Raw genomic sequence first — 44,113 nt, forward strand, 5'->3', positions numbered from 1 at the left:
TCGCCTACGTCACCGCGGACGAGTTGCGCCCCACCCCGTACGCCGCCGCCTACGAGATCACCGACGAGCTGCCCTTCAACCTCAAGAAGCTGAAGGCCCTGCTGCGCGAGCGCGAGGTCGGCAACCTGACGGTGAAGAAGCGCGGCTCGGCCGTCGAGCCCGAGGAGATCCGCCGCAAGGTGCGGCCCAAGGGCCCGAACGCGGCGACGGTCCTGCTCACACGTGTCGCGGGGGCCCCGACGATGCTGATCGGCCGGCCGGCACGAGCCTGACCGCCGTCCGGTAGTGCCCGACGGCCTTGAAGAGCCCGATCAGACCGTTGATCCAGAGGATGAGCGCGACGCCCATGCCGTACGCGACCAGGCCGTAGCCGTCCGCCGGGTCGGCCCCGGCGGGCACGGCGAAGCCGGTCCACAGCCCCAGACCGCACAGGACGGCGGAGACCGCCATCCAGCAGGCGCTCGCGACGGGCGCCCGCAGCCGCGCGTCCGTCGGCCCGTGCCGGTCCAGGGCGGCCCAGCCGAGCAGCCGTGCGCGCACCACGCGGTCGCGGCGCACCCCGCGCACCGCGAGCCAGACGCCCGGGACCATCACCCCGAGGCCGAGGACGGCGACGACCAGCCCGACGAAGAAGGTGATCGGGTCGAGGACCGCCCCCTGGCCGAGGTCGACGAGCAGCACGCCGACCATGCCCCAGCCGAGCTGGAGCACCAGCACCGCCCCGGCGAACAGCGCGAACCTCCCCCCGCCGAGCAGCCTCCGGGTCAACTCCCCCACCGCCAGCGCCCGGTCCGCGAGCAGTGCCTCCCGGTCGGGCCAGCTGCGGAGCTCGGCGGGCGGGGGCGGCGGGGGCAGGGGCATGCGCGGGGACATACGCAGCACCCTAGGCCGTCCCTTCCCCCAACTCCCTTTCGCGTCCCCGCAGCAGCGCCCGCTCCCGCTCGTTCCGGGTCAGTTCCGCCGCCCGCGCGAACTCGGCCCGCGCCTCCGCGACCCGGCCCAGCCGGGCGAGCAGGTCACCGCGGACGCTGGGCAGCAAGTGGTAGCGGTCCAGGGCGGGTTCGGCGGCGAGCGCGTCGACGATCGGGAGCGCGGCGGCCGGGCCCTCGGCCATCGAGACGGCCACCGCCCGGTTCAGCTCGACCACCGGCGACGGGGCCAGCTCCATCAGCCGGCCGTACAGTCCGGCGATGGTCGTCCAGTCGGTCTCCCCGTACGAGGCCGCCCGCGCGTGGCAGGCGGCGATCGCGGCCTGGAGGGCGTACGGGCCGTAGCGGCGTCCGTCTCCGGCACGGGCGAGGGCGGCGTAGCCGCGCCGGACGAGGAGACGGTTCCAGCGCCGCCGGTCCTGCTCGGCGAGGAGCACCGGACGGCCGTCGGGGCCGGTGCGTGCGGGGACGCGGGAGGCCTGGAGTTCGAGGAGCGCGGCGAGGCCGTGGACCTCGCTCTCGCCCGGCATGAGGGCGGCGAGCCCGCGGGCGAGCCGGAGCGCGTCCTCGCAGAGCCCGGGCCGCAGCAGGTCGTCGCCCGCGGTGGCCGCGTACCCCTCGTTGAAGACGAGGTAGACGACCTCCAGGACGGAGCCGAGCCGGGCGGCCCGGTCCTCCCCGTACGGCACCTCGAAGGCCACCCCCGCCTTCGCGAGCGCCCGCTTGGCACGGGTGATCCGGGCGGCGACGGTGGCCTCCGGGACGAGGAAGGCGCGGGCGATCTCGTCCGTCCGCAGCCCGCCGACGAGCCGCAGGGTGAGCGCCGCCCGCGCCTCGGCGGAGAGCACCGGGTGGCAGGTGGTGAAGACGAGCCGCAGCACGTCGTCGTCGATGTCCCCGGGGCCGGAGGGCTCGGGGTCGTACGCCTCCCCGGGCAGGCTCCGGCCGACCTCGGCGAGCTTGCGCGCGTACGTCTCGCGGCGCCGCACGAGGTCGACGGCCCGGTGCTTGGCGGTGGCCGTCAGCCAGGCCCCGGGCCGGTCCGGGACGCCGTCGCGCCGCCACCGCTCCAGCGCGGCGACGAGGGCGTCCTGGGCGATCTCCTCGGCGATGCCGACGTCCCGGACGATCCGCGTCACCGTGGCGATGATCCGCGCCGACTCCATCCGGAAGACCGTCTCCAGCGTGCTCTCCACCGTCACGCCTCATATGACAGCACGGCGCGGGTCAGCCCTCCGGCGTCTCCTCGACCTCGCGGACCTCCAGACCGACCTTCCAGTGCGGCGGGTGGACGGCGAGGAAGCGCTTCCCCCACTCGACGGCCTCCGCCATGTCCTTGCACTGGAGCATCGCGTAGCCGCCGACGACCTCCTTGGTCTCGGTGAAGGGGCCGTCCGTGAAGGACAGCTTCCCGTCCGACCAGGTGATGCGGGTGGCCTCGGCGGTCGGCTTCAGTCCTGCGGTGTCCACCATGGCGCCGGCCTTGGTGATCTCCTCGAAGAGGGCGCCCATCCGCTCCTCGAAGCCGGGGTCGGCGCTCTCCATGTCGATGGTGTTCTCCTCGATGCGGACGAGGGAGAGGAAGCGGGGCATGGTGACTCCTGGGGGTGCGGGGGCGGGGCCGTTCCCCGCCTTCCACACCTACGTCGAACGGGCCGGGCGCGCATCGACACCGCGTCGGACTTTTCTCAGACGTAGTCTTCCAGGCGGGCCACCGTGAAGCCCTGCTCCTGGATCTTCCGCAGCATCGTCGCCGTCATCTCGGTCATCGTGCGGCCCTTGAGCTCGCCGGGGCCGCGGAAGTGGGCGAGGACGATGTCGCCGGGGTGGAGCTTCCGGTCGCCGCGCTGGTACTGCATGTCCTTGATCTGCATGGACTCGCGCCAGAGGACGATCGCGTCGACGCCGCAGGTGCCGGCGGCGGCGCGGGTGGCCTCGTTCCAGTTGCCGAACGGCGGGCGGAAGAGGCGCGGGGCGGTGCCGTACCGCTTCCGCAGCCTCTCCTGCTGTCCGCAGATCTCGCGGCGCTGGGCCTCCGGGGAGAGGGTGCGCAGGTTCGGGTGGGTGAGGGTGTGGTTGGCGACGCCGTGGCCCTGGGCGACGAGCGGCTCGAAGTAGCCGTAGTCGCCGCTGATCGCCGAGTCGGTGAGGAACATCGTGAAGGGGACGTCGAGCTCGTCCATCATCCGCACGAACTCGGGGTCCTTCTCGGCCCCGTCGTCGATGGTGAGGAAGACGACCTTGTCGGTGGTCGGGACGTCGCTGATCACCGGGACCGGGCCGCCCCGCTTCCGCTGCACCGGCTTGACGGCGGGCGGGGCGGGCGGCGCGGGCAGGGGCTCGATCCCCCACGTGCGGTACGCGGCAGCCCTGGCCGCCTCCGGGGCGGGCGCCGGTTCCGGGGCGGCGGTCGTCTTCGAGGGCGTCGCCGGGGCGGGGGCGGCCGCCGGGGGCGGGGCCTCGGCCGTGCAACCCGTCATCAGGAGGGCCACCGCGGTCAGCGCCGCCCACACCGCGATCTGCTTCTTCACGGGCTGTGGGATGCCCGATCCGATCGAAAGGTTGCCCGATCGCCGAACTATTCGCCTATTCGACCGATTCGAAACGCCAGCGGTGCACCGGACGGGTGATCAGTTCCGCGTCCGGCTCCGGCAGCTCGGGCAGCTCGGCGTCAAGGGCGTCCGCCTCCCACCAGGTGAGGACGAGGACCCGGTCCTGGGGGGCGCGGAGGACCTCCCGGCGGAGCGGCTCGCGCGCCAGGACCCGGGCCCGCGCCCACTCCAGGAGCTCGGCGCCGCGGCCCTGCACGGCCCGGGCCTCCCACATCAGGGCGACCCTCACGAGTACAGGTTCTCCTTGCTGATCTCGTGCACGTGGTCGTGGTCATGGGCGTGGGCGGGGACGTGCGGGTCGGTCACCGGGAGGGACGAGTCCGCCGAGAGCTCCAGGCCGGAGGCGGCCCTGCCCCGGGCGACCATCTCGGCGCCGAGCGCGGCGACCATCGCGCCGTTGTCGGTGCACAGGCCCGGCCGGGGCACCCGGAGCCGGATCCCGGCCCGCTCGCAGCGCTCCTCGGCCAGCGCCCGGAGCCGCGAGTTCGCGGCGACGCCGCCGCCGATCATCAGGTGGTCGACGCCCTCGTCCTTGCAGGCCCGGACGGCCTTGCGGGTGAGGACGTCGACGACGGCCTCCTGGAAGGAGGCGGCCACGTCCCGCACCGGCACCTCCTCGCCGGCCGCCCGCTTCGCCTCGATCCAGCGGGCCACGGCGGTCTTGAGTCCGGAGAAGGAGAAGTCGTACGCCGGGTCCTTGGCGCCGCTCAGGCCGCGCGGGAAGGCGATGGCGGCCGGGTCGCCCTCCCTGGCGAGCCGGTCGATGACCGGGCCGCCGGGGAAGCCCAGGTCGAGGACGCGGGCGATCTTGTCGAAGGCCTCGCCGGCCGCGTCGTCGATCGTCGCGCCCAGCGGCCGCACGTCGGAGGTGATGTCGGTGGAGAGCAGCAGCGAGGAGTGCCCGCCGGAGACGAGCAGCGCCATCGTCGGCTCGGGCAGCCTGCCGTGCTCCAGCTGGTCGACGCAGATGTGCGAGGCCAGGTGGTTGACGCCGTACAGCGGCTTGCCCAGCGCGTAGGCGTACGCCTTGGCGGCGGAGACGCCGACGAGCAGGGCGCCCGCGAGGCCGGGGCCCGCGGTGACCGCGATGCCGTCGAGGTCCTTGGCGGAGACGCCGGCGGTCTTCAGGGCCCGCTCGATCGTCGGGACCATCGCCTCCAGGTGGGCCCGGGAGGCGATCTCGGGCACGACGCCGCCGAAGCGGGCGTGGGTGTCGACGCTGGAGGCCACGGCGTCGGCGAGCAGGGTGGTGCCGTGCACGATGCCGACGCCGGTCTCGTCGCAGGAGGTCTCGATGCCGAGCACGAGGGGTTCGTCAGCAGCCATCAGATTTCGGTCCCAGTTCCTTGAACAGTCAGTCGCATCACGAGCGCGTCGACGTTGCCCGGCTGGTAGTAGCCGCGCCGGAAGCCGATGGGCTCGAATCCGAAGCGCTCGTACAGCTTCTGCGCCCGGGTGTTGTCCACGCGCACTTCGAGCAGGACCTCGTCGCACTCGAAGGCGGTGGCGTGCTGGAGGAGGTCGGTGAGGAGCCGGGCGCCGAGCCCGGTGCCCCACTGCGCGCGGGCGACGGCGATGGTCTGGACGTCCCCGAGCCCGCCGGCCGCCGCCAGGCCCGCGTACCCGGCCAGCTCCCCGGAGGGGGCCTCGGCGACGACGTACCGCCGGGTGGCCCGGGGGCCGCGCGCGTGCGCCAGCTCGGACCAGAACATCCCCTCCGACCAGGCGTCCTCGGGGAAGAGCTCGGCCTCCAGGGCCAGCACCTGCGGGAGGTCCCACCAGCGCATCTCGCGCAGCACGGCCTCTCCGCCCGCCACGTCCCCGCTCACTGGGGGGTGACCACCTTGTAGTTCTTCGGCACCTGCGCGTCGGGCCGCCGCAGGTACATCGGCAGCGGGTCGAGGAAGCCCTCGCCGCCGGCCGCGAGCCGCTCCGCCGCCAGGGCGGCGAGCGCGCCGGCGGACTGGTGCTCGGGGCCGCGTGCGTCGGGGAAGGCGTCCGGGTAGAGCAGGGCGCCCGCGCCGACCACCGGCAGCCCGGCGAGCCGCTCGGCGATGTCGGCCGGCCGGTCGACGGAGGCGTCGGTCGCACGGGTGCGGGCGTCGTCGTACCGGGCCCAGTAGACCTCCTTGCGGCGGGCGTCGGTCGCCACCGCGAAGGGGCCCTCGATGCCGGAGGCGTACGCGAGGCCGTCGAGGGTGCACAGGCCGTGCACCGGCACCCCGCCGAGGGCGGAGGAGAAGGCGGCGGCCGTGACGAGCCCCACCCGGAGCCCGGTGTAGGGGCCGGGGCCGACCCCGACCACGATCCCGGTCACCGCGTCGAGCGCGGTCCCGGCCTCCTTGAGGACCCGGTCGACGGCGGGGAGCAGCAGCTCCCCGTGGCGGCGGGCGTCGACGCGGGTCGACTCGGCGACGACGGCCGTGCCGTCGTGCAGGGCGACGGTGACGGCGGGAGTGGCGGTATCCATGGCGAGCAACAGCACGCGAACAGCCTACGGCGCCGCGGGCGGGCGATGCGGCGCGCGGCCGTCCGGGGGCCCGGCTGCTACCGTCGGGCGCGACAGCTCGTCAGGCTCGGCACGTACGTACGAAGAGGTGGAGACGGTGGCAAGGAGCAGCTCGGGATTCGTGGCCGGGCTCACCGCGGCGGCCGTCGCCGCGGTCGCCTTCCTCGCCTATCAGGCGTCGGCGAGCGTGCCGGCGGACCTCGCGGAGCCGTCCCGGGCGCCGGGCACGGTCGCCCCTTCGGCGTCGGCCTCCGCCGGGGCGAAGAAGCCCGCGAAGAACCCGCTGGCGGTGCCGGCGGCCTCGGGCAAGGGCGAGCGCGTGGTGTACGCGCTCGGGGACCGCCGGGTGTGGCTGGTCGACGGGAAGAACAGGGCCGTCCGCACGTTCACGGTGACGCCGAGCCCGGTGAGCCCGGCGCCGGGGGCGTACGCGGTGACCTCCCGGTCCAATTCGGTGCGCGGCTCCGACGGGGTGCAGATCGAGCACGTGGTCCGCTTCGCGAGCGTGGAGGGCGTGACGATCGGCTTCAGCGCGGCGGTCGACGGCTCGACGCCCGCGCCCGACCCGTCGAGGAAGACCGGCGGCATCCGCATGGACCGGGCGGACGGCGACGCGATGTGGACCTTCGCGTCGATCGGCGCGAAGGTCGTCGTCGTCCCCTGACGCCCGCCCGTCCGGCCCCTGACGCCCGCCCGTCCGGCTTCCCGGACGGCCCGGGGTTCTCGGAGGTACCCCCGTAAGGGTTACGCGGCCTCGTCCCTGAGGTCCCGTTCCGGCTGCTCATCCGGGGGCGCGAGGTCGCGCCCCGGCGGGGTCGAGACGGCGCTGGCCGCCGCGCAGGAGGCCAGCAGCTCGCTCATCGAGACGCGCTCCTCGGCGGTGCGGTCGTCGCGCTCCGGCATCTGCGTCGCCATGCATGCCTCCCGTAGGTTAGGTTCACCTAACCAGTTCGTGCATCCATGTCACCACGGCGCGGAGCGGCGGCGCAACATTTTCCCGACATGCTGTCGGAACCTACGGACGCCGTCGGCCTCCGTTCACAGCGAGGACAGGTCCTCGTCGGCCCACCGTCCGCCGATCCCACGCAGCACGACCGTGCGCCGGTCGTCGTCGGTGTCGCCGGTGACGCGGTGGATGAGGACGTGCAGCCGGTCGTCGGTCAGCTCCTCGACCTTGCCGTCGCCCCACTCCACGACCACCACGGACTCGGGCAGCGAGACGTCGAGGTCCAGGTCCTCCATCTCGTCGAGCCCGCCGCCGAGCCGGTACGCGTCCACGTGGACGAGGGCCGGGCCGCCGGTGAGCGAGGGGTGGACGCGGGCGATGACGAAGGTCGGCGAGGTGACCGCGCCGCGGACGCCCAGGCCCTCGCCGAGACCGCGGGTCAGGGTGGTCTTCCCGGCGCCCAGCTCGCCGGTGAGCATGACGAGGTCGCCGGGACGGAGGAGTTTCGCGAGCCGGCGGCCGAGCTCCTGCATGCGCTCGGGGGAGTCGACGGAGACGGTGGCGCCGGAGACGGGCGGGTGCGCTGCTTCCATACCCGCCAACCTATCCGTTGTCCGTGCCCTCCCCGGCCCTGGCCAGCAGGGCGGCGAGCGCCTCGGTGACGGCCTCGGGCCGCTCCAGCATCACCAGGTGGCCGGCGTCGGGGACGACGACCCGCTCGGCGCCCGGCAGGGCCTCGGCGATGGCCTCGGTGTGCGCGGCGGGGGTGACGAGGTCCCGGTCGCCGACGAGGGCCAGCGCGGGCAGGCCGCGGAAGGCGGCGAGGGCGGCGAGCTTGTCGTGCGCGCCGAAGGCCGGGTAGAACTCCGCCACCACGTCGACCGGGACGGACTCGATCATCCGCTCGGCGAAGCGGACGACGGCCGGGTCCACGTCCTTCGAGGCGAAGGAGTACTTCTTCACGAGCCCGGCGAAGAGGTCGGCGGTGGCCCGGCGCCCCTTCTCGACCAGTTCGGCCTGGGACCCGAGGGTCCGCAGCATCCCCGGCAGGACCCGGCGGACCGCGTTGACGCCGGCGAGCGGGAGCCCGTACGAGACCTCCTCCAGGCGGCCCGGGGAGGTCCCGACGAAGGCGACGCCGACGACCCGGTCGCGGACCAGCTCCGGGTACTGCTCGGCGAGCGCCATCACCGTCATCCCGCCCATCGAGTGCCCGACGAGCACGAGCGGCCCCTCGGGCGCGGCGGCGTCGACGACGGCCTTCAGGTCCCGGCCGAGCAGCTCGATGCCGACCGGCTTCCCTCCGCCGCGCTCCGAGCGGCCGTGGCCCCGCTGGTCCCAGAAGACGGTCCTGACCCGGCCGCGCAGCGCGGCCCGCTGGTAGTGCCAGGAGTCCTGGTCGAGGCAGAAGCCGTGCGAGAAGACGACGGTGAGGGGCCCGCCGAAGCCCTCGTCGGCCCGACCGGCTTCGGCTTCGTCCGTCTCGTACGCGAGGATCGTGCCGTCGTCGGCGAGCGCCCGGCCGGGGGTGCCGCGCAGGGTGCCGAACGGGCCGGTGGCGTCCAGGGCGAGCCGGGCCTTGCGGCGCACGGATCGGCTCACGGTCAGCCGTTCGACGGCGACGCCCGCCGCCGCGCCGGCCGCCAGCACGCCTATCGCCGCGCCCGCGATCCCGGCGCGCCGCCAGACGCCGCCCCCCGGCTCCCCCACGGCCGTCTACTCCCCCACGTAGACGCGCGGCACGCGCGCGCCGATCCGGGTGACGATCTCGTACGCGATGGTGTCGGCGGCCTCCGCCCAGTCCTGGGCCGTCGGCTCGCCGTGCTCGCCGGAGCCGAAGAGGACGGCCTCGGTGCCGGGCGCGGGCCGGTCGCCGCCGAGGTCGACCACGAACTGGTCCATGGCGACCCGCCCGGCGACGGTGCGGACCTTGCCGGCGACGAGGACCGGGCCGCGGCCCGAGGCGTGCCGGGGGACGCCGTCGGCGTACCCGACCGGGACCAGGCCGAGGGTGGTCTCGCCGCCGGTGACGTAGTGGTGCCCGTAGGAGACGCCGTGACCGGACGGCACCTCCTTCACCAGGGCGACGCTCGCCTTCAGGGACATCACCGGGCGCAGCCCGAGCTCGGCGGAGGTGCCCAGCTCGGGCGCGGGCGAGACGCCGTACATCGCGATGCCGGGGCGGACCAGGTCGAAGTGGGTCTCGGGGAGGGTGAGGGTGGCCGGCGAGTTGGCGATGTGCCGGACCTCGGGCTCGATCCCGGCCTTCTCCGCGTGGTCGAGCATCGAGCGGAAGACGTCCAGCTGGGCGGCGATCGACGGGTGCCCCGGCTCGTCCGCGCAGGCGAAGTGGGACCAGAGGCCGGTGACCTTGACCAGCCCCTCCTTCTCGGCCTCCAGGGCCCCGGCGACGAGCGCCGGCCAGTCGGCGGGCTGGCAGCCGTTGCGGCCGAGGCCGGTGTCGGCCTTGAGCTGGACGCGGGCCGTGCCGCCGGTGCGGCGGGCGGCGGCGGTGACCTCGTCGAGGGCCCACCGGCCGCTCACCGCCATGTCGAGACCCGCCTCGATGCCGGCGTCCCACGGGTCGCCGGGCGTCCACAGCCAGCACAGGACGGGGACGTCGGTGATCCCGGCGGCGCGCAGGGCCAGCGCCTCCTGGGGGGTGGCCGTGCCGAGCCAGCTCGCGCCCGCGTCGAGGGCGGCGCGGGCGCAGCGCACGGCGCCGTGTCCGTACGCGTCGGCCTTGACCACGGCCATGACGCGGACGTGGGGGGCCACGCGGGCGCGCAGCGCGCGGACGTTGGCGCGCAGCGCCCCGAGGTCGATCTCGGCGCGGGCTCGGCGGGGCGGCGGTGCTGTCTCAGTCATCGCGCCCAGTCTCTCAGGTGGTCACAGCCCCGGCCGCTTGCCCCAGATGTAGACCCGGTCGCCCTTGCGGAGGACCGACCACAGCTTCTCCGCGTTCTTGTAGGTGAGGTTCACGCAGCCGCGGCTTCCGGTGGGGGTGGCGATGGCCCCGTAGACGCCGTGGAAGGCCTGGCCGCCGTCGAAGAACTGCGAGAACGGCATCGGCGTGTCGTAGATGGTCGACCAGTGGTCCTTGTGGCGCCAGTAGACGGAGTGCCAGCCGGTGCGGGTGCGGTAGCCGGCCCGGCCGCTGCGGATGTTGACCACGGCGTAGGTGATCTTCTTGCCCTTCTGGACCCACATCAGCTCGCGGTTCAGGTCGACGCAGGCGACCGGGTAGGAGCGGACGGGGCACTTCTCGGTGGCGTTGGGGTTCTTCCGGGCGGCGAGGAGTTCGGCGCGGGCCCAGGTGACGGGACCGGCGTAACCGTTGGCGGGCTTGATCTTCTGCCGGGTCTGGAAGGCGCGGATCGCCCGGCAGTCGGCGGCGGACTGCTTCCCGTCGACCTTGAGCTTCAGCAGCCGTTCGACCTGCCGCTGGTACATCCCGGTCCTGGCGGTGCAGGCGGCCCCGGCGGCGTCGCGCGGGAGGTACTCGACGAGTTCGTCGACCTCCTGCTCCGGCACGGGGACGGGGACCTCGCCGTCGGGGGCGGTCGGCGGGAGGACCTGGTCGGGGGTGTCCATGGGGTACTCGGGGCGTCCGGCGCCGGCGATGCCGGGGACGAGGACGTCGGCGGCGGGACCGGGCTCCTCCGCGTGCGCGGTGGCGGTACCGCCCAGGAGCGCGACGGCGAGCAACGGCGGCAGGATGCGGCTTCTCCATCTGGTCACCCGTCCATCCGACCCCGCCCGCGTCCGGCCCGGCGCGCGCTGACCCCCGCCCGGAGCAACGGGGTTGGGCCGACCGGCGGCGCGCCGCACGGCCGGGCGGCGGCACGGTCCGGGGGCGGGACCGACGACCCCGGGCGGGATCGACGACCCCGGGCGGGGGCCGATGGCGCGGAGCAGGGGCCGATGGCGCGGAGCGGGACCTGCGCCCCCGGGCGGGGCCGGCAGCGCGGGGCGGGGCCGGTGCCCCGGGGCGGGATCCGGCGGCGCGCCCGGGACGGGACCGGTGCCCCGGGGCGGGATCCGGCGGCGCGTCCTACGGTTCGCGCACGTCCTGCCAGGCGCCGGAGAGGGCGTCGGCGACCTCGGTCGCGGTGATCGGGCCGCCCTTGCCCGCGGCCCGCCGGGCGGCGAGCCCGTGCAGGTAGGCGGCGCAGGAGGCGGCGTCCACGGGGTGGAGCCCTGCGGCGAGGAGGGAGCCGGCCAGGCCGGACAGGATGTCGCCGGAGCCGGCCGTGGCGAGCCACGGGGTGCCGGTCGGGTTGACCCGCACGGGGCCGGTGCCGCCGGGACCGGCGACCAGGGTGGTGGACCCCTTGAGGAGGACGGTGGCGCCGTACCGGTCGGCGAGCTCGCGGGCGGCGGCGAGCCGCCGGGCCTCCACGTCCGCCCGGTCGGTGCCGAGCAGGGCGGCCGCCTCGCCGGCGTGCGGGGTGAGGAGGGTGGGCGCGGACCGCTCCCGGACGGCGTCGGGGTCGAGGGCGCGCAGCCCGTCGGCGTCGACGAGGACGGGCACCTCGGAGGCGAGGACCTCGGCGACGGCGACCTCCGCGCCGGGTCCGTCGCCGAGGCCGGGTCCGACGACCCAGGCCTGGACGCGGCCGGCCTTCTCCGGCGGCCCCGCGTGCACCAGGGTCTCCGGGTGGGCGGCGATCACCGCCTCGCGGGCGGGGCCCACGTACCGCACGGCCCCGGCGCCGCCGCGCAGCGCGCCCGCGACGGCGAGGACGGCGGCGCCCGGGTAGCGGGCGGAGCCGGCGACGACGCCGAGCACGCCCCGCCGGTACTTGTCGCTCTCCGCGCCGGGCGCGGGCAGCAGCCGGGCCACGTCCTGGTGCTGGAGCGCCTCGGCGGCGGGCACGGAGGGGAGGGTGGCGGCGAGCCCGATGTCCACGAGCCGCAGCGCGCCGGCGTACTCCCGGGCGGGGTCGACGAGCAGCCCCGGCTTGTACGTGCCGAAGGTGACGGTCACGTCGGCGCGCAGGGCCTCGCCGGCGACCTCGCCGGTGTCGGCGTCGACGCCGCTGGGGAGGTCGACGGCGACGACGACCGCGTCGGAGCCGCGCGCCGCGCGGGCGACGGGCACGGCCTCGGGGCGCAGTCCGCCGCGTCCGCCGATGCCGGTGATGCCGTCGAGGACGAGGTCGGCGGCGGCCAGCGCCTCGTACGGGTCCTCGGTGACGCGCCCGCCGGCCGCCCGCAGCGCGGCCAGTCCGGCGCCGTGGGCGCGGGCGCCGAGCAGCACGGCGGTGACCCCGGCGCCGCGCCGGGCGAGCCGGGCGCCGGCGTAGAGGGCGTCGCCGCCGTTGTCGCCGCTGCCGACGAGGAGGACGACCCGGGACCCGTACACCCGGCCCTTGCCGAGCAGCGAGCAGCAGGCGGCGGCGAGGCCGGCGGCGGCCCGCTGCATCAGCGCGCCCTCGGGCAGGCGCGCCATCAGCTCGGCCTCGGCGGCCCGGACGGTCTCCACGTGGTGAGCGGTACGCATGGGGAGCAGTCTGCCCCAGGGGCGGGGAGGCCGCCTGGAGGAAAGCTCGCGAAACCCCGGACGCGGGCCGGGCGGACCGTCTTGACACCACCTCAGTCTCAAGTAAGGTATGCCTTACCTAACCAGGCTGGCCCCTGATCAGGTTCGGGGCCCGGCACCGCCTCCTCGCGGCCGGGCCCCGGTCCCTTCCCCGTACGGCTCAGCCCTCCGCGATCACCACCGCCGAGGCGACCCCGGCGTCATGGCTCAGCGAGAGGTGCCAGTGCTTCACGCCCAGCTCGGCCGCGCGGGCCGCGACCGTGCCGCGCACCCGCAGCCGGGGCTGACCGGTGGACTCGGCGTACACCTCCACGTCCGTCCAGTGGAGGTTCCCGGGGGCGCCGAGCGCCTTGGCCAGGGCCTCCTTCGCGGCGAAGCGCGCCGCCAGGGAGGCCGGGCCCCGGCGCTCCCCGCTGGGCAGCAGCAGCTCCTCGCGCACGAAGAGCCGCTCCACGAGCGCCGGCGTCCGTTCCAGCGACGCGGCGAAGCGGTCGATCTCCGCCACGTCGATCCCCACCCCGATGATCATTTCTCTCCTCACTCCACCGTCACGGACTTGGCCAGGTTGCGCGGCTGGTCCACCTCGTTGCCCCGGGCGGTGGCCAGCTCGCAGGCGAAGACCTGGAGCGGCACCGTGGAGACGAGCGGCTGGAGCAGCGTGGGCGTGGCGGGGACGCGGACGAGGTGGTCGGCGAAGGGGACGACGGCGTCGTCGCCCTCCTCCGCGATCACGATCGTCCGGGCGCCACGGGCCCGGATCTCCTGGATATTGGAGACGATCTTGTCGTGGAGGACCGAACGTCCCTTGGGCGAGGGCACCACGACGACCACCGGCAGGTCCTCCTCGATCAGGGCGATCGGCCCGTGCTTCAGCTCGCCCGCCGCGAAGCCCTCGGCGTGCATGTACGCCAGCTCCTTCAGCTTCAGCGCGCCTTCGAGGGCCACCGGGTAGCCGACGTGCCGGCCGAGGAAGAGGATCGTGTCCTTGTGGGCGAGGGAGCGGGCGAGGGCCCGTACGGGCTCCATGGTCTCCAGGACCCGCTCGACCTCCTCCCCGCTCCGCGCCAGCTCGCGGACCACGGCCCGGATCTCGTCGCCCCACTTGGTGCCGCGCACCTGCCCCAGGTAGAGGGCGAGCAGATAGCAGGCGACGAGCTGGGTGAGGAAGGCCTTCGTCGACGCCACGGCGACCTCGGGCCCGGCGTGCGTGTAGAGCACGGCGTCGGACTCGCGGGGGATGGTCGACCCGTTGGTGTTGCAGACGGCCAGGACCTTGGCGCCCTGCTCGCGGGCGTGCCGGAGCGCCATCAGGGTGTCCATGGTCTCGCCGGACTGCGAGATGGCGACGACGAGCGTCCGCTGCCCGAGGATCGGGTCCCGGTAGCGGAACTCGCTGGCCAGCTCCACCTCGCAGGGGATCCGGGTCCAGTGCTCGATGGCGTACTTGGCGATCAGCCCGGCGTGGAAGGCGGTGCCGCAGGCGACGATGACGACCTTGTCGGCCTCGCGGAGCACCGCGTCGGGGATCCGCACCTCGTCGAGGGTCAGCCGCCCGCTCGCGTCGATCCGCCCGAGGAGGGTGTCGGCGACGGCCTTCGGCTGCTCGACGATCTCCTTGAGCATGAAGTGGTCGTAGCCGCCCTTCTCGGCGGCGGAGGCGTCCCAGTCGACGTGGAAGGCCCGGACGTCGGCCGGCGCCCCCTCGAAGTCGGTGACGACGACCCCCTCCCGGGTCAGCTCGACGACCTGGTCCTGCCCGAGCTCGATGGCGGACCGGGTGTGCGCGATGAAGGCGGAGACGTCGGAGGCGAGGAAGTTCTCGCCCTCCCCCACCCCGACGACCAGCGGCGAGTTCCGGCGCGCGCCGACGACCACGTCGGGCTGGTCGGCGTGGACGGCGACCAGCGTGAAGGCCCCGTCGAGCCGCCGGCAGACCAGCCGCATCGCCTCGGCCAGGTCACCGACGGAGGAGAACTCCTCGGCCAGCAGATGGGCGACGACCTCGGTGTCGGTCTCGGAGAGCAGCTCGTGCCCCCGCTCGGCGAGTTCCTCCCGCAGGGCGGCGAAGTTCTCGATGATCCCGTTGTGCACGACGGCGACCCGCCCCGCGTTGTCGAGGTGCGGATGCGCGTTGGCGTCCGTCGGCCCGCCGTGGGTCGCCCACCGCGTGTGCCCGATGCCGACGGAGCCGGCCGCCAGCGGCCGCTCGGCCAGTTCCTTCTCCAGATGGACGAGCTTCCCGGACTTCTTGGCCGCGGCCAGCCCCCCGTCCGCCAGGACGGCGACCCCGGCCGAGTCGTACCCCCGGTACTCCAGCCTCTTCAGCCCCGCGACGACCACATCGAGCGCCGACTGCCCACCGACGTATCCCACGATTCCGCACATGACGGCAGCCTACGGCCGGACCCCGCCCCCGGCCGGGAGCCCCGCACGGAGTCGGCGCCGCCGCGGCCGACCCGCCACGTGACCCACCCCACCCCCCACGCCCCGCGTGGAGCCGGGACAATGGGCGCGTGATCACTTCGCCGCCACGAAGCGCCAACGGCAACGGCGCCGGCACCGGGACCGCGGGGAGCCGTCGGTCCCCCGAGCCGACGCCGTACGTCGACCTCACCCGCGCCGAGTGGAGCGCCCTGCGCGACAAGACGCCGCTGCCGCTGACCGCCGACGAGGTCGAGCGGCTCCAGGGGCTCGGCGACGTCATCGACCTCGACGAGGTGCGGGACGTGTACCTGCCGCTGTCGCGGCTGCTCAACCTCTACGTGCAGGCCACCAGCGGGCTGCGCGGGGCGCTGAACACCTTCCTCGGGGAGAAGGCGGAGCAGCGCGGCACGCCGTTCGTCATAGGGGTCGCCGGGTCGGTCGCGGTCGGGAAGTCGACCGTGGCGCGACTCCTCGAAGCGCTGCTCGCGCGGTGGCCCGAGCACCCCCGGGTGCAGCGGATCACCACCGACGGGTTCCTCTATCCGATGGAGGAGCTGAAGGCGCGCGGGCTGATGTCGCGGAAGGGCTTCCCCGAGTCGTACGACCGGCGGGCCCTGACCCGGTTCGTCGCCGACGTGAAGGCGGGCAAGGACGAGGTCTCCGCGCCCGTCTACTCGCACCTGATCTACGACCGGGTGCCGGGCGAGCGGCTCGTGGTGAGCCGGCCCGACATCCTCATCGTCGAGGGGCTGAACGTCCTCCAGCCGGCGCTGCCCGGCAAGGACGGCCGGACCCGGGTCGGCCTCGCCGACTACTTCGACTTCTCCGTGTACGTGGACGCCCGCGCCGAGGACATCGAGGGCTGGTACCTCAACCGCTTCCGGAAGCTGCGCGAGACCGCGTTCCAGGACCCGTCCTCGTACTTCCGCCGCTGGACGCAGGTCTCCGAGGAGGAGGCGCTGGAGTACGCCCGCACGATGTGGCGGACCGTCAACAAGGTGAACCTCCTGGAGAACGTGGCGCCGACGCGCGGCCGGGCGACGCTCGTGATCCGCAAGGGCCCGGACCACAAGGTGCAGCGGCTGAGCCTGCGGAAGCTCTGAGCCTCCGTAAGCTCGGACCATGCTGCACCTTCGGATGATCGTTCCCTCGGACCGCACCGAGGCCGTGGCCGGACTGATCGAGTCGACCGTCGGCACCACCCACCTGGTGGTGCTGCCGGGAGCCGCCCGCGACCCTTCCGGGGACGTCGTGATGTGCGACGTGGCCCGCGAGGCCGGGGACGAACTCCTCCACGGGCTGCGGGAGCTGAAGCTCGATCAGGACGGGGCGATCGCCGTCGAGGACATCGACCTGACGATGTCGGAGCGGGCCGACGCGGCCGAGGAGGACGCCCCCGGCGAGGGCGCCGACGCGGTGCTCTGGGAGCAGCTGGCGACCTCGACGCACGAGGAGTCGACGCTCTCCGTCACCTATCTCGCCTTCATGCTGCTCGCGACGATGATCGCGGCCTGCGGCGTCGTCCTGGACAACGCGATCCTGATCGTGGGCGCGATGGCGGTCGGCCCGGAGTTCGGCCCGCTCGCCGGGGTGTGCACGGCGATCGTGAAGCGGGCCCCGCGGCTCGCGGTCCGCTCGCTGGTCGCGCTGCTCGTCGGCTTCCTCGCGGCGATCCTGGTGACGACGCTGTTCAGCCTGCTGATGGACCGGCTCGGCCTGTTCAGCGTGGAGCGGCTGGACGCCGAACGGCCGCAGACCTCCTTCATCTGGCAGCCGGACCCGTTCTCCTTCGTGGTGGCCCTGCTCGCGGGCGCGGCCGGCACCCTCTCGCTGACCTCGTCGAAGGCGGGGGCCCTGGTGGGCGTGGCGATCTCGGTGACGACCGTCCCGGCGGCGGCGAACGCGGCGGTGGCGCTCAGCTACGGCGAGGTCGGCCAGACCTGGGGCTCGGTCGAGCAGCTGCTGCTCAACCTGCTGGGGATCATGCTGGCGGGGACCCTGACGCTGTTCGTGCAGAAGTGGCTGTGGGACACCCAGCGCGGCAAGCTCAGGCGCCGGCTGCGGAAGGGCTGAAGCCGGGGGTACGGCGAAGGGCCCCGCCGCACCGGAGTGCGCGGGGCCCTTCGCCTGTCCTCACCCGTACGGCCTAGCCCAGCGCGGACTTCACGACGTCGGCGAGGCGCTGCGCGACCGAGCGGGCCTGCTCGATGTCGGCGGCCTCGACCATGACGCGGACCAGCGGCTCCGTGCCGGAGGAGCGGAGCAGCACCCGGCCGGTGGAGCCCAGCTCGTGCTCGGCGTCGGTGACGGCGGCGGCGAGCTCGCCGGAGGTGGCGACGCGGGACTTGTCGACGTCCTTGACGTTGATCAGGATCTGCGGCAGCCGCTCCATGACGGAGGCCAGCTCGGCGAGGGACTTGCCGGTGGCGGCGACCCGGGCGGCCAGCATGAGGCCGGTGAGGGTGCCGTCGCCGGTGGTGGCGTGGTCGAGCACGATGACGTGCCCGGACTGCTCGCCGCCGAGGGCGTAGCCGTGCTCCTTCATGGACTCCAGGACGTAGCGGTCGCCGACCGCGGTCTGGAGGAGGGTGAGTCCCTCGCGCTCCATGGCGAGCTTGAAGCCCAGGTTGGACATGACGGTGGCGACGACGGTGTCGCCGCGCAGGGTGCCGGCCTCGCGCATGGCGAGGGCGAGCACGGCGAGGATCTGGTCGCCGTCCACCTCCGCGCCGGTGTGGTCGACGGCGAGGCAGCGGTCGGCGTCGCCGTCGTGGGCGATGCCGAGGTCGGCGCCGTGCTCGACGACGGCGGCCTTGAGGAGCTCCAGGTGGGTGGAACCGCAGCCGTCGTTGATGTTGAGGCCGTCGGGGCTCGCGCCGATGGTGACGACCTGGGCGCCGGCGCGGCTGAAGGCCTCGGGCGAGACGCGGGCGGCGGCGCCGTGGGCCTCGTCGAGGACGATCTTCAGGCCGTCGAGGCGGTTGGGCAGCACGCCGAGGAGGTGGGCGACGTAGGTCTCGAAGCCCTCGGTGTAGTCGCGGACGCGGCCGACGCCGGCCCCGGTCGGGCGGTCCCAGGGGGCGCCGGTGCGGTGCTCCTCGTAGACGGCCTCGATCTTGTCCTCCAGGTCGTCGGCGAGCTTGTGGCCGCCGCGGGCGAAGAACTTGATGCCGTTGTCGGGCATGGCGTTGTGGCTGGCGGAGAGCATCACGCCGAGGTCGGCGCCGAGGACGCCGGTGAGGTGGGCGACGGCCGGGGTCGGCAGGACGCCGACGCGCAGCACGTCGACACCGGCGCTGGCGAGACCGGCGACGACCGCGGCCTCCAGGAACTCTCCGGACGCCCGCGGGTCCCGTCCGACCACGGCCGTCGGCCGATGGCCCTCGAAGGTCCCCGCTTCGGCGAGCACGTGCGCCGCCGCGACCGACAGGCCGAGCGCGAGCTCCGCCGTCAGGTCGGCGTTGGCTACGCCGCGTACGCCGTCGGTGCCGAAGAGTCGTCCCACAGCTGTCCTCCGAAAATGCGTGCCCAAAAGACTGGAAGGTGAAAAAGGTTAAGAAAAAACGCACGCCCCGACGGCACGCGCAGTGCGCCGGGGCGTACGTACAAGCAGTGCGGGCAGGCGATTAACGCTTGCTGTACTGCGGGGCCTTGCGGGCCTTCTTGAGACCGGCCTTCTTCCGCTCGACCGCGCGGTCGTCACGGGAGAGGAAGCCGGCCTTCTTCAGCGCCGGGCGGTTGTTCTCGACGTCGGCCTCGTTCAGGGCACGGGCCACGCCGAGGCGCAGGGCGCCGGCCTGGCCGGAGACACCGCCACCCGCGATGCGGGCGATGACGTCGTAGCGGTTGTCGAGCTCGAGCACCTTGAAGGGCTCGTTGACTTCCTGCTGGTGGACCTTGTTCGGGAAGTAGTCCTCGAGCGTGCGCCCGTTGATCTTCCACTTGCCGGTGCCCGGGACGATCCGGACGCGGGCGATGGCGTTCTTGCGACGGCCCAGGCCGGCGGCCGGCTGCGGGTCGCCGAAGCGGGACGCGAGGGACTCGGAGGTGTAGTCACCCTCGACGATCTCGGTCTCGGTGGTGTACTCCTCGACGCCCTCGAACTCGTCGACGGGGGTCTCGGGGGTGGTCTCGGCCACGATGCTCCTCAGATTTCTTTCGTTCTTAGGGGGTGTGGCCGGAATTACTGCGCGACCTGGGTGATCTCGTACGGAACCGGCTGCTGGGCGGCGTGCGGGTGGTTCTCGCCCGCGTAGACCTTCAGCTTCGAGAGCATCTGGCGGCCCAGCGTGTTCTTCGGGATCATGCCCTTGATGGCCTTCTCGACGGCCTTCTCGGGGTTCTTGTCGAGCAGCTCGTCGTAACGGACCGAGCGCAGACCACCCGGGAAGCCGGAGTGGCGGTACGCCATCTTCTGGGTCTTCTTGTTGCCGGACAGGTGGACCTTGTCGGCGTTGATGATGATGACGAAGTCGCCCATGTCCATGTGGGGGGCGTAGACCGGCTTGTGCTTGCCTCGCAGGAGGTTCGCGGCCGTGGTCGCCAGACGGCCCAGGACGATGTCCTGCGCGTCGATGATGTGCCACTGGCGAGTGACATCGCCGGGCTTGGGGCTGTACGTACGCACTTCGTAGCCTTCGCTTCTTCAGTGGATGGAGTCCAGACACACCTGAAGCGATCATGCAGCTGGGGCCTGCACTGCCGGGTCATCGCCCGTATGCGAGCCACTGGTAACTGCTCCAGGGAACCTGCGCAAGGCCCCTCCGCGTGAGAACGACGAAGCCAATACGCATAACAAACGGCAACAGTACCCGCGCCACCCCCGGCGGGTCAAAATGCCGCGGGCCCCCGCTCAGCGGGCCCCTCGACCCTCCGCCAGGTCCTCGACTCCGCTCGGACGGGGCCCCCGCCTCGTCCCGCACCGCCCCCGCACGGCTCGGCCCCCGGGGCCCCGGCTTCGGCCGGCCGCGCCGGACTCCGTCCGCCGACGGCGGGCGGGCCCGTCCGGCGTGCCGGCCACGCCGACCGCCCGGACCGCCCCGCCCCGCCGACCGCCCCGGGTCACCGCGCCCGCTCGACCCTCCGCTCGTCCCACACCGGCTCGCTCGTCTCCCGCACGACGCCGTCCGAGCCGAAGACCAGGTAGCGGTCGAAGCTCTTGGCGAACCAGCGGTCGTGGGTGACGGCCAGGACCGTGCCCTCGTACGACTCCAGGCCGTCCTGGAGGGCCTCCGCGGACTCCAGGTCCAGATTGTCCGTCGGCTCGTCGAGGAGCAGCGCGGTCGTGCCGGCCAGCTCCAGGAGCAGGATCTGGAAGCGGGCCTGCTGGCCGCCGGAGAGCTTGTCGAAGGACTGGTCGCCCTGGCGCTCCAGCTCGTACCGCCGCAGCATCGACATCGCCGCGCCCCGGTCCTTGGCGTGCTCCGTCCACAGGATGTCGACGAGCGGCCGCCCGGCGAGCTCGGGGTGGGCGTGGGTCTGCGCGAAGTGCCCGGGGACGACCCGCGCGCCCAGCTTCCACAGGCCCGTGTGCGCCACCGACCCGTCCCCGGCGAGCAGCCGCAGGAAGTGCGACTTCCCGGAGCCGTTCGAGCCCAGGACGGCGACCCGCTCCCCGTAGAAGATCTCCAGCGAGAAGGGCTTCATCAGCCCGGTGAGCTCGAGGTTCTCGCAGGTCACGGCGCGGACGCCGGTACGGCCGCCGCGCAGCCGCATCCGGATGTCCTGCTCGCGCGGCGGCTCCGGCGGCGGGCCCGCCTCCTCGAACTTCCGCAGCCGGGTCTGCGCCGCCGCGTACCGCGACGCCATCTCGTGGCTGACCGCCGCCGCCTGCCGCAGGTTGACGACCAGCTTCTTCAGCTGCGCGTGCTTCTCCTCCCAGCGCCGCTTCAGCTCCTCGAAGCGGGCGAACCGCTCCCGCCGCGCCTCGTGGAAGGTGTCGAAGCCGCCGCCGTGCACCCACACGTCGGAGCCGGCCGCGCCGGGCTCCACCGCGATGATCTTCTGCGCGGCCCGGGAGAGCAGCTCCCGGTCGTGGGAGATGAAGAGCACGGTCTTGCGGGTCTCCCGCAGCCGCTCCTCCAGCCAGCGCTTGCCGGGGACGTCCAGGTAGTTGTCCGGCTCGTCGAGGAGCAGCACCTCGTCGGTGCCGCGCAGCAGCGACTCCAGGACCAGCCGCTTCTGCTCGCCGCCGGAGAGCGTCCGCACCTGCCGGAACTGCGCCTTGTCGTACGGCACGCCGAGCGCGGCCATGGTGCAGATGTCCCACAGCGTCTCGGCCTCGTAGCCCTGCACCTCGGCCCAGTCGGCGAGGGCCTGCGCGTACTTCATCTGCGCGGCCCCGTCGTCGACGGTCATGATCAGGTGCTCGGCCTCGTCGACGGCCTTCGCGGCCTCCCGGATCCGCGGGTGCGCCACGGAGACCAGCAGGTCGCGGACGGTCGACTCGTCCCGTACGGAGCCGATGAACTGCGGCATCACGCCGAGCCCGCCGCTGACGGTGACGGAGCCGCCGTGCGGCTGGAGGTCTCCCGCGATCATCCGCAGGAGGGTGGTCTTGCCGGCGCCGTTGGCCCCGACGAGGGCGACGACGGCCCCCTCCCCCACCCGGAAGGAGGCGTCCCCGAGCAGGACCCTCCCGTCGGGAAGGTAGTACTCCAGATGCGCGGCCTCGACATGTCCCATGAGGTGCATTGTCACCGCCCGCGTCCGCTTCTCCCAAGCGGTTTAGGATGCGCGGCATGAGCTTTGGGGGACCGCAGTGGCCGCAGGAGCCGCAGCGACAGGGGCAGCAGGGGTACGGACGGCAGCAGGGGTACGGGTACCCGCCGCAGCAGCAGCCGGGACCGGCCTACGGACAGCAGCAGCCACCGCAGCAGCCGCACGGGTACGGCTACCCGCCGCCGCAGGACCCGTTCCCGGGCGGGCCGGGCGGACCGGGCGGGCCCGGCGACGGCACCCCTGACTGGGGCGCCCTCGCGGAGGCCTCCGAGGCCGGCAGCCGGCGCAAGCGCAGGCTGCTGATCGCCGGCGGCGTCGTCGCCACCCTGGCCGTGGGCGCGCTCGTCGCGACCGCCGTCGTCGTCACGAACAAGAAGAACGACGAGGCCAAGAACGGCGACCCGACCCCCACGGGCCCCGTCACCGCGACGGCCTCCCCCACCCCGGCGCCGACCTTCTCCTCCGTGGCCCCGCCGCCCCCGCCGGACCCGAAGGACTACATCACCGACCCGAAGAAGGACACGGCGCCGCTGACCGCCGAGGGCCTCTTCCCCGGCACGAAGCTCACCATGTTCGGCCGCCCGTACAAGAAGGGCGCGACCTCGGCGTCGAAGAACTGCGCCTCGGTCACCACCGGCGGGCTCGGCCCGGTCCTGCAGAAGAACGGCTGCGAGCGCGTGCTGCGCGCCACCTACGTCAAGGACGGCGTGGCGATCACCGTCGGCGTGGCCGTCTTCCCCTCCGAGAAGGCGGCCCTGGCCGCGAAGAAGCAGGCCACCGGCGGCATCGCGCCGCTCGCCGGCAAGGGCGTCGGCACCTTCTGCCACGCCACCGTCTGCCTGCGCCGCGCCAACTCGGTCGGCCGCTACGCCTACTTCACCCAGGCCGGCTTCACGAACGGCAAGAAGGTCACCACCAAGGACAAGCCGGTCTTCCAGGCCAGCGACGACCTCGGCACCTTCGTCTTCAACCAGATCTACGCCCGCGGCAAGAGCCAGGCGAAGGCGGCGGCCGCCGCCTCGGCCCCGCCGCGCTGATCGACCCGGCCCGGCGGCCTCAGCAGCAGCCGGCGACGCCCGGCAGGGTCCGCTTGTTGCGGGCCTCGCGGCTGCGCGCGGCCAGCTGGTCGTCGGCCGGGTAGCCGACCTCCTCGAGGGTGAGGCCGTGCGGGCGTACGACGTGGACGGCGGAGTCCCGCACGCCGGCGGCCAGCACCTTCCCCGGCCACTCCACCGGCCGGTGCCCGTCGCCGACGAAGAGCAGCGCACCGACCAGCGAGCGGACCATGTTGTGGCAGAAGGCGTCGGCCTTGACCGTGGCCTCCATGATCCCGTCGGGCCGCCGCTCCCAGCGCAGTTCCTGGAGGGTGCGGATGGTCGTCGCGCCCTCGCGCTTCTTGCAGTACGCGGCGAAGTCGTGCTCGCCGACGAGCGCGGCCGCCGCCTCGTTCATGGCGTCCATGTCGAGCGTCCAGTCGTGCCACAGGACGTGCCCGCGCAGCAGCGGGTCGACGCCGCCGGGGTGGTCGGTGACCCGGTAGGCGTACCGCCGCCAGACCGCCGAGAAACGGGCGTTGAAGCCCGCGGGGGCCTCGGCCACGCTCCAGACCCGGACGTCGTGCGGGAGCCGTCCCGCGAGCCGCCGCAGCAGCTTCTCGCGGTGCTCCTGCCACAGCCCCTCCGGCAGGTCCACGTGGGCGACCTGGCCGCGCGCGTGCACCCCGGCGTCGGTGCGGCCCGCGACGGTCAGCTCGAACGTCTCCGGGGACCGCGTCACGGTCTTCAGCGCGTCCTCGATCTCGCCCTGCACCGTCCGCTGCCCGCGGGCCTGCTTGGCCCACCCGGAGAAGTCCCGGCCGTCGTACGAAAGGTCGAGCCGTACCCGTACGAACCCGGGCTGCACGTCATCACTCACCAGAAAATCCTCTCAGACACACGGGAACGGGCCCGCACCCCAGGGGGTACGGGCCCGTCCGCGAGAAACGTCGCGGGAACGCTTACGCGTCCTTCGCCTCGTCCTCGGTCGCCTCGACGGCGGCGGCCTCGTCGGCCTCCTTGACGGCGCGCTTGGTGGCGGCCTCGGCCTCGGCGACGGTCGCCTTCTTGGCGATCTCGCCCTCGACCAGCTCGATCACGGCCATCGGGGCGTTGTCGCCACGACGGTTGCCGATCTTGGTGATGCGGGTGTAGCCACCCGGACGCTCCGAGTAGCGCGGGGCGATCTCGGTGAAGAGGGTGTGGACGATGCCCTTGTCGGTGATCGTCTGCAGCACCAGGCGACGGTTGTGGATGTCGCCCTTCTTCGCCTTGGTGATCAGGCGCTCGGCGACGGGACGCAGACGGCGGGCCTTGGCCTCGGTCGTCGTGATGCGGCCGTGCTCGAACAGCGACTTCGCCAGGTTGGCGAGCAGCAGCTTCTCGTGAGCGGCGGAACCGCCGAGGCGGGCACCCTTCGCGGGACGCGGCATGGTGTTTCTCCTTGTGATCTGCACCGGCCGTATGAGGTACCGGTGTCAGTATCCGAGCAGGCGGTTACCTGTCGGAGACCGGGGCTCGCGCCCCGGGAAGGGGCGCGGGGAACTGCGCGGTCGAGCACAACTCACCCGCACCCGAGTACGGACCGTGAGGCCCGAGCTCTTAGTACTGCTCGGTCTCGACGAAGCCCGCGTCCGCGTCGTCGTCGGCGCCGAAGGCGTCCGCGGCGGCGGTCGGGTCGAATCCGGGCGGGCTGTCCTTGAGGGCCAGGCCCATGCCGGCCAGCTTCGCCTTGACCTCGTCGATCGACTTCGCACCGAAGTTGCGGATGTCGAGCAGGTCGGCCTCGGAGCGCGCCACGAGCTCACCCACGGAGTGGATGCCCTCGCGCTTGAGGCAGTTGTAGGAGCGGACGGTGAGCTCCAGCTCCTCGATCGGCAGCGCGAGGTCGGCGGCCAGGGCGGCGTCCGTCGGGGACGGGCCCATGTCGATGCCCTCGGCGTCGATGTTCAGCTCGCGGGCGAGACCGAACAGCTCGACCAGGGTCTTGCCGGCGGACGCCATGGCGTCGCGCGGGCGCATGGCCTGCTTGGTCTCGACGTCGACGATGAGCTTGTCGAAGTCGGTGCGCTGCTCGACTCGGGTCGCCTCGACCTTGTAGGTGACCTTGAGGACCGGCGAGTAGATGGAGTCGACCGGGATGCGGCCGATCTCCTGGCCCACCTGCTTGTTCTGGACGGCGGAGACGTAGCCGCGACCGCGCTCGACGGTCAGCTCCATCTCCAGCTTGCCCTTGGCGTTCAGGGTCGCCAGGACGAGGTCGGGGTTGTGCACCTCGACACCGGCCGGGGGCGCGATGTCGGCGGCGGTGACCAGACCCGGACCCTGCTTGCGCAGGTACATCACGACCGGCTCGTCGTGCTCCGAGGAGACGACCAGCTGCTTGATGTTGAGGATGAGGTCGGTGACGTCCTCCTTGACGCCCGGCACGGTGGTGAACTCGTGCAGGACGCCGTCGATCCGGATGCTGGTGACAGCGGCGCCCGGGATCGAGGAGAGGAGGGTGCGGCGGAGCGAGTTGCCGAGGGTGTAGCCGAAGCCCGGCTCCAGCGGCTCGATGACGAACCGGGAGCGGAACTCGTCGACGACCTCTTCGGTCAGCGAAGGACGCTGAGCGATAAGCATGTCTGTGATTCCTTCAGTCGTGGACGCCCACTATTTGACGCCCGACAGCCACCGGGCGGCACCCGGTGGTGTTACAGCTACAAGGGTACGGGCGGTACGCCCCCGAAAGGGGACGCACCGCCCGGAAGCCCAGGTCAAGCAGGCGACGCGTCAGACGCGGCGGCGCTTGGGGGGACGGCAGCCGTTGTGCGGCGTGGGGGTGACGTCCTGGATCGAGCCGACCTCGAGGCCGGTGGCCTGGAGGGAGCGGATCGCGGTCTCACGGCCGGAGCCGGGACCCTTGACGAAGACGTCGACCTTGCGCATGCCGTGCTCCTGCGCGCGGCGGGCGGCCGACTCGGCGGCCATCTGCGCGGCGAAGGGGGTGGACTTGCGCGAGCCCTTGAAGCCGACGTGGCCGGCGGAGGCCCAGGAGATCACGTTGCCCGAGGGGTCCGTGATCGAGACGATCGTGTTGTTGAACGTGCTCTTGATGTGCGCGTGGCCGTGAGCGACGTTCTTCTTTTCCTTGCGGCGCACCTTCTTGGCAGCGCCCTGACGTCCCTTGGGGGGCATCTCTTACTCCTACGGGAGGTGGTCGGTCCTACAGCGAAGACCGCTTGGTCAAGCGTCCGCTGAGGACTACTTCTTGCCCGGCTTCTTCTTGCCGGCGATGGCGCGACGCGGGCCCTTGCGGGTACGAGCGTTCGTGCTGGTGCGCTGACCGCGGACGGGCAGGCCACGACGGTGGCGGAGGCCCTGGTAGCAGCCGATCTCGACCTTGCGGCGGATGTCGGCGGCGATCTCGCGGCGGAGGTCACCCTCGGTCTGGAGGTTGGCGTCCACGTACTCGCGGATCTTGACGAGGTCTTCCTCGGCAAGGTCGCGGACACGGGTGGACGGGTTCACGCCGGTCGCGGCGAGGATCTCCTCGGACCGGGTACGCCCGATGCCGAAGACGTAGGTGAGTGCGACCACCACACGCTTTTCGCGCGGGATGTCAACACCGGAAACGCGTGCCATTCAATGGCTCCTGTGTTCTCGGGGGTCTGCCGCAGAACCGTTCCCGGCTGCCGTATGAGGTACAGGTCGGGTCCCCGGCCCCCGCCGGAGGTGCCGTCAACCGTGGATCACGGCCGGACGGGCTCTGCGTATGTACGTGTTGCTATGCGTCGCGCGAAGAACTGCGAAATTGCAGGTCGGTCGGCGTGCGTCAGCCCTGGCGCTGCTTGTGGCGCAGGTTGTCGCAGATGACCATGACCCGGCCGTGACGGCGGATCACCTTGCACTTGTCGCAGATCTTCTTGACGCTCGGCTTGACCTTCATGGGATGTGAGGTTCTCCGGGTCAGTGCCACCACCCGCACGGAAGGCGGGTGCGGGCAAGATCTACTTGTATCGGTAGACGATCCGGCCACGCGTCAGGTCGTACGGAGACAGCTCCACGACGACCCGGTCGTCCGGGAGGATGCGGATGTAGTGCATGCGCATCTTGCCGGAGATGTGCGCGAGGACCTTGTGACCGTTCTGGAGTTCCACCTTGAACATGGCGTTCGGGAGGGACTCGATCACGGTGCCCTCGATCTCGATGGCACCTTGCTTCTTGGCCACGCTTCGCCTTTCGAATCGGCTACCTTGATCGACTCCCATTCCCCGGTGCGGACACACGGGTACACGAGAGCCGACGCATCAGTCTACGTCAGGCCCCTGGAAAAGACGAATCCGGGGAGTTTGCCCAACGCCGAAGATCATTACTCCGCCGGAACGGAGCGCGCCCGGCGCCGACGCCACGCGGCGACGGTTCCGGGCCGGGCGGTCACGCCAGCGGGGCAGCCCTGCCTCACGCGCCGCTCGCGGGCTCGGCGCGGGGCGCCTCGCAAGCTTCGCGCCGCTGCGGCGGACGCCGTCCGCCGGGACGGGGCGCGCCCGGCGCCGACGCCACGCGGCGACGGTTCCGGGCCGGCGGTCAGGCCAGCGGGTCCGGGGCGGCCGTGACGCCCAGCTCCGCCAGCTTCGCCTTGCCGCCGTCGACCGCGGTCAGGACCAGGGGGCCCTCCTCCGTGAGGGCGACGCTGTGCTCCCAGTGGGAGGACCAGGTGCCGTCGGTGGAGACGACCGTCCAGTCGTCCGCGAGGACCTCCGTGTGCGGCGTGCCGAGGGAGACCATGGGCTCGATGGCCAGGCAGAGGCCGGGGACCAGCTTCGGGCCCTTGCCGCGCTTGCGGGAGACGTAGTTCAGCAGGTGCGGGTCCATGTGCATCTCGGTGCCGATGCCGTGGCCGCCGTAGTCCTCGACGATGCCGTACTTCCCCAGGCTGTGGTCGCCCACGGCCGGCCGCGGCTGGCGCTTGATGTACGACTCGATCGCCTTCGAGATGTCGACCAGGCGCCCGCCCACCCGCATCGCGGCGATGCCGGCCCACATCGACTCCTCGGTCACCCGGGAGAGCTCGATCAGCTCCGGGGCGTGACCGGTGCCGACGAAGGCGGTGTACGCCGCGTCGCCGTGCCAGCCGTCGACGATCGCGCCGGCGTCGATCGAGATGATGTCGCCGTCCTTGAGGACGGTCTTCTCGTCGGGGATGCCGTGGACCACGACCTCGTTGACCGAGGTGCAGATGGTCGCGGGGAAGCCGCCGTACCCGAGGAAGTTCGACTTCGCCCCGTGGTCGGCGATCACCTTGCGCGCGACCTCGTCCAGGTCCTTCGTCGTGGCGCCCGGCACGGCCGCCTCGCGCGTCGCCGCGTGGATGGCGGCGACGACCAGCCCCGCCTCGCGCATCTTCGCGATCTGCTCGGGGGTCTTGATCTGCACCATCGTGACGGGGGCCTTTCCTTGCGCGTACGGGGACAGAACAACGATACGGCCGCGGCGCCCGTCAGGGGCACCGCGGCCGTACCGCGTGAGCGTGGGGTTACTTCTTCAGCGCGTCCATCGCACGCGCCGTGACCTCGTCCACCTTGCCGAGCGCCGAGATCGTCACGACCAGGTTCTGCGCCCGGTAGTAGTCGATGATCGGCTCGGTCTGCGTGTGGTAGACCTCCAGCCGGGTGCGGACGGTCTCCTCGGAGTCGTCCGCGCGCTGGTAGAGCTCGCCCCCACAGGTGTCGCAGACGCCCGCGGTCTTCGGGGCGTTGTACTCCACGTGGAAGACGTGCGAGGAGTCGTTGCGGCAGATGCGGCGACCCGCGATCCGCTTCACGACCTCGTCCTCGGGGACCTCGAGGTCCAGAACCGCGTCCAGCTGCATGTCGTCGGCCTTCAGGACGACATCCAGGGCCTCGGCCTGAGCCACGTTGCGCGGGAAACCGTCGAGCAGGAAGCCGTTCGCGGCGTCCGCCTGCTCCATGCGGTCCTTGGCCATCCCGATGGTCACCTCGTCCGGGACGAGCTCGCCCCGGTCCATGTAACCCTTCGCCTCCAGGCCCAGCGCCGTGCCCTGCGAGATGTTGGCACGGAACAGATCGCCGGTGGAGATGTGCGGGATGTCCAGGTTCTTGGCGAGGAACGCGGCCTGCGTTCCCTTGCCGGCCCCGGGCGGTCCGACGAGGACGATTCGCATCAGCGGAGGAACCCTTCGTAATTGCGCTGCTGGAGCTGGCTCTCGATCTGCTTCACGGTCTCCAGCCCGACACCCACGATGATGAGGATGCTCGTCCCACCGAAGGGGAAGTTGGCATTGGCACCGCCGAAGCCTGCCAACGCCATCGTCGGCACAAGAGCGATCAGACCCAAGTACAGCGAGCCCGGCCAAGTGATCCGGTTGAGCACGTAGCTCAGGTACTCGGCAGTAGGTCGACCAGCCCGGATACCCGGGATGAAGCCACCATACTTCTTCATGTTGTCCGCGACTTCCTCGGGGTTGAACGAGATCGCCACGTAGAAGAAGGCGAAGAACACGATCAGGAGGAAGTACGTCGCGATGTAGTAGGGGTGGTCACCCTTGACGAAGTGGGCTTCGATCCAGGTCTTCCAGCCCGCGGTGGAGCTGGAGAACTGCGCGACCAGCGCCGGGATGTAGAGCAGCGACGAGGCGAAGATGACAGGAATCACACCTGCCTGGTTCACCTTCAACGGGATGTAAGTGGACGTACCGCCGTACGACCTGCGGCCGATCATGCGCTTCGCGTACTGCACCGGGATGCGGCGCTGCGCCTGCTCGACGAAGACCACGAGGGCCACCATCACGAAGCCGATGAGGATGACGGTGCCGAACTCGATCCAGCCCTGGGCGAGCTTGCCGCTCTCCTTGATGGCCCAGAGGGCGCCCGGGAAGCCGGCGGCGATCGAGATGAACATGAGGATCGACATGCCGTTGCCGATGCCGCGGTCGGTGATGAGCTCACCGAGCCACATGACGATGGCGGTGCCCGCGGTCATGGTGATGACCATGGTGGCGATGGTGAAGATCGACGGGTCCGGGACGACCTGGTTCGCGACGTTGCAGCCGCTGAACAGGGCGCCGCTCTTGGCGGTGGCCACGAGGCCCGTGCCCTGGAGGATCGCCAGGGCGATCGTCAGGTAACGGGTGTACTGCGTGATCTTCGCCGTACCGCTCTGGCCCTCCTTCTTGAGGGCTTCCAGTCGCGGGATCACGACGGTGAGCAGCTGCAGGATGATGCTCGCCGTGATGTACGGCATGATGCCGAGCGCGAAGATGGTGATCTGCAGCAGTGCGCCGCCACTGAACATGTTCACCAGGCCGAACAGGCTGTTGTTGCCCTCGCTCGCCTGGTCCACGCACATCTGGACGGCCTCGTAGCTGACGCCGGGGACGGGGATGTGGGCCCCGAGGCGGTACAGCACGATGATCGCCAGCGTGAAGAGCAGCTTCTTGCGCAGGTCGGGCGTCTTGAACGCCCGGGCGAAGCCGGTGAGCACGGTGCCTCCTGCGACCCCCGCGCTATGCGTCAGAGGTGACGGTTTTGTGATTCGACAATGACTGGGTGGTTCGGTCCCGGCCCCGGCGGTCTATACCGCATGAGCATGGACGGTGCACGCCACCTTACCGGCGACCATGCCCCCCTAGGAACGACCAACCGGGGATGCCCCTTTTGGGAGGCATCCCCGGTCGGATGTTCAGGCCATCGAGTCGTCTCAGACGAGCTCGGTGACGGTGCCGCCGGCGGCGGCGATCTTCTCCTTGGCGGAGCCGGAGACGGCGTCGACCGTCACCTGCAGCGCCACGGAGACCTCGCCCTGGCCCAGGACCTTGACGAGCTGGTTCTTGCGAACGGCACCCTTGGCGACCAGGTCGGCCACCGTGACCTCGCCACCCTGCGGGTAGAGCGCGGCCAGCTTGTCCAGGTTCACGACCTGGTACTCGGTGCGGAACGGGTTCTTGAAGCCCTTGAGCTTCGGGAGACGCATGTGGAGGGGCATCTGCCCACCCTCGAAGCGCTCCGGAACCTGGTAGCGGGCCTTGGTGCCCTTGGTACCACGACCGGCCGTCTTACCCTTCGACGCCTCACCGCGACCCACACGGGTCTTCGCGGTCTTGGCGCCCGGGGCGGGACGGAGGTTGTGGATCTTGAGCGGGTTGTTCTCCGCCATGATCAGTCGACCTCCTCAACCGTCACGAGGTGGCGGACGGTGTGCACCATGCCGCGGAACTCGGGGCGGTCCTCCTTGACGACCACGTCGTTCAGGCGCTTGAGCCCGAGCGAACGCAGCGTGTCGCGGTGGTTCTGCTTGCTGCCGATGTACGACTTCGTCTGCGTGATCTTGAGGCGAGCCATTACGCACCCGCTCCCGCACGCGCACGAAGCAGAGCCGCGGGGGCGACGTCCTCGAGGGGCAGACCACGGCGAGCCGCGATCTCCTCGGGACGCTGCAGGCCCTTCAGGGCCTCCACGGTCGCGTGCACGATGTTGATCGCGTTGTCGGAGCCGAGCGACTTCGACAGGATGTCGTGGACGCCGGCGCACTCGAGAACCGCGCGCACCGGGCCACCGGCGATCACACCGGTACCGGGGGAAGCCGGCTTGAGCAGGACGACGCCCGCAGCCTTCTCGCCCTGGATCGGGTGGGGGATGGTGCCCTGGATGCGGGGGACCTTGAAGAAGTGCTTCTTGGCCTCCTCAACACCCTTGGCGATGGCGGCCGGCACCTCCTTGGCCTTGCCGTAACCGACACCCACGGTGCCGTCACCGTCACCCACCACGACGAGCGCGGTGAAGCTGAAGCGACGACCACCCTTGACAACCTTGGCGACGCGGTTGATCGCGACTACGCGCTCAACGTACGCGGTCTTCTCGGCGGCGGCAGCGCCACCGTCGCGGCCCTTCCGGTCCCGCCGCTCGCCGCCACCGGCACCGCTACCGCGGCGCTGGGGTCCAGCCATTGGAATACCTCTCTCTGTTACGTCCGTTAGTCCCGGAACCGGGGCTTAGAACTTCAGCCCGGCTTCGCGGGCGGCGTCAGCCAGAGCGGCAATGCGCCCGGCGTACCTGTTGCCACCACGGTCGAACACGACGGCCTCGACACCGGCGGCCTTGGCGCGCTCGGCGACCAGGGCGCCGACCTGCTGGGCCTGCGAGGACTTCGAGCCCTCGCCACCGCGGATCGAAGCGTCCAGGTGGGACGCCGACGCGACGGTGTGACCCTTGAGGTCGTCGATGACCTGCGCGGTGATACCGCGGTTCGAACGCGTCACGACGAGGCGCGGACGCTCCGCCGTACCCGACACGTTCTTACGGATGCGCAGGTGACGGCGCGCCTTCGCGGCGCGCTTGTAAGCGTCGCCCTTGGCGATCTTGACACCGTATGCCATGGCTTACTTACCAGCCTTTCCGACCTTGCGGCGGATGACCTCGCCCGCGTACTTGACGCCCTTGGCCTTGTACGGGTCGGGCTTCCGCAGCTTGCGGATGTTCGCGGCGACTTCGCCGACCTTCTGCTTGTCGATGCCCTCGACCGAGAACTTGGTCGGCGACTCGACCTTGAAGGAGATGCCCTCGGGGGCCTCCACCAGGATCGGGTGGCTGTAGCCGAGCTGGAACTCCAGGCCGGAGCCCTTCGCGGCCACGCGGTAACCGACACCGCTGATCTCGAGCGCCTTGACGTACCCCTGGGTCACACCGGTGATCATGTTGGCCACCAGCGTGCGGGACAGGCCGTGGAGGGCCTTGTTCTGACGCTCGTCGTTCGGACGGGTGACGTTCAGAACGCCGTCCTCGCCCTTAACGATCTCGATCGGCGCGGCGACGGTGTGGCTCAGGGTGCCCTTGGAACCCTTCACCGTGACCGTGCGGCCCTCGATGGTGACGTCCACGCCGGCGGGAACCGTGATGGGGAGCTTGCCGATTCGCGACATTGCTATTCCTCCGTTCCCGACTACCAGACGTAGGCGAGGACTTCCCCACCCACGCCCTTCTTCTGCGCCTGCTGGCCGGTCAGGAGACCGTGGGACGTGGAGATGATCGCCACGCCCAGGCCGCCGAGGACCTTCGGCAGGTTGGTGGACTTCGCGTAAACCCGGAGGCCCGGCTTCGAGATCCGCTTGATGCCCGCGATGGAGCGCTCACGGTTCGGACCGAACTTGAGGTCGATGACGAGGTTCTTACCGACCTCGGCGTCCTCGACCTTCCAGCCGGTGATGAAGCCCTCCTGCTGGAGGATTTCCGCGATGTGCGACTTGATCTTGCTGTGCGGCATCGTCACGGAGTCGTGGTACGCCGAGTTCGCGTTACGCAGACGCGTGAGCATGTCTGCGATCGGATCAGTCATGGTCATGAATTGGCCTTCGGCCTCTCTCGCCGGGGTTTCCTGGTGCACCATCCCTCTCCCCGATCCGAGACGGGGCGGGTGCGGTGCGGTGGACCTACGGCGTAGTAAGTCGTAAGGGCGGCGGACGCCCAACCCTTCAAGCCTACGGCATGTCGGGTCGGGCCTCCGCCAGCCCAATGCCTACCGAGAGACTCCGGTCATTCACCAACGCCCAGAGGGCGAAGGGGAATTACCAGGAGCTCTTGGTCACGCCCGGCAGCTCGCCACGGTGAGCCATCTCACGGAGGCACACGCGGCACAGGCCGAACTTGCGGTACACGGAGTGGGGGCGACCGCAGCGCTGGCAGCGGGTGTACGCGCGCACACCGAACTTGGGCTTGCGGGCAGCCTTCGCGATGAGAGCCTTCTTCGCCATCTCGCTTACGCCTCCTTGAACGGGAAGCCGAGGTGACGCAGAAGGGCACGGCCCTCGTCGTCGTTGGTCGCCGTGGTCACCACGGTGATGTCCATACCCCGGGTACGGTCGATCTTGTCCTGGTCGATCTCGTGGAACATGACCTGCTCCGTGAGACCGAAGGTGTAGTTGCCGCGGCCGTCGAACTGCTTCGGGGACAGGCCACGGAAGTCGCGGATGCGCGGCAGCGCGAGCGACAGGGTGCGGTCCAGGAACTCCCACATGCGGTCACCGCGGAGGGTGACGTGGGCACCGATCGGCTGGCCCTCGCGCAGCTTGAACTGCGCGATGGACTTGCGGGCCTTGGTGACGGCCGGCTTCTGACCGGTGATCGTGGTGAGGTCGCGGATCGCGCCCTCGATCAGCTTCGAGTCACGGGCGGCGTCGCCGACACCCATGTTGACCACGATCTTCACGAGGCCGGGGATCTGCATGACGTTCTCGTACTTGAACTCGTCACGCAGCTTGCCCGCGATCTCCTCGCGGTACTTCGTCTTGAGACGCGGAGTGGTGGTAGCCATCAGATGTCCTCACCCGTCCGCTTGGCAACGCGGATCTTGTTGCCCTCGTCGTCGAAGCGGAAACCGACACGCGTGACGACCTTCTTGCCGTCCTTCTCCACGACCAGCTGGACGTTGGAGACGTGGACCGGAGCCTCGGTGGTCACGATGCCGCCGGCCTGGTTCGGGCCGGCCTTCGTGTGCTTCTTGACCCGGTTGACACCCTCGACGAGGACGCGGGACTCGGCGGGGTAGGCCGCGATGACCTTGCCCTGCTTGCCCTTGTCCTTACCGGTGATGACCTGGACCAGGTCGCCCTTCTTGATCTTCATGCTTACAGCACCTCCGGCGCGAGCGAGATGATCTTCATGAACTTCTTCTCGCGCAGCTCACGGCCCACCGGGCCGAAGATACGGGTGCCGCGAGGGTCGCCGTCGTTCTTCAGAATGACGGCGGCGTTCTCGTCGAAGCGGATGTACGAGCCGTCCTGACGACGACGCTCCTTGACGGTGCGAACGATGACCGCCTTGACGACGTCACCCTTCTTCACGTTGCCACCGGGGATCGCGTCCTTGACGGTGGCGACGATGACGTCACCGATGCCCGCGTAGCGGCGACCCGAGCCACCGAGAACACGGATGCAAAGGATCTCCTTGGCACCAGTGTTGTCGGCGACGCGAAGTCGCGACTCCTGCTGGATCACGTCTATCTCCTGATTGTCTGCCGGTTCCCGGCGGGGGCCACTGGTCAGCGGCCCCCACCGAGCCTGGCGGAACTGTTCCTAGGGGGTCCCCCTAGGAGGGATTACTTGGCCTTCTCGAGGATCTCGACGACGCGCCAGTGCTTCGTCGACGACAGCTTCCGGGTCTCCATCAGGAGGACGCGGTCGCCGATGCCGGCAGCGTTCTGCTCGTCGTGAGCCTTGAGCTTGTTCGTACGGCGGATGACCTTGCCGTACAGCGCGTGCTTGACGCGGTCCTCGACGGCGACGACGACGGTCTTGTCCATCTTGTCGCTGACGACCAGGCCCTCGCGGACCTTGCGAGCGTTGCGCTCGGTCTTCTCAGTCACGTTGTTCTCGCTCATCAGGCGTTCTCCACCGTCTCAATGCCGAGCTCACGCTCTCGCATGAGGGTGTAGATCCGGGCGATGTCCTTACGGACCGCCCGAAGACGGCCGTGGTTCTCGAGCTGGCCCGTCGCCGCCTGGAAGCGGAGGTTGAACAGCTCTTCCTTGGCCTCGCGGAGCTTGGCCACAAGCTCCTCGTTGCCCAGCTCGCGCAGCTCGGACGCCTTGGTACCGGCCGACATCACAGCTCACCTGCCTCGCGCTTAACGATCTTGCACTTCATCGGCAGCTTGTGAGCCGCACGAGTCAGAGCCTCACGCGCGATCTTCTCGTTCGGGTAGGACAGCTCGAACATCACCCGACCGGGCTTGACGTTCGCGATCCACCACTCCGGCGAACCCTTACCGGAACCCATGCGGGTCTCGGCAGGCTTCTTCGTCAGCGGGCGGTCCGGGTAGATGTTGATCCAGACCTTGCCGCCACGCTTGATGTGGCGGGTCATCGCGATACGCGCGGCCTCGATCTGGCGGTTGGTCACGTAGGCCGGGGTGAGGGCCTGAATGCCGTACTCGCCGAACGCAACCTGCGTGCCACCCTTGGACATGCCATTGCGCTTCGGGTGGTGCTGCTTGCGGTGCTTGACCCTACGGGGGATCAGCATTTCGGTCAGGCCTCCGTTCCGGTGCTCTCAGCAGCCGGAGCGGCGGCGGCCTCGGCCTTGGGGGCCTCGGCAGCGGGAGCCGACTGCGGCTTGCGACCGCGACCGCCACGCTCGCCACCGCGGCCACCGCGGCCGGCCGGGCGGTCAGCACCGCCACGGGCCGGACGGTTGCCGGCGCGGGCGGCGGCGTTCTCGGCGCGGACCTCGGCGATGTTCTTGACGTCGCCCTTGTAGATCCAGACCTTCACGCCGATGCGGCCGAAGGTCGTCTTGGCCTCGAAGAAGCCGTACTCGACGTTCGCGCGGAGCGTGTGCAGCGGCACACGACCCTCGCGGTAGAACTCCGAGCGGGACATCTCGGCGCCGCCGAGACGGCCACCACACTGGATCTTGATGCCCTTGGCGCCGGCCTTCATGGCGGACTGCATGCTCTTGCGCATGGCCCGACGGAAGGAGACGCGGGAGGAGAGCTGCTCGGCGACGGCCTGGGCCACGAGCTGAGCGTCGACCTCGGGGTTCTTGACCTCGAGGATGTTCAGCTGGACCTGCTTGCCGGTCAGCTTTTCCAGCTGGCCGCGGATCTTGTCGGCCTCGGCGCCACGGCGACCGATGACAATGCCCGGACGAGCGGTGTGGATGTCCACGCGGACGCGGTCACGGGTGCGCTCGATCTCCACCTTCGAGATGCCGGCGCGCTCCATGCCGGACGTCAGCATCCGACGGATGGCGACGTCTTCCTTGACGTAGTCCTTGTACAGCTTGTCGGCGTACCAGCGGGACTTGAAGTCCGTGGTGATGCCGAGCCGGAACCCATGCGGGTTAACCTTCTGGCCCATTACCGGGTTCCTTCCTTGCTGCTGACGACCACGGTGATGTGGCTGGTCCGCTTGCGGATCCGGTAGGCACGGCCCTGGGCGCGCGGACGGAACCGCTTCAGGGTCGGACCCTCGTCGACGTACGCCTCGCTGATGAACAGCGAGTTGGCGTCCGTGTGGTCGTAGTTGTGCGCGGCGTTGGCGATGGCGCTGTCGAGCACCTTGCCGACCGGCACGGAGGCTGCCTGCGGAGCGAATCGCAGAACAGCCTGAGCCTCCGTGGCATCCATGCCACGGATCAGGTCCACCACGCGGCGGGCCTTCATGGGCGTGACGCGGATGTACCGCGCCTGGGCCCTGGCTTCCATGGTTGTCCCTTCAGTTACTTACGTGTCTGAATGCGATCCGCTACTAGCGGCGCTTCGACTTCCGGTCTTCCTTGACGTGACCCCGGAAGGTACGCGTCGGCGAGAACTCGCCGAGCTTGTGCCCGACCATCGACTCGGTGACGAACACCGGGACGTGGGTCTTGCCGTTGTGCACCGCGATCGTGTGCCCGAGCATCGCCGGGATGATCATGGAGCGACGGGACCAGGTCTTGATGACGTTCTTGGTACCGGCCTCGTTCTGAGCGTCCACCTTCTTGATGAGGTGGCCGTCGACGAAGGGTCCCTTCTTGAGACTGCGCGGCATCTAAACCCGCTCCTAGCGCTTCTTGTTCGTCTTGCGGCGGCGGACGATGTACTTGTTCGAAGCCTTCTTCGGCGAACGAGTACGACCCTCCTTCTGACCCCACGGAGAGACCGGGTGACGACCACCGGAGGTCTTGCCCTCACCACCACCGTGCGGGTGGTCAACCGGGTTCATCGCCACACCGCGAACGGTCGGGCGGACGCCCAGCCAGCGCTTGCGGCCGGCCTTGCCCCAGTTGATGTTCGACTGCTCGGCGTTGCCGACCTCGCCGATCGTGGCGCGGCAGCGGGCGTCGACAAGACGGATCTCGCCGGACGGCATGCGGAGGTGGGCCATGGTGCCCTCCTTCGCCAGCAGCTGCACGGAGGCACCCGCGGAGCGGGCGAACTTGGCGCCACCGCCGGGACGGAGCTCGATCGCGTGGATCGTGGTACCGACCGGGATGTTGCGGAGGGCCAGGTTGTTGCCGGGCTTGATGTCGGCCGTGGGGCCGTTCTCCACCCGGTCACCCTGCGCGAGGCCGCGCGGGGCGATGATGTAGCGCTTCTCGCCGTCCGCGTAGTGCAGCAGCGCGATGCGAGCGGTGCGGTTGGGGTCGTACTCGATGTGAGCGACCTTGGCCGGCACGCCGTCCTTGTCGTGACGACGGAAGTCGATCACGCGGTAGGCGCGCTTGTGGCCACCGCCCTGGTGACGGACGGTCACACGACCGGTGTTGTTACGGCCGCCCTTGCTGTGCAGGGGGCGGACCAGCGACTTCTCCGGCGTGGACCGCGTGATCTCGACGAAGTCGGCTACGGAGGAGCCACGACGGCCCGGCGTAGTCGGCTTGTACTTGCGGATACCCATTTCTCAGTCCTCGTCCGATATCGGACGACTCGACCGCCGTCAGGCGGTCGGGCCGCCGAAGATGTCGATTCGGTTGCCCTCAGCAAGGGTCACGATGGCGCGCTTGGTGTTGGCGCGCTTGCCGAAACCGGTGCGGGTGCGCTTGCGCTTGCCCTGGCGGTTGATCGTGTTGACCCCGGTGACCTTGACCGAGAAGACCGCCTCGACGGCCTGCTTGATCTGGGTCTTGTTGGAGCCGGGCGCGACGATGAACGTGTACTTGTTCTCGTCGAGCAGGGCGTAGCTCTTCTCGGAGACGACCGGCTTGACGAGGACGTCGCGCGGGTCCGTGAAGGTCTTGCTGGTGATCTCGGCCATCAGGCTTCGTTCCCCTCGTTGTCGTCGGCCTTGGGGCCAGACACGAAGGACTCGAAGGCGGCCTGGGTGAAGACCACGTCGTCGGATCGCATCACGTCGTACGTGTTCAGCTGGCCCGGCTCCAGGATGTGCACCTGGGGCAGGTTGCGGGCGGACAGCCACGCGGCCTCGTCGGCGCGCTCGGCGATCAGGAGCAGGTTCTTGCGCTCCGAGATCTTGCCGAACAGCGTCTTGGCGGCCTTGGTGGAGACGTCACCCTCGACCACGCCGGTGACGACGTGGATGCGGGAGTGGTTCGCCCGGTCGGAGAGGGCACCGCGGAGGGCGGCGGCCTTCATCTTCTTCGGGGTCCGCTGCGAGTAGTCACGCGGCACGGGACCGTGCACGACGCCACCACCGGCGAACTGCGGGGCGCGGGTCGAACCCTGACGGGCGCGGCCGGTGCCCTTCTGGCGGTAAGGCTTCTTGCCACCACCGCGGACCTCGCCACGCGTCTTGGTCTTGTGCGTGCCCTGACGGGCAGCGGCCAGCTGCGCGACGACGACCTGGTGGATCAGCGGGACGCTGACCTTGGCGTCGAAGATCTCGGCCGGGAGCTCGATGGTCCCCGCCTTGTCGCCCGCGGGCGACAGAATGTCAATGGTGCTCATATCCTCAGGCCCCCTTGGCCGCGGTGCGGACCAGGACGAGGCCGCCGTTCGGACCAGGAACCGCGCCCTTGATGAGCAGCAGGCCCTTCTCCGCGTCAACGGCGTGAACGGTCAGGTTCTGGGTGGTCACGCGCTCGTTGCCCATGCGGCCGGCCATGCGCATGCCCTTGAAGACGCGGCCCGGGGTGGCGCAGCCACCGATCGAACCGGGCTTGCGGTGCACGCGGTGGGCACCGTGGGAGGCCTTGCCACCACGGAAGTTGTGGCGCTTCATGACACCGGCGAAGCCCTTGCCCTTGCTCTTGCCGGTCACGTCGACCTTGATGCCCGCCTCGAAGACCTCGGCGGTGATCTCCTGGCCGAGGGTGTACTCGCTGGCGTCAGCGGTACGGATCTCGACGAGGTGACGGCGCGGGGTGACGTCGGCCTTGGCGAAGTGGCCCTTGAGGGGCTTGTTCACCTTGCGCGGGTCGATCTCGCCGAAGGCGATCTGGACCGACTCGTAACCGTCGACGTCGTTCGTACGCACCTGGGTCACGACATTGGGGCCGGCCTTGACGACGGTCACCGGGACGACCCGGTTGTTCTCGTCCCAGACCTGCGTCATGCCGAGCTTCTCGCCCAGGATGCCCTTGATGTTCTTAGCCATCTCGCGCGTCACCTCAGAGCTTGATCTCGATGTCGACGCCAGCCGGGAGGTCGAGACGCATCAGCGAGTCAACCGTCTTCGGCGTGGGGTCGAGGATGTCGATGAGGCGCTTGTGCGTGCGCATCTCGAAGTGCTCGCGCGAGTCCTTGTACTTGTGCGGCGACTTGATGACGCAGTACACGTTCTTCTCAGTGGGCAGCGGCACCGGGCCCGCGACCGACGCACCAGTGCGCGTCACCGTCTCGACGATCTTCTTCGCCGAGGAGTCGATGACCTCGTGGTCGTAGGCCTTGAGCCGGATGCGGATCTTCTGTCCCGCCATGGCTACTTCGTAGTCCTGTCTCTTTGTTAACGCCCTGGAACCCGGTCGGTTCGCGTCCTTCCTCCGACCCACGCGGTCGGGCGTGTCGCACTCCCTCTACGAAGATCTCCCGAAGGATTTCCCAACCAAGGGGGTGCGGGCCGAAGACCGCGGGACGGGGGTGAACACCCACCGGGCGCCTGGCTGGTACCCCGCTGACGCTTCCCGGAAGATTCCCGTACGTCCGCCCCTGATCAGGGACGACGAGTACTGTGGGACTCGCTTCCGGTCCTCCCGGCGGGAGGCGCGCAGCATCGGCACTCAACCGAGCAACCCCGCTAGTCTGCCATACGGCCAGGGCGGGCCGCCAATCGGGGTCGAAGACTGTACCCCACGTCACGTACGGGTACACGCAGGGGGCGCGCGGGGCCCGCGGCGCGCCGGCTTCACCCTCCGGGGTGGTCATATCCCGAAGGCATATTCCGACCCGGTTCGGCGGCCCTACGTTGCCGCCCATGGTCACTTCCTCCCACGAAGCGTCCCACCGGATCTTCCAGGACCGGCCGGAGCTCCTCTCCCCCGTCTTCCGGGTGCTCGGGCTGCGGCTGCCGCCGACGGCCGCGGTCGAGGTGCTGACGCCTTCGCCCCGGGTCGACAGCGTGCTGCGGATCAGCCCCTCCGAAGGGCCCGGCTTCCTGCTCGCGATCGAGGCACAGGGGCGCCGGGACCCGGAGAGGGCGTCGAGCTGGACGTACCACCTCGCCCACCTGAGAGCGAAGTACGACATCCCCGCCCTGCTGCTCGTCGTCTGCCAGGACCGCGCCACCGCTCGCTGGGCCGCCGGCCCCTTCGTGACCGGCGTCGACGGCTGGACCGCGCTGCGGACGCACCCGCTCGTCCTCGGGCCCGACAACGTGCCCGTCATCACCGACCCCGAGGAGGTCCGGCGGAGCCTCGCCCTGGCGGTCTTCTCCGCCATGGCGCACGCCCGCGATCCGGACTGCTCCTCGACCCTGGAGGGGCTGGCACAGGCGCTGGCGACGGCTGAGCCCGACTCGGTCGCGTACTGCTCGGAACTGCTGGAGATCGGGCTGGGAGACACCCCGGCCAGGAAGACCTGGAGGCACCTGATGCGGACCGTGGGCACCTTCTTCCCCGGACGGGGCACCCTCGTCGAGGAGACGTACCTGAAAGGCAAGGCCGAGGGCGAGGCCGAGGGCCGGGCGGAAGGTCTCGCCGAGGCCGTGCTCCGTGTCCTCCGGGCGCGCGGGATCGACGTCCCCGAGGCCGTCGCCGGGCGGGTCACCGCCGTGACCGATCCCGACGAGCTCGGCCGCCTCCTCGACCGCTCGGTCGCCGTCGCCTCCGCCGGGGAGCTGTTCGACGCCGCGTAGGCCGTACGGGCCTCAGCCCAGCCGCCGGGCCCGCTCCGTGAGGTGCCTGCGCTCCGGCGCGCTGGTGGTGCGGCGGGCGGCCTCGCGGTACGACTCCGCCGCCGCGGCCCGGTCGCCCGTCAGCTCGAGCAGGTGCGCGCGGGTGGCGAGGAGCCGGTGGTGGCGGGCGAGGCGCTTGTCGGCGGCGAGGGCGTCGAGGAGGGCGAGCCCGGCCTCGGGTCCTCGGACCATGGCGACCGCGACCGCCCGGTTCAAGGTGACCATGGGGTTCGGCGCCGCCTGCTCCAGGAGGTCGTACAGGGCGAGGATCTGCGGCCAGTCGGTGGCGTCCGCGGACTCCGCCTCGTCGTGGACGGCCGCGATCGCCGCCTGGAGCTGGTACGGGCCCACCCGGCCGCGCGGGAGGGCGCGGCTGATCAGGGCGACGCCCTCCGCGACCAGGGCCGCGTCCCAGCGGCTGCGGTCCTGGTCCGCCAGCGGGACGAGCTCGCCGTGCGGGCCCGTGCGGGCGGGGCGGCGGGCGTCCGTGAGCAGCATCAGGGCCAGCAGGCCGGCGGTCTCGGCGTCGTCGGGGACGAGCCGGTGCAGCAGGCGGGCGAGCCGGATGGCCTCCGTGGAGAGTTCGGGCGCGGTCAGCTCCTCGCCGCCGCTGGCCGTGTACCCCTCGTTGAAGACGAGGTACAGCACGTGCCGGACCTCGGCGAGCCGGGCCGTGCGGTCCTCGCCCCCGGGCAGCGCGAGCACGTCGCCCGCGGCGCGGACGGTCTGCTTGGCGCGGCTGATGCGCTGCGCCATCGTCGCCTCCGGCACCAGGAACGCGGCGGCGATCTGCGCGGTGGTGAGGCCGCCGACCGCCCGCAGGGTGAGCGCGATCCGGCTGGACGGCGACAGGTCCCGGTGGCAGCAGAGGAAGAGCAGCGCGAGCGAGTCGTCCGCGGCCCCCTCCGCCGCCTCGTCGGCGGCGGGCGCGAGCAGCGCCGCCGCCGGGGTGGCCAGGGCCACGGTGTCCTCGCGCCGCCGGCGGGCGGCCTCGCTGCGCACCTGGTCCACGTACTTCCGGTGGGCGACGGTCAGCAGCCAGGGCCCCGGCCGCTCGGGCACCCCCTGCTCCGGCCACTGCCGCGCCGCGGCGATCAGGGCCTCCTGCACGGCGTCCTCGCACCCGTAGAAGTCCCCGTGCCGCCGCACGAGCGCGCCGAGGACCCGCGGCGCGCACGCCCGCAGGACGTCCTCGACGCGGGCCCCGCCCCCGCCCGCCGGCACACCGGCCTCCGTCGGCACACCGGCCTCCGCCGGATCCGTGCCGGTCGGCCCGTCGCCGGCCGGGAGGCGGGGCGGGCGGTCGTCGGGGGACGGGGTGGTGGGGCGGGTGCTCACACGTCCGCCGTGGACTCGTGGAGGACGGGCCAGAGTTCGACCGGGTCGGTGTCCGCGAAGGGCATGTCGGCGGCGATCTGCTGGGCGCGCTCCAGGGAGTCGCAGTCGAGGAGGTAGAAGCTGGCCAGGTACTCCTTGGTCTCCAGGTAGGGGCCGTCGGTGACGGCGGGGACGCCGGACTCGCGGCGGACCAGCTGGGCGGCGGCCGCGTCGGCGAGGCCGTAGGCGCCGAGGAGTTCGCCGGTCTCGCGGTACCGGCGGTTGAAGGCCTCCTGGCGGGCGATCGCCTCCGGCCAGGCCTCGGCCGGGAACGCGTCCCACTTGGCCTGGTTGCCGTAGATCATCGCGACGTACTTCATCCCGGGTGTCCTCCCCGTCCCCGCGCGCCCCTGCGGCGCGCTGTCACCCTACGGTCGGAGCCGCCGGGACGGTCTCGACATCGCCGGGAAAGATCTTCGGAAGAAGATCCCTCCCGGCGCGCGCGTCAGATCACGCCCTGCGCGAGCATCGCGTCCGCGACCCGCTCGAAGCCCGCGATGTTGGCGCCCGTGACGTAGTCGCCGGGGGCGCCGTAGCGTTCGGCGGTCTCGACGCAGGTGCGGTGGATGTCCTCCATGACTCCCGCCAGCTCCTCCTCGACGCGGGCCGCCGACCAGGACGTACGGGAGTGGTTCTGCGCCATCTCCAGGGCGCTGACCGCGACCCCGCCCGCGTTGGCCGCCTTGCCGGGGCCGAAGGCGACGCCGGCCCGCTGGAGGAGGTGGACGGCCTCGGCGGTGGTCGGCATGTTGGCGCCCTCGGCGACGGCCTTGACGCCGTTGCGGATCAGGGCCGCCGCGTCGTTCTCGTCGAGCTCGTTCTGGGTGGCGGAGGGGAGGGCGACGTCCGCGGGGACCTCCCAGACGCGGCCGCCCGGCACGAAGCGGGCGGAGGCTCCGCGCCGCTCGGCGTAGTCGGCGACCCGGCCGCGCTCGGCCTCCTTGATCTGCTTCAGCAGGGCCAGGTCGATGCCCTTGTCGTCGTAGACGTAGCCGCTGGAGTCGGAGCAGGTCACCGGGTTCGCGCCGAGCGCGAGGAGCTTCTCGATCGTGTACAGGGCGACGTTGCCGGAGCCGGAGACGACCGCGGTCCGGCCCTCCAGGTCCTCGCCGCGCTCGCGCAGCATCGCCGCGGCGAAGAGCACGCTGCCGTAACCGGTGGCCTCCGGCCGGATCGCGGAGCCGCCCCAGCCGGTGCCCTTGCCGGTGAGGACGCCGGCCTCCCAGCGGTTGGTGATGCGCCGGTACTGGCCGAA

At 71.2% G+C, this 44,113-nt stretch carries 60 protein-coding genes (1 of these 60 only partly in view); 6 read left to right on the top strand and 54 right to left on the bottom strand.

What is annotated here, in order from left to right; all coding sequences use genetic code 11:
- Positions 1–272 carry the 3' end of a THUMP-like domain-containing protein gene (locus tag IE245_RS16720; RefSeq protein ID WP_189948184.1) on the top strand. Its footprint begins 904 nt before the window's first position, so only the last 272 of its 1,176 coding nucleotides appear in the window; its start codon lies beyond the left edge, outside the window; its stop codon occupies positions 270–272.
- Here the strand turns inward: IE245_RS16720 and IE245_RS16725 are convergent.
- The 8 genes from IE245_RS16725 to tsaB form a co-directional block, all read right to left on the bottom strand.
- Positions 217–873, bottom strand: a complete 657-nt coding sequence (locus IE245_RS16725; protein WP_189948186.1) for a hypothetical protein — start codon at positions 871–873, stop codon at positions 217–219. The two genes, IE245_RS16720 and IE245_RS16725, sit on opposite strands and share 56 nt — an antisense overlap.
- A 10-nt stretch (positions 874–883) precedes the next feature.
- Positions 884–2,095: an RNA polymerase sigma factor gene (locus IE245_RS16730; protein WP_189948267.1), complete on the bottom strand. Its 1,212-nt coding sequence runs from the start codon at positions 2,093–2,095 to the stop codon at positions 884–886.
- A gap of 61 nt (positions 2,096–2,156) precedes the next feature.
- Positions 2,157–2,522, bottom strand: a complete 366-nt coding sequence (locus IE245_RS16735) for a YciI family protein (protein WP_189948188.1) — start codon at positions 2,520–2,522, stop codon at positions 2,157–2,159.
- Positions 2,523–2,617: 95 nt separating this feature from the next.
- Positions 2,618–3,460 carry a polysaccharide deacetylase family protein gene (locus tag IE245_RS16740; RefSeq protein WP_229851330.1) on the bottom strand — a complete coding sequence of 281 codons (843 nt, stop codon included), beginning with the start codon at positions 3,458–3,460 and terminating at the stop codon, positions 2,618–2,620.
- Positions 3,461–3,515: 55 nt separating this feature from the next.
- The gene (locus IE245_RS16745) at positions 3,516–3,770 is read right to left on the bottom strand and encodes a hypothetical protein (protein ID WP_189948190.1); all 255 of its coding nucleotides are present in this window, start codon (positions 3,768–3,770) and stop codon (positions 3,516–3,518) included.
- Positions 3,767–4,867: a tRNA (adenosine(37)-N6)-threonylcarbamoyltransferase complex transferase subunit TsaD gene (gene tsaD, locus IE245_RS16750; RefSeq protein ID WP_189948192.1), complete on the bottom strand. Its 1,101-nt coding sequence runs from the start codon at positions 4,865–4,867 to the stop codon at positions 3,767–3,769. The genes IE245_RS16745 and tsaD overlap by 4 nt, the downstream gene beginning before the upstream one ends.
- Positions 4,867–5,328, bottom strand: a complete 462-nt coding sequence (rimI, locus tag IE245_RS16755) for a ribosomal protein S18-alanine N-acetyltransferase (protein WP_189948274.1) — start codon at positions 5,326–5,328, stop codon at positions 4,867–4,869. Before rimI ends, tsaD begins: the two co-directional genes overlap by 1 nt.
- Before the next feature lie 38 nt (positions 5,329–5,366).
- The gene (gene tsaB / locus IE245_RS16760; RefSeq protein WP_189948194.1) at positions 5,367–6,026 is read right to left on the bottom strand and encodes a tRNA (adenosine(37)-N6)-threonylcarbamoyltransferase complex dimerization subunit type 1 TsaB; all 660 of its coding nucleotides are present in this window, start codon (positions 6,024–6,026) and stop codon (positions 5,367–5,369) included.
- A 145-nt stretch (positions 6,027–6,171) separates the two neighbouring features.
- Here tsaB and IE245_RS16765 point away from each other — a divergent pair, with 145 nt between their 5' ends.
- The gene (locus IE245_RS16765) at positions 6,172–6,714 is read left to right on the top strand and encodes a hypothetical protein (RefSeq protein WP_189948196.1); all 543 of its coding nucleotides are present in this window, start codon (positions 6,172–6,174) and stop codon (positions 6,712–6,714) included.
- An 80-nt stretch (positions 6,715–6,794) separates the two neighbouring features.
- Here the strand turns inward: IE245_RS16765 and IE245_RS16770 are convergent, their stop codons facing one another.
- From IE245_RS16770 to glmS, 8 genes are all read right to left on the bottom strand, one after another.
- Positions 6,795–6,965 (bottom strand): hypothetical protein, encoded by a 171-nt coding sequence (locus IE245_RS16770; RefSeq protein WP_189948198.1) that lies wholly within the window; start codon positions 6,963–6,965, stop codon positions 6,795–6,797.
- A 123-nt stretch (positions 6,966–7,088) separates the two neighbouring features.
- Entirely contained in the window at positions 7,089–7,589 is a 501-nt protein-coding gene (gene tsaE, locus IE245_RS16775) for a tRNA (adenosine(37)-N6)-threonylcarbamoyltransferase complex ATPase subunit type 1 TsaE (RefSeq protein ID WP_189948200.1), read from the bottom strand.
- 10 nt (positions 7,590–7,599) lie between these two features.
- Positions 7,600–8,706, bottom strand: coding sequence for an alpha/beta fold hydrolase (locus IE245_RS16780; RefSeq protein ID WP_189948203.1), 1,107 nt, complete (start codon positions 8,704–8,706; stop codon positions 7,600–7,602).
- Positions 8,707–8,712: 6 nt separating this feature from the next.
- The gene (gene alr / locus IE245_RS16785; RefSeq protein WP_189948205.1) at positions 8,713–9,864 is read right to left on the bottom strand and encodes an alanine racemase; all 1,152 of its coding nucleotides are present in this window, start codon (positions 9,862–9,864) and stop codon (positions 8,713–8,715) included.
- A 21-nt stretch (positions 9,865–9,885) separates the two neighbouring features.
- Positions 9,886–10,737: a L,D-transpeptidase family protein gene (locus IE245_RS16790; protein ID WP_229851331.1), complete on the bottom strand. Its 852-nt coding sequence runs from the start codon at positions 10,735–10,737 to the stop codon at positions 9,886–9,888.
- A gap of 313 nt (positions 10,738–11,050) precedes the next feature.
- Positions 11,051–12,502 carry an NAD(P)H-hydrate dehydratase gene (locus IE245_RS16795; RefSeq protein ID WP_189948207.1) on the bottom strand — a complete coding sequence of 484 codons (1,452 nt, stop codon included), beginning with the start codon at positions 12,500–12,502 and terminating at the stop codon, positions 11,051–11,053.
- Between the two features lie 199 nt (positions 12,503–12,701).
- A complete protein-coding gene (locus IE245_RS16800; protein ID WP_189948209.1) occupies positions 12,702–13,070 on the bottom strand; it encodes a holo-ACP synthase in 369 nt (122 codons plus the stop codon).
- 8 nt (positions 13,071–13,078) lie between these two features.
- A complete protein-coding gene (glmS, locus tag IE245_RS16805) occupies positions 13,079–14,926 on the bottom strand; it encodes a glutamine--fructose-6-phosphate transaminase (isomerizing) (protein WP_189948211.1) in 1,848 nt (615 codons plus the stop codon).
- 128 nt (positions 14,927–15,054) lie between these two features.
- Here glmS and coaA point away from each other — a divergent pair, with 128 nt between their 5' ends.
- Both coaA and IE245_RS16815 read left to right on the top strand, forming a co-directional pair.
- Complete coding sequence (coaA, locus tag IE245_RS16810) at positions 15,055–16,068, top strand: type I pantothenate kinase (RefSeq protein WP_189948213.1); 1,014 nt, start codon at positions 15,055–15,057, stop codon at positions 16,066–16,068.
- Between the two features lie 19 nt (positions 16,069–16,087).
- Positions 16,088–17,038 carry a DUF389 domain-containing protein gene (locus IE245_RS16815; protein WP_189948215.1) on the top strand — a complete coding sequence of 317 codons (951 nt, stop codon included), beginning with the start codon at positions 16,088–16,090 and terminating at the stop codon, positions 17,036–17,038.
- Positions 17,039–17,111: 73 nt separating this feature from the next.
- On the opposite strand, the gene glmM is transcribed toward IE245_RS16815, so the two are convergent.
- From glmM to IE245_RS16835, 4 genes are all read right to left on the bottom strand, one after another.
- Positions 17,112–18,470, bottom strand: coding sequence for a phosphoglucosamine mutase (gene glmM, locus IE245_RS16820; protein WP_189948217.1), 1,359 nt, complete (start codon positions 18,468–18,470; stop codon positions 17,112–17,114).
- Positions 18,471–18,591: 121 nt separating this feature from the next.
- Complete coding sequence (gene rpsI / locus IE245_RS16825) at positions 18,592–19,104, bottom strand: 30S ribosomal protein S9 (RefSeq protein ID WP_030750225.1); 513 nt, start codon at positions 19,102–19,104, stop codon at positions 18,592–18,594.
- 44 nt (positions 19,105–19,148) lie between these two features.
- Positions 19,149–19,592 carry a 50S ribosomal protein L13 gene (gene rplM, locus IE245_RS16830; protein WP_189948219.1) on the bottom strand — a complete coding sequence of 148 codons (444 nt, stop codon included), beginning with the start codon at positions 19,590–19,592 and terminating at the stop codon, positions 19,149–19,151.
- A 434-nt stretch (positions 19,593–20,026) separates the two neighbouring features.
- Positions 20,027–21,649, bottom strand: coding sequence for an ABC-F family ATP-binding cassette domain-containing protein (locus IE245_RS16835; RefSeq protein WP_189948222.1), 1,623 nt, complete (start codon positions 21,647–21,649; stop codon positions 20,027–20,029).
- A gap of 56 nt (positions 21,650–21,705) precedes the next feature.
- On the opposite strand from IE245_RS16835, the gene IE245_RS16840 reads away from it, so the two are divergent.
- Complete coding sequence (locus IE245_RS16840; protein WP_189948224.1) at positions 21,706–22,722, top strand: hypothetical protein; 1,017 nt, start codon at positions 21,706–21,708, stop codon at positions 22,720–22,722.
- A gap of 19 nt (positions 22,723–22,741) precedes the next feature.
- On the opposite strand, the gene truA is transcribed toward IE245_RS16840, so the two are convergent.
- The 31 genes from truA to rpsJ all read right to left on the bottom strand — a co-directional run bounded on the left by truA (position 22,742) and on the right by rpsJ (position 40,069).
- Entirely contained in the window at positions 22,742–23,599 is an 858-nt protein-coding gene (gene truA / locus IE245_RS16845) for a tRNA pseudouridine(38-40) synthase TruA (RefSeq protein ID WP_189948227.1), read from the bottom strand.
- A gap of 82 nt (positions 23,600–23,681) precedes the next feature.
- The gene (gene rplQ / locus IE245_RS16850; RefSeq protein WP_031012120.1) at positions 23,682–24,152 is read right to left on the bottom strand and encodes a 50S ribosomal protein L17; all 471 of its coding nucleotides are present in this window, start codon (positions 24,150–24,152) and stop codon (positions 23,682–23,684) included.
- Positions 24,153–24,321: 169 nt separating this feature from the next.
- Entirely contained in the window at positions 24,322–25,344 is a 1,023-nt protein-coding gene (locus tag IE245_RS16855) for a DNA-directed RNA polymerase subunit alpha (protein WP_004946635.1), read from the bottom strand.
- A 150-nt stretch (positions 25,345–25,494) separates the two neighbouring features.
- The gene (gene rpsK, locus IE245_RS16860; protein ID WP_003956432.1) at positions 25,495–25,899 is read right to left on the bottom strand and encodes a 30S ribosomal protein S11; all 405 of its coding nucleotides are present in this window, start codon (positions 25,897–25,899) and stop codon (positions 25,495–25,497) included.
- A 66-nt stretch (positions 25,900–25,965) separates the two neighbouring features.
- On the bottom strand, positions 25,966–26,346 hold the full coding sequence (rpsM, locus tag IE245_RS16865; RefSeq protein ID WP_015035595.1) for a 30S ribosomal protein S13: 381 nt from the start codon (positions 26,344–26,346) through the stop codon (positions 25,966–25,968).
- Between the two features lie 190 nt (positions 26,347–26,536).
- On the bottom strand, positions 26,537–26,650 hold the full coding sequence (gene rpmJ, locus IE245_RS16870; protein ID WP_003956441.1) for a 50S ribosomal protein L36: 114 nt from the start codon (positions 26,648–26,650) through the stop codon (positions 26,537–26,539).
- A 61-nt stretch (positions 26,651–26,711) separates the two neighbouring features.
- Entirely contained in the window at positions 26,712–26,933 is a 222-nt protein-coding gene (gene infA, locus IE245_RS16875; RefSeq protein WP_003956442.1) for a translation initiation factor IF-1, read from the bottom strand.
- 355 nt (positions 26,934–27,288) lie between these two features.
- Entirely contained in the window at positions 27,289–28,140 is an 852-nt protein-coding gene (gene map / locus IE245_RS16880) for a type I methionyl aminopeptidase (protein ID WP_189948229.1), read from the bottom strand.
- Positions 28,141–28,237: 97 nt separating this feature from the next.
- Positions 28,238–28,885 carry an adenylate kinase gene (locus IE245_RS16885; RefSeq protein ID WP_189948231.1) on the bottom strand — a complete coding sequence of 216 codons (648 nt, stop codon included), beginning with the start codon at positions 28,883–28,885 and terminating at the stop codon, positions 28,238–28,240.
- Positions 28,885–30,204, bottom strand: coding sequence for a preprotein translocase subunit SecY (gene secY, locus IE245_RS16890; protein WP_189948234.1), 1,320 nt, complete (start codon positions 30,202–30,204; stop codon positions 28,885–28,887). The genes IE245_RS16885 and secY overlap by 1 nt, the downstream gene beginning before the upstream one ends.
- Before the next feature lie 216 nt (positions 30,205–30,420).
- A complete protein-coding gene (rplO, locus tag IE245_RS16895; RefSeq protein WP_169088488.1) occupies positions 30,421–30,876 on the bottom strand; it encodes a 50S ribosomal protein L15 in 456 nt (151 codons plus the stop codon).
- Between the two features lie 2 nt (positions 30,877–30,878).
- Positions 30,879–31,061: a 50S ribosomal protein L30 gene (gene rpmD, locus IE245_RS16900; RefSeq protein ID WP_005313525.1), complete on the bottom strand. Its 183-nt coding sequence runs from the start codon at positions 31,059–31,061 to the stop codon at positions 30,879–30,881.
- The gene (gene rpsE / locus IE245_RS16905; protein ID WP_030201551.1) at positions 31,061–31,666 is read right to left on the bottom strand and encodes a 30S ribosomal protein S5; all 606 of its coding nucleotides are present in this window, start codon (positions 31,664–31,666) and stop codon (positions 31,061–31,063) included. Before rpsE ends, rpmD begins: the two co-directional genes overlap by 1 nt.
- Positions 31,667–31,711: 45 nt before the next feature.
- Positions 31,712–32,095 (bottom strand): 50S ribosomal protein L18, encoded by a 384-nt coding sequence (rplR, locus tag IE245_RS16910; RefSeq protein ID WP_030759358.1) that lies wholly within the window; start codon positions 32,093–32,095, stop codon positions 31,712–31,714.
- 3 nt (positions 32,096–32,098) lie between these two features.
- The gene (gene rplF, locus IE245_RS16915; RefSeq protein WP_189948236.1) at positions 32,099–32,638 is read right to left on the bottom strand and encodes a 50S ribosomal protein L6; all 540 of its coding nucleotides are present in this window, start codon (positions 32,636–32,638) and stop codon (positions 32,099–32,101) included.
- 20 nt (positions 32,639–32,658) lie between these two features.
- Entirely contained in the window at positions 32,659–33,057 is a 399-nt protein-coding gene (gene rpsH / locus IE245_RS16920) for a 30S ribosomal protein S8 (RefSeq protein ID WP_030494261.1), read from the bottom strand.
- A gap of 223 nt (positions 33,058–33,280) precedes the next feature.
- A complete protein-coding gene (locus IE245_RS16925) occupies positions 33,281–33,466 on the bottom strand; it encodes a type Z 30S ribosomal protein S14 (RefSeq protein WP_003956452.1) in 186 nt (61 codons plus the stop codon).
- A gap of 5 nt (positions 33,467–33,471) precedes the next feature.
- Positions 33,472–34,029, bottom strand: coding sequence for a 50S ribosomal protein L5 (gene rplE, locus IE245_RS16930; RefSeq protein ID WP_106979021.1), 558 nt, complete (start codon positions 34,027–34,029; stop codon positions 33,472–33,474).
- Positions 34,026–34,337, bottom strand: a complete 312-nt coding sequence (rplX, locus tag IE245_RS16935; RefSeq protein ID WP_030759367.1) for a 50S ribosomal protein L24 — start codon at positions 34,335–34,337, stop codon at positions 34,026–34,028. The genes rplE and rplX overlap by 4 nt, the downstream gene beginning before the upstream one ends.
- A 2-nt stretch (positions 34,338–34,339) precedes the next feature.
- Positions 34,340–34,708, bottom strand: a complete 369-nt coding sequence (gene rplN, locus IE245_RS16940; RefSeq protein WP_003956455.1) for a 50S ribosomal protein L14 — start codon at positions 34,706–34,708, stop codon at positions 34,340–34,342.
- A gap of 101 nt (positions 34,709–34,809) precedes the next feature.
- Positions 34,810–35,091 (bottom strand): 30S ribosomal protein S17, encoded by a 282-nt coding sequence (gene rpsQ, locus IE245_RS16945; protein WP_169088480.1) that lies wholly within the window; start codon positions 35,089–35,091, stop codon positions 34,810–34,812.
- The gene (gene rpmC / locus IE245_RS16950) at positions 35,091–35,315 is read right to left on the bottom strand and encodes a 50S ribosomal protein L29 (RefSeq protein WP_030494258.1); all 225 of its coding nucleotides are present in this window, start codon (positions 35,313–35,315) and stop codon (positions 35,091–35,093) included. The genes rpsQ and rpmC overlap by 1 nt, the downstream gene beginning before the upstream one ends.
- Positions 35,315–35,734: a 50S ribosomal protein L16 gene (gene rplP / locus IE245_RS16955; protein WP_030494257.1), complete on the bottom strand. Its 420-nt coding sequence runs from the start codon at positions 35,732–35,734 to the stop codon at positions 35,315–35,317. The genes rpmC and rplP overlap by 1 nt, the downstream gene beginning before the upstream one ends.
- 5 nt (positions 35,735–35,739) lie before the next feature.
- Complete coding sequence (rpsC, locus tag IE245_RS16960) at positions 35,740–36,570, bottom strand: 30S ribosomal protein S3 (protein WP_030494256.1); 831 nt, start codon at positions 36,568–36,570, stop codon at positions 35,740–35,742.
- A complete protein-coding gene (rplV, locus tag IE245_RS16965) occupies positions 36,570–36,917 on the bottom strand; it encodes a 50S ribosomal protein L22 (RefSeq protein ID WP_055517281.1) in 348 nt (115 codons plus the stop codon). Before rplV ends, rpsC begins: the two co-directional genes overlap by 1 nt.
- A gap of 43 nt (positions 36,918–36,960) precedes the next feature.
- Positions 36,961–37,242, bottom strand: a complete 282-nt coding sequence (gene rpsS / locus IE245_RS16970; protein WP_030759378.1) for a 30S ribosomal protein S19 — start codon at positions 37,240–37,242, stop codon at positions 36,961–36,963.
- Between the two features lie 12 nt (positions 37,243–37,254).
- Positions 37,255–38,091: a 50S ribosomal protein L2 gene (gene rplB, locus IE245_RS16975; protein WP_132912402.1), complete on the bottom strand. Its 837-nt coding sequence runs from the start codon at positions 38,089–38,091 to the stop codon at positions 37,255–37,257.
- Positions 38,092–38,130: 39 nt separating this feature from the next.
- A complete protein-coding gene (rplW, locus tag IE245_RS16980) occupies positions 38,131–38,448 on the bottom strand; it encodes a 50S ribosomal protein L23 (RefSeq protein WP_030759382.1) in 318 nt (105 codons plus the stop codon).
- Complete coding sequence (gene rplD / locus IE245_RS16985; protein ID WP_189948238.1) at positions 38,448–39,098, bottom strand: 50S ribosomal protein L4; 651 nt, start codon at positions 39,096–39,098, stop codon at positions 38,448–38,450. The genes rplW and rplD overlap by 1 nt, the downstream gene beginning before the upstream one ends.
- A gap of 4 nt (positions 39,099–39,102) precedes the next feature.
- Positions 39,103–39,747: a 50S ribosomal protein L3 gene (gene rplC / locus IE245_RS16990; RefSeq protein WP_189948240.1), complete on the bottom strand. Its 645-nt coding sequence runs from the start codon at positions 39,745–39,747 to the stop codon at positions 39,103–39,105.
- A gap of 13 nt (positions 39,748–39,760) precedes the next feature.
- The gene (gene rpsJ, locus IE245_RS16995) at positions 39,761–40,069 is read right to left on the bottom strand and encodes a 30S ribosomal protein S10 (protein ID WP_003948644.1); all 309 of its coding nucleotides are present in this window, start codon (positions 40,067–40,069) and stop codon (positions 39,761–39,763) included.
- A 494-nt stretch (positions 40,070–40,563) separates the two neighbouring features.
- Here rpsJ and IE245_RS17000 point away from each other — a divergent pair, with 494 nt between their 5' ends.
- Entirely contained in the window at positions 40,564–41,442 is an 879-nt protein-coding gene (locus IE245_RS17000; RefSeq protein ID WP_189948242.1) for a hypothetical protein, read from the top strand.
- Between the two features lie 12 nt (positions 41,443–41,454).
- Here IE245_RS17000 and IE245_RS17005 read toward each other — a convergent pair whose 3' ends face one another.
- The 3 genes from IE245_RS17005 to IE245_RS17015 all read right to left on the bottom strand — a co-directional run.
- The gene (locus IE245_RS17005; protein WP_189948281.1) at positions 41,455–42,705 is read right to left on the bottom strand and encodes an RNA polymerase sigma factor; all 1,251 of its coding nucleotides are present in this window, start codon (positions 42,703–42,705) and stop codon (positions 41,455–41,457) included.
- A 110-nt stretch (positions 42,706–42,815) separates the two neighbouring features.
- On the bottom strand, positions 42,816–43,178 hold the full coding sequence (locus IE245_RS17010; protein WP_189948244.1) for a YciI family protein: 363 nt from the start codon (positions 43,176–43,178) through the stop codon (positions 42,816–42,818).
- A gap of 125 nt (positions 43,179–43,303) precedes the next feature.
- On the bottom strand, positions 43,304–44,113 hold an 810-nt coding region (locus IE245_RS17015), incomplete at its 5' end, for a dehydrogenase family protein (RefSeq protein ID WP_506005180.1).

It is taken from the genome of Streptomyces roseolus (assembly GCF_014649855.1).
Lineage (GTDB): Bacteria > Actinomycetota > Actinomycetes > Streptomycetales > Streptomycetaceae > Streptomyces > Streptomyces roseolus.

Coding starts and splice junctions, on each gene's coding strand:
- rpsJ (WP_003948644.1), bottom strand. CDS start 40,069: ATGGCGGGACAGAAGATCCGCATCCGGCTCAAGGCCTACGACCACGAG.
- rpsK (WP_003956432.1), bottom strand. CDS start 25,899: ATGCCCCCCAAGGGACGTCAGGGCGCTGCCAAGAAGGTGCGCCGCAAG.
- rpmJ (WP_003956441.1), bottom strand. CDS start 26,650: ATGAAGGTCAAGCCGAGCGTCAAGAAGATCTGCGACAAGTGCAAGGTG.
- rpmD (WP_005313525.1), bottom strand. CDS start 31,061: ATGGCTCGCCTCAAGATCACGCAGACGAAGTCGTACATCGGCAGCAAG.
- IE245_RS16735 (WP_189948188.1), bottom strand. CDS start 2,522: ATGCCCCGCTTCCTCTCCCTCGTCCGCATCGAGGAGAACACCATCGAC.
- IE245_RS17000 (WP_189948242.1), top strand. CDS start 40,564: ATGGTCACTTCCTCCCACGAAGCGTCCCACCGGATCTTCCAGGACCGG.
- rpsQ (WP_169088480.1), bottom strand. CDS start 35,091: ATGAGCGAGAACAACGTGACTGAGAAGACCGAGCGCAACGCTCGCAAG.
- IE245_RS16835 (WP_189948222.1), bottom strand. CDS start 21,649: ATGGGACATGTCGAGGCCGCGCATCTGGAGTACTACCTTCCCGACGGG.
- rplB (WP_132912402.1), bottom strand. CDS start 38,091: ATGGGTATCCGCAAGTACAAGCCGACTACGCCGGGCCGTCGTGGCTCC.
- rpsM (WP_015035595.1), bottom strand. CDS start 26,346: ATGGCACGCGTTTCCGGTGTTGACATCCCGCGCGAAAAGCGTGTGGTG.
- rimI (WP_189948274.1), bottom strand. CDS start 5,328: ATGCGCTGGTGGGACCTCCCGCAGGTGCTGGCCCTGGAGGCCGAGCTC.
- rplW (WP_030759382.1), bottom strand. CDS start 38,448: ATGGCCGAGATCACCAGCAAGACCTTCACGGACCCGCGCGACGTCCTC.
- rpsC (WP_030494256.1), bottom strand. CDS start 36,570: ATGGGCCAGAAGGTTAACCCGCATGGGTTCCGGCTCGGCATCACCACG.
- rplF (WP_189948236.1), bottom strand. CDS start 32,638: ATGTCGCGAATCGGCAAGCTCCCCATCACGGTTCCCGCCGGCGTGGAC.
- IE245_RS16730 (WP_189948267.1), bottom strand. CDS start 2,095: ATGGAGTCGGCGCGGATCATCGCCACGGTGACGCGGATCGTCCGGGAC.
- IE245_RS16795 (WP_189948207.1), bottom strand. CDS start 12,502: ATGCGTACCGCTCACCACGTGGAGACCGTCCGGGCCGCCGAGGCCGAG.
- map (WP_189948229.1), bottom strand. CDS start 28,140: ATGGTGCAGATCAAGACCCCCGAGCAGATCGCGAAGATGCGCGAGGCG.
- IE245_RS16925 (WP_003956452.1), bottom strand. CDS start 33,466: ATGGCGAAGAAGGCTCTCATCGCGAAGGCTGCCCGCAAGCCCAAGTTC.
- rplX (WP_030759367.1), bottom strand. CDS start 34,337: ATGAAGATCAAGAAGGGCGACCTGGTCCAGGTCATCACCGGTAAGGAC.
- rpsS (WP_030759378.1), bottom strand. CDS start 37,242: ATGCCGCGCAGTCTCAAGAAGGGACCCTTCGTCGACGGCCACCTCATC.
- IE245_RS16800 (WP_189948209.1), bottom strand. CDS start 13,070: ATGATCATCGGGGTGGGGATCGACGTGGCGGAGATCGACCGCTTCGCC.
- rplQ (WP_031012120.1), bottom strand. CDS start 24,152: ATGCCGCGTCCCGCGAAGGGTGCCCGCCTCGGCGGTTCCGCCGCTCAC.
- IE245_RS16770 (WP_189948198.1), bottom strand. CDS start 6,965: ATGGCGACGCAGATGCCGGAGCGCGACGACCGCACCGCCGAGGAGCGC.
- rplP (WP_030494257.1), bottom strand. CDS start 35,734: ATGCTGATCCCCCGTAGGGTCAAGCACCGCAAGCAGCACCACCCGAAG.
- glmS (WP_189948211.1), bottom strand. CDS start 14,926: ATGTGCGGAATCGTGGGATACGTCGGTGGGCAGTCGGCGCTCGATGTG.
- tsaE (WP_189948200.1), bottom strand. CDS start 7,589: ATGGAAGCAGCGCACCCGCCCGTCTCCGGCGCCACCGTCTCCGTCGAC.
- IE245_RS17010 (WP_189948244.1), bottom strand. CDS start 43,178: ATGAAGTACGTCGCGATGATCTACGGCAACCAGGCCAAGTGGGACGCG.
- rpsE (WP_030201551.1), bottom strand. CDS start 31,666: ATGGCTGGACCCCAGCGCCGCGGTAGCGGTGCCGGTGGCGGCGAGCGG.
- rplC (WP_189948240.1), bottom strand. CDS start 39,747: ATGGCTAAGAACATCAAGGGCATCCTGGGCGAGAAGCTCGGCATGACG.
- rplO (WP_169088488.1), bottom strand. CDS start 30,876: ATGGCGGAGAACAACCCGCTCAAGATCCACAACCTCCGTCCCGCCCCG.
- rpmC (WP_030494258.1), bottom strand. CDS start 35,315: ATGTCGGCCGGTACCAAGGCGTCCGAGCTGCGCGAGCTGGGCAACGAG.
- IE245_RS16855 (WP_004946635.1), bottom strand. CDS start 25,344: ATGCTTATCGCTCAGCGTCCTTCGCTGACCGAAGAGGTCGTCGACGAG.
- rplV (WP_055517281.1), bottom strand. CDS start 36,917: ATGGAAGCCAGGGCCCAGGCGCGGTACATCCGCGTCACGCCCATGAAG.
- rpsH (WP_030494261.1), bottom strand. CDS start 33,057: ATGACCATGACTGATCCGATCGCAGACATGCTCACGCGTCTGCGTAAC.
- IE245_RS16815 (WP_189948215.1), top strand. CDS start 16,088: ATGCTGCACCTTCGGATGATCGTTCCCTCGGACCGCACCGAGGCCGTG.
- tsaD (WP_189948192.1), bottom strand. CDS start 4,867: ATGGCTGCTGACGAACCCCTCGTGCTCGGCATCGAGACCTCCTGCGAC.
- IE245_RS16840 (WP_189948224.1), top strand. CDS start 21,706: ATGAGCTTTGGGGGACCGCAGTGGCCGCAGGAGCCGCAGCGACAGGGG.
- IE245_RS16885 (WP_189948231.1), bottom strand. CDS start 28,885: ATGCGAATCGTCCTCGTCGGACCGCCCGGGGCCGGCAAGGGAACGCAG.
- alr (WP_189948205.1), bottom strand. CDS start 9,864: ATGACTGAGACAGCACCGCCGCCCCGCCGAGCCCGCGCCGAGATCGAC.
- rplD (WP_189948238.1), bottom strand. CDS start 39,098: ATGAGCACCATTGACATTCTGTCGCCCGCGGGCGACAAGGCGGGGACC.
- IE245_RS16725 (WP_189948186.1), bottom strand. CDS start 873: ATGTCCCCGCGCATGCCCCTGCCCCCGCCGCCCCCGCCCGCCGAGCTC.
- rplR (WP_030759358.1), bottom strand. CDS start 32,095: ATGGCATACGGTGTCAAGATCGCCAAGGGCGACGCTTACAAGCGCGCC.